Source organism: Xylophilus ampelinus (genome assembly GCF_003217575.1).
GTDB lineage: Bacteria > Pseudomonadota > Gammaproteobacteria > Burkholderiales > Burkholderiaceae_C > Xylophilus > Xylophilus ampelinus.
On the sequence record NZ_QJTC01000022.1, the window covers coordinates 1 to 56,472 of the forward strand.

50 protein-coding genes (1 of these 50 only partly in view) are annotated in these 56,472 nt (G+C 70.0%); 15 read left to right on the forward strand and 35 right to left on the reverse strand.

The genetic code is table 11. From position 1 onward, the window contains the following. Positions 1–339: 339 nt before the first annotated feature. From gshB to DFQ15_RS13370, 5 genes are all read right to left on the reverse strand, one after another. Positions 340–1,302: a glutathione synthase gene (gene gshB, locus DFQ15_RS13350; RefSeq protein WP_110466453.1), complete on the reverse strand. Its 963-nt coding sequence runs from the start codon at positions 1,300–1,302 to the stop codon at positions 340–342. Positions 1,303–1,349: 47 nt separating this feature from the next. Continuing rightward, positions 1,350–2,525 carry a benzoate/H(+) symporter BenE family transporter gene (locus DFQ15_RS13355; RefSeq protein ID WP_110466454.1) on the reverse strand — a complete coding sequence of 392 codons (1,176 nt, stop codon included), beginning with the start codon at positions 2,523–2,525 and terminating at the stop codon, positions 1,350–1,352. Positions 2,526–2,611: 86 nt separating this feature from the next. Further along, positions 2,612–4,486, reverse strand: a complete 1,875-nt coding sequence (locus DFQ15_RS13360; protein WP_110466500.1) for a potassium transporter Kup — start codon at positions 4,484–4,486, stop codon at positions 2,612–2,614. A 201-nt stretch (positions 4,487–4,687) separates the two neighbouring features. Next, positions 4,688–5,980, reverse strand: a complete 1,293-nt coding sequence (gene gshA / locus DFQ15_RS13365; protein ID WP_110466455.1) for a glutamate--cysteine ligase — start codon at positions 5,978–5,980, stop codon at positions 4,688–4,690. Positions 5,981–6,194: 214 nt separating this feature from the next. Next, entirely contained in the window at positions 6,195–7,475 is a 1,281-nt protein-coding gene (locus tag DFQ15_RS13370) for a glutamate-5-semialdehyde dehydrogenase (RefSeq protein WP_110466501.1), read from the reverse strand. A 367-nt stretch (positions 7,476–7,842) separates the two neighbouring features. On the opposite strand from DFQ15_RS13370, the gene DFQ15_RS13375 reads away from it, so the two are divergent. Then, the gene (locus DFQ15_RS13375; RefSeq protein ID WP_110466456.1) at positions 7,843–8,580 is read left to right on the forward strand and encodes a transporter substrate-binding domain-containing protein; all 738 of its coding nucleotides are present in this window, start codon (positions 7,843–7,845) and stop codon (positions 8,578–8,580) included. A gap of 231 nt (positions 8,581–8,811) precedes the next feature. On the opposite strand, the gene holA is transcribed toward DFQ15_RS13375, so the two are convergent. The 7 genes from holA to DFQ15_RS13410 all read right to left on the reverse strand — a co-directional run bounded on the left by holA (position 8,812) and on the right by DFQ15_RS13410 (position 15,987). Next, positions 8,812–9,900: a DNA polymerase III subunit delta gene (gene holA, locus DFQ15_RS13380; RefSeq protein ID WP_110466457.1), complete on the reverse strand. Its 1,089-nt coding sequence runs from the start codon at positions 9,898–9,900 to the stop codon at positions 8,812–8,814. Continuing rightward, positions 9,900–10,400: an LPS-assembly lipoprotein LptE gene (locus DFQ15_RS13385; protein WP_110466502.1), complete on the reverse strand. Its 501-nt coding sequence runs from the start codon at positions 10,398–10,400 to the stop codon at positions 9,900–9,902. The genes holA and DFQ15_RS13385 overlap by 1 nt, the downstream gene beginning before the upstream one ends. Positions 10,401–10,578: 178 nt before the next feature. Further along, on the reverse strand, positions 10,579–13,287 hold the full coding sequence (gene leuS / locus DFQ15_RS13390; protein WP_110466458.1) for a leucine--tRNA ligase: 2,709 nt from the start codon (positions 13,285–13,287) through the stop codon (positions 10,579–10,581). A gap of 88 nt (positions 13,288–13,375) precedes the next feature. After that, positions 13,376–13,822, reverse strand: coding sequence for an ExbD/TolR family protein (locus DFQ15_RS13395; RefSeq protein ID WP_110466459.1), 447 nt, complete (start codon positions 13,820–13,822; stop codon positions 13,376–13,378). Between the two features lie 9 nt (positions 13,823–13,831). Then, positions 13,832–14,485, reverse strand: a complete 654-nt coding sequence (locus tag DFQ15_RS13400; RefSeq protein WP_110466460.1) for a MotA/TolQ/ExbB proton channel family protein — start codon at positions 14,483–14,485, stop codon at positions 13,832–13,834. Positions 14,486–14,504: 19 nt separating this feature from the next. Then, entirely contained in the window at positions 14,505–15,335 is an 831-nt protein-coding gene (dapB, locus tag DFQ15_RS13405) for a 4-hydroxy-tetrahydrodipicolinate reductase (protein WP_110466461.1), read from the reverse strand. Between the two features lie 94 nt (positions 15,336–15,429). Beyond that, the gene (locus tag DFQ15_RS13410) at positions 15,430–15,987 is read right to left on the reverse strand and encodes an outer membrane protein assembly factor BamE (protein ID WP_110466462.1); all 558 of its coding nucleotides are present in this window, start codon (positions 15,985–15,987) and stop codon (positions 15,430–15,432) included. Between the two features lie 131 nt (positions 15,988–16,118). Between DFQ15_RS13410 and fur the strand changes: the two genes are divergently transcribed. Beyond that, the gene (gene fur, locus DFQ15_RS13415) at positions 16,119–16,550 is read left to right on the forward strand and encodes a ferric iron uptake transcriptional regulator (protein ID WP_110466463.1); all 432 of its coding nucleotides are present in this window, start codon (positions 16,119–16,121) and stop codon (positions 16,548–16,550) included. Between the two features lie 194 nt (positions 16,551–16,744). Here fur and hprK read toward each other — a convergent pair whose 3' ends face one another. From hprK to hpf, 3 genes are all read right to left on the reverse strand, one after another. Beyond that, positions 16,745–17,701 carry an HPr(Ser) kinase/phosphatase gene (gene hprK / locus DFQ15_RS13420; protein ID WP_110466464.1) on the reverse strand — a complete coding sequence of 319 codons (957 nt, stop codon included), beginning with the start codon at positions 17,699–17,701 and terminating at the stop codon, positions 16,745–16,747. A gap of 41 nt (positions 17,702–17,742) precedes the next feature. After that, on the reverse strand, positions 17,743–18,210 hold the full coding sequence (locus DFQ15_RS13425; protein WP_110466465.1) for a PTS sugar transporter subunit IIA: 468 nt from the start codon (positions 18,208–18,210) through the stop codon (positions 17,743–17,745). 100 nt (positions 18,211–18,310) lie between these two features. Next, a complete protein-coding gene (gene hpf, locus DFQ15_RS13430; protein ID WP_110466466.1) occupies positions 18,311–18,640 on the reverse strand; it encodes a ribosome hibernation-promoting factor, HPF/YfiA family in 330 nt (109 codons plus the stop codon). Positions 18,641–19,103: 463 nt separating this feature from the next. Here hpf and corA point away from each other — a divergent pair, with 463 nt between their 5' ends. Beyond that, positions 19,104–20,090 (forward strand): magnesium/cobalt transporter CorA, encoded by a 987-nt coding sequence (gene corA, locus DFQ15_RS13435; RefSeq protein WP_110466467.1) that lies wholly within the window; start codon positions 19,104–19,106, stop codon positions 20,088–20,090. A 194-nt stretch (positions 20,091–20,284) separates the two neighbouring features. Here corA and DFQ15_RS13440 read toward each other — a convergent pair whose 3' ends face one another. Beyond that, entirely contained in the window at positions 20,285–21,109 is an 825-nt protein-coding gene (locus tag DFQ15_RS13440; RefSeq protein WP_110466503.1) for a 5'-methylthioadenosine/adenosylhomocysteine nucleosidase, read from the reverse strand. A gap of 114 nt (positions 21,110–21,223) precedes the next feature. After that, a complete protein-coding gene (locus DFQ15_RS13445; RefSeq protein WP_110466468.1) occupies positions 21,224–22,897 on the reverse strand; it encodes a long-chain-fatty-acid--CoA ligase in 1,674 nt (557 codons plus the stop codon). 181 nt (positions 22,898–23,078) lie between these two features. On the opposite strand from DFQ15_RS13445, the gene DFQ15_RS13450 reads away from it, so the two are divergent. The 4 genes from DFQ15_RS13450 to mnmA all read left to right on the forward strand — a co-directional run bounded on the left by DFQ15_RS13450 (position 23,079) and on the right by mnmA (position 26,285). Then, positions 23,079–23,570, forward strand: a complete 492-nt coding sequence (locus tag DFQ15_RS13450) for an NUDIX hydrolase (protein WP_110466469.1) — start codon at positions 23,079–23,081, stop codon at positions 23,568–23,570. Positions 23,571–23,616: 46 nt separating this feature from the next. Then, complete coding sequence (gene panB / locus DFQ15_RS13455; protein WP_110466470.1) at positions 23,617–24,498, forward strand: 3-methyl-2-oxobutanoate hydroxymethyltransferase; 882 nt, start codon at positions 23,617–23,619, stop codon at positions 24,496–24,498. 64 nt (positions 24,499–24,562) lie between these two features. Further along, positions 24,563–24,952, forward strand: coding sequence for an aspartate 1-decarboxylase (gene panD / locus DFQ15_RS13460; protein ID WP_110466471.1), 390 nt, complete (start codon positions 24,563–24,565; stop codon positions 24,950–24,952). Positions 24,953–25,082: 130 nt separating this feature from the next. Beyond that, positions 25,083–26,285, forward strand: a complete 1,203-nt coding sequence (gene mnmA, locus DFQ15_RS13465; protein WP_110466472.1) for a tRNA 2-thiouridine(34) synthase MnmA — start codon at positions 25,083–25,085, stop codon at positions 26,283–26,285. 48 nt (positions 26,286–26,333) lie between these two features. On the opposite strand, the gene DFQ15_RS13470 is transcribed toward mnmA, so the two are convergent. The 6 genes from DFQ15_RS13470 to DFQ15_RS13495 form a co-directional block, all read right to left on the reverse strand. Then, positions 26,334–28,730 carry a putative bifunctional diguanylate cyclase/phosphodiesterase gene (locus tag DFQ15_RS13470; RefSeq protein WP_233504511.1) on the reverse strand — a complete coding sequence of 799 codons (2,397 nt, stop codon included), beginning with the start codon at positions 28,728–28,730 and terminating at the stop codon, positions 26,334–26,336. 2 nt (positions 28,731–28,732) lie between these two features. After that, on the reverse strand, positions 28,733–29,374 hold the full coding sequence (locus tag DFQ15_RS13475) for a methylamine utilization protein (protein ID WP_233504513.1): 642 nt from the start codon (positions 29,372–29,374) through the stop codon (positions 28,733–28,735). A gap of 54 nt (positions 29,375–29,428) precedes the next feature. Then, positions 29,429–29,875 carry a group I truncated hemoglobin gene (locus tag DFQ15_RS13480; protein ID WP_110466474.1) on the reverse strand — a complete coding sequence of 149 codons (447 nt, stop codon included), beginning with the start codon at positions 29,873–29,875 and terminating at the stop codon, positions 29,429–29,431. Positions 29,876–29,888: 13 nt separating this feature from the next. Further along, positions 29,889–31,049, reverse strand: coding sequence for a DUF3034 family protein (locus DFQ15_RS13485; protein WP_233504515.1), 1,161 nt, complete (start codon positions 31,047–31,049; stop codon positions 29,889–29,891). 263 nt (positions 31,050–31,312) lie between these two features. Continuing rightward, positions 31,313–31,861 (reverse strand): single-stranded DNA-binding protein, encoded by a 549-nt coding sequence (gene ssb / locus DFQ15_RS13490; protein WP_110466475.1) that lies wholly within the window; start codon positions 31,859–31,861, stop codon positions 31,313–31,315. Between the two features lie 128 nt (positions 31,862–31,989). Continuing rightward, positions 31,990–33,180 carry an MFS transporter gene (locus DFQ15_RS13495; protein ID WP_110466476.1) on the reverse strand — a complete coding sequence of 397 codons (1,191 nt, stop codon included), beginning with the start codon at positions 33,178–33,180 and terminating at the stop codon, positions 31,990–31,992. Between the two features lie 359 nt (positions 33,181–33,539). Here DFQ15_RS13495 and DFQ15_RS13500 point away from each other — a divergent pair, with 359 nt between their 5' ends. After that, the gene (locus DFQ15_RS13500; protein ID WP_110466477.1) at positions 33,540–35,132 is read left to right on the forward strand and encodes a GGDEF domain-containing protein; all 1,593 of its coding nucleotides are present in this window, start codon (positions 33,540–33,542) and stop codon (positions 35,130–35,132) included. 185 nt (positions 35,133–35,317) lie between these two features. Further along, positions 35,318–38,311, forward strand: coding sequence for an excinuclease ABC subunit UvrA (gene uvrA / locus DFQ15_RS13505; RefSeq protein ID WP_233504526.1), 2,994 nt, complete (start codon positions 35,318–35,320; stop codon positions 38,309–38,311). Positions 38,312–38,344: 33 nt separating this feature from the next. Here the strand turns inward: uvrA and DFQ15_RS13510 are convergent, their stop codons facing one another. The 7 genes from DFQ15_RS13510 to DFQ15_RS13540 form a co-directional block, all read right to left on the reverse strand. Then, positions 38,345–39,670 (reverse strand): MFS transporter, encoded by a 1,326-nt coding sequence (locus DFQ15_RS13510; protein ID WP_233504518.1) that lies wholly within the window; start codon positions 39,668–39,670, stop codon positions 38,345–38,347. Further along, positions 39,663–40,310, reverse strand: coding sequence for a hypothetical protein (locus DFQ15_RS13515; RefSeq protein WP_233504521.1), 648 nt, complete (start codon positions 40,308–40,310; stop codon positions 39,663–39,665). The genes DFQ15_RS13510 and DFQ15_RS13515 overlap by 8 nt, the downstream gene beginning before the upstream one ends. Before the next feature lie 83 nt (positions 40,311–40,393). Beyond that, the gene (locus DFQ15_RS13520; protein ID WP_199399884.1) at positions 40,394–41,296 is read right to left on the reverse strand and encodes a hypothetical protein; all 903 of its coding nucleotides are present in this window, start codon (positions 41,294–41,296) and stop codon (positions 40,394–40,396) included. Positions 41,297–41,440: 144 nt separating this feature from the next. Continuing rightward, a complete protein-coding gene (locus tag DFQ15_RS13525) occupies positions 41,441–42,604 on the reverse strand; it encodes an SLC13 family permease (RefSeq protein ID WP_110466479.1) in 1,164 nt (387 codons plus the stop codon). Between the two features lie 237 nt (positions 42,605–42,841). Next, positions 42,842–44,227 (reverse strand): sigma-54-dependent transcriptional regulator, encoded by a 1,386-nt coding sequence (locus tag DFQ15_RS13530; protein WP_110466480.1) that lies wholly within the window; start codon positions 44,225–44,227, stop codon positions 42,842–42,844. Continuing rightward, the gene (locus tag DFQ15_RS13535; protein WP_110466481.1) at positions 44,212–45,732 is read right to left on the reverse strand and encodes a sensor histidine kinase; all 1,521 of its coding nucleotides are present in this window, start codon (positions 45,730–45,732) and stop codon (positions 44,212–44,214) included. The genes DFQ15_RS13530 and DFQ15_RS13535 overlap by 16 nt, the downstream gene beginning before the upstream one ends. A gap of 156 nt (positions 45,733–45,888) precedes the next feature. Then, entirely contained in the window at positions 45,889–46,452 is a 564-nt protein-coding gene (locus DFQ15_RS13540; RefSeq protein ID WP_199399885.1) for a pseudouridine synthase, read from the reverse strand. Between the two features lie 374 nt (positions 46,453–46,826). Here DFQ15_RS13540 and DFQ15_RS13545 point away from each other — a divergent pair, with 374 nt between their 5' ends. The 4 genes from DFQ15_RS13545 (at position 46,827) to DFQ15_RS13560 (ending at position 50,961) form a co-directional block, all read left to right on the forward strand. Next, positions 46,827–47,816, forward strand: a complete 990-nt coding sequence (locus DFQ15_RS13545; protein WP_110466508.1) for a Bug family tripartite tricarboxylate transporter substrate binding protein — start codon at positions 46,827–46,829, stop codon at positions 47,814–47,816. After that, complete coding sequence (locus DFQ15_RS13550; protein WP_110466483.1) at positions 47,813–49,177, forward strand: FAD-dependent oxidoreductase; 1,365 nt, start codon at positions 47,813–47,815, stop codon at positions 49,175–49,177. Before DFQ15_RS13545 ends, DFQ15_RS13550 begins: the two co-directional genes overlap by 4 nt. A 109-nt stretch (positions 49,178–49,286) precedes the next feature. Then, positions 49,287–49,826 (forward strand): esterase-like activity of phytase family protein, encoded by a 540-nt coding sequence (locus DFQ15_RS13555; RefSeq protein WP_110466484.1) that lies wholly within the window; start codon positions 49,287–49,289, stop codon positions 49,824–49,826. A gap of 94 nt (positions 49,827–49,920) precedes the next feature. Continuing rightward, a complete protein-coding gene (locus DFQ15_RS13560) occupies positions 49,921–50,961 on the forward strand; it encodes a TRAP transporter substrate-binding protein (protein WP_233504522.1) in 1,041 nt (346 codons plus the stop codon). A 49-nt stretch (positions 50,962–51,010) separates the two neighbouring features. Here the strand turns inward: DFQ15_RS13560 and DFQ15_RS13565 are convergent, their stop codons facing one another. Further along, a complete protein-coding gene (locus DFQ15_RS13565; protein WP_233504523.1) occupies positions 51,011–51,181 on the reverse strand; it encodes a hypothetical protein in 171 nt (56 codons plus the stop codon). A 142-nt stretch (positions 51,182–51,323) separates the two neighbouring features. Here DFQ15_RS13565 and DFQ15_RS13570 point away from each other — a divergent pair, with 142 nt between their 5' ends. After that, positions 51,324–51,761: an acyl-CoA thioesterase gene (locus tag DFQ15_RS13570; protein ID WP_110466510.1), complete on the forward strand. Its 438-nt coding sequence runs from the start codon at positions 51,324–51,326 to the stop codon at positions 51,759–51,761. Between the two features lie 282 nt (positions 51,762–52,043). Here DFQ15_RS13570 and pyrF read toward each other — a convergent pair whose 3' ends face one another. From pyrF to tsaB, 4 genes are all read right to left on the reverse strand, one after another. Next, complete coding sequence (pyrF, locus tag DFQ15_RS13575) at positions 52,044–52,895, reverse strand: orotidine-5'-phosphate decarboxylase (RefSeq protein ID WP_110466486.1); 852 nt, start codon at positions 52,893–52,895, stop codon at positions 52,044–52,046. Between the two features lie 64 nt (positions 52,896–52,959). Next, complete coding sequence (locus DFQ15_RS13580) at positions 52,960–53,706, reverse strand: uracil-DNA glycosylase family protein (protein WP_110466487.1); 747 nt, start codon at positions 53,704–53,706, stop codon at positions 52,960–52,962. A 20-nt stretch (positions 53,707–53,726) separates the two neighbouring features. Next, positions 53,727–54,194, reverse strand: a complete 468-nt coding sequence (gene rimI, locus DFQ15_RS13585) for a ribosomal protein S18-alanine N-acetyltransferase (RefSeq protein WP_110466488.1) — start codon at positions 54,192–54,194, stop codon at positions 53,727–53,729. Continuing rightward, complete coding sequence (gene tsaB / locus DFQ15_RS13590) at positions 54,191–54,904, reverse strand: tRNA (adenosine(37)-N6)-threonylcarbamoyltransferase complex dimerization subunit type 1 TsaB (protein WP_110466511.1); 714 nt, start codon at positions 54,902–54,904, stop codon at positions 54,191–54,193. The genes rimI and tsaB overlap by 4 nt, the downstream gene beginning before the upstream one ends. 252 nt (positions 54,905–55,156) lie before the next feature. Here tsaB and dacB point away from each other — a divergent pair, with 252 nt between their 5' ends. Next, a protein-coding gene (dacB, locus tag DFQ15_RS13595; RefSeq protein ID WP_233504527.1) for a D-alanyl-D-alanine carboxypeptidase/D-alanyl-D-alanine endopeptidase crosses the window boundary here: on the forward strand, positions 55,157–56,472 show its 5' portion. The gene runs 94 nt beyond the window's last position; only the first 1,316 of its 1,410 coding nucleotides appear in the window; its start codon is at positions 55,157–55,159; the stop codon falls past the right edge of the window.

Consider the following 56,472-nt stretch of genomic DNA (forward strand, 5'->3'; position numbering starts at 1 on the left):
AAGCAAGACTCTCGCCTCACCCACCAACCCCGCTGCGATCAGCAGAGCCTCAAATTCTAGCACGGCTTCTTAAACACCGTCAAACTCTTTTCGCTCTCCGCTTCCTCCAACCACCTCGCCACACCGCCACCGAAGTAGCACCGCAACCAGACCGCCGAATCCCGCGCAGACCTCAATCGTACACCGGAACTCAAAGCCGCCCAGCGGCATCTTGCGATCCCGAAGCACATTGTTCGGCTCTTCGCAGCTACGGGCCGATCGTTGAAATGACCTGCCGCTGCAAAGGAGGTGAACTGTAGCACAGCTACTTGCGGCACCGGCCTACAGACATGCAAAAACTTATTTCGCGGGTGTGACAGCCATCGCCGACCCCAGCGCATCGACGAACATGGCGGCCACGTCGAAGCCGGTCTGCTGCTGGATTTCCTGGAAGCAGGTGGGGCTGGTAACGTTGATTTCGGTAACGCTGTCGCCGATGACGTCCACGCCCACCAGCAACAGGCCGCGTGCGAACAGCACCGGGCCCAACGCTTCGCCGATTTCCCGGTCGCGTGCGGAGAGCGGTTGCGCCATGCCCTTGCCGCCGGCTGCCAGGTTGCCCCGCACCTCGCCGCCCTGCGGGATGCGCGCCAGGCTGAAAGGCACCGGCTTGCCGCCGATGACCAACACCCGCTTGTCGCCCTGGGCGATGGCCGGCAGGAATTTCTGGACCATGACCGTTTCGGCTCCGTCGCGGTTCAGTGTCTCGATGACCGAGCCGAGATTGAGCCCGTCGTCCTTCACGCGAAAGATGCCCATGCCGCCCATGCCGTCGAGCGGCTTCAGGATGATGTCGCGGTGCTCCGCATGGAAGGCCCGCAACGCCGCCGCGCTGCGGGTGACGAGCGTCGGGCCGATGAACTGCGGGAATTCGAGGATCGCGAGCTTCTCCGGGTGGTCGCGCAATGCCCGTGGCTTGTTGAAGACGCGGGCGCCTTCGCGCTCGGCCTGTTCCAGCAGGTGGGTGGCGTAGAAGTATTCGGAATCGAACGGCGGGTCCTTGCGCATCAGCACTGCGTCGAAGCTGCGTAGCGGCTGCGGTGCATCGGCGGCGGAGGCCTCGAACCAGTCGGTGGCGTCGCCGGTCAGCCGCAGGGTGCGCACCTGCGCCTCGACGACGCCCCCGCTCTGCCACGCCAGTTCCTGCGGGCCGCAGGCGGCGAGCGTATGGCCTCGGCGCTGCAGTTCCCGCATCATCGCAAAGGTGGTGTCCTTGTAGATCTTGAAGGACTCGAGCGGATCGGCGATGAAGAGGATATGCATGGCGGGCGGTGGGAAAGCGTGGCGGGTGAACGGGGTGCGCGGCGGCGCTAGGCGGGCGGCCGCGACCGGTATTGTTGTACCAGCAGCGCCAGCGCCCCGGCGACCACGCCCCAAAACGCCGAGCCGATGCCGGCTATTGCCACGCCGCTGAGCGTGACAAGGAAGGTGATGATGGCAGCCTCGCGATAACGCTCGTCCTGCAGCGCGGCGGCCAAGCCGCCGGCGATGGTGCCGAGCAGCGCCAGCCCTGCGATGGCCGCGACCAACTCGGCCGGAAACGCGGTCAGCAGTCCGGCGACCGCGCCGCCGAAGATGCCGATGGCGACATAGAAAACGCCGCAGACCACGGCCGCGGTGTAACGCCGGTCCGGATCGGGATGCGCCTCGCGCCCCATGCACATGGCGGCGGTGATGGCGCTGAGGTTGAGCGCGTAGCCGCCGAAGGGCGCCAGCAGCAGAGTGGCCACGCCGGTGATGGTCACGATGCGCGAGATCGGCAGCGCATAGCCCGCGGCGCGGATCGCCGCCACGCCGGGAAGGTTCTGCGACGCCATCGTGACCACGAACAGCGGCAGCGCCAGGCTGACGACCGCCTGCCAGCTGAACACCGGCGCGACGAAGACCGGCCGCGCGATGGCGAAGTGCAGGTCGGCGAAGGCGAGCTGGCCGCGCAGCGCGACGTACGCCACCGCCACCACCAGCGTGAGCGGCACCGCATAGCGCGGCACCAGCCGGCGGGCCAGCAGGTAGGCCAGCAGCATCAACAGCACCAGCGGCAGCGCGGTCTGCGCCGCGGTGAACGCCTGCATGCCGAAACGGGCCAGCACGCCGGCCAGCAGCGCGGCGGCGATCGCCATCGGGATGCGGTTCATCACCCGCTCGAACCAGCCGGTGGCGCCGGCCACGATGATCAACGCGGCGCAGACCATGAAGGCTCCGACCGCCTGCCCCATGCCGAAGCCCGCGCCGGCCGAGGCCAGCACCGCGGCGCCCGGCGTGCTCCAGGCGACCATGACCGGCTTCCTCCACCAGAGAGACGGCAGCGCCGAGCACAGTCCCATGCCGATGCCCAGCGCCCAGACCCACGACGCGATCTCCTCGGGGCCGGCGCCGAAGGCGCGTGCCGCCTGGAACACGATGGCCACCGAGCTGGTGAAGCCGACCAGCACCGCCACGAAGCCCGCCGTCGCCGCCGAAACGCTCGAGTCCCTGAAAAACCGCATGGCCCCGTCCCGTCCCCAGATGCAGGCAAGAAAGTAGCCAAGGCCACCGCAGACCGCCGACATCCAGCTATCAATTTAATAGCAAATCAGATTTCGATTTTCGAGCCCAGCTCCACCACCGCGTTGTTGGGCAGGTGCAGGAAGTCGGCGGCGCCGCTGGCGTTGCGGTGCATCTGTGCGAAGAGTTTCTCGCGCCAGGCGGCCATGCCGCTGCCGATGGTGGGGATGACGGTGTCGCGCGAGAGGAAGTAGCTGGTGACCATAGGATCGAGCTCGCAGCCCTGGCCGCGCATCCGGGCCAGCGCCTGCGGCAGGTCGGGATCGTTCTTGAAGCCGTAGTGCACCACCACCTGCCAGCAGCCATGGCCGAGCGATTCGACCTCCAGCCGCTGCTCGGGCGCGATCCAGGGCTTCTCGTGGCTGCGCACGGTGACGAAGAGGTTCTGCGCGTGCAGCACCTTGTTGTGCTTGAGATTGTGCAGCATCGCGTTGGGCACGGTGCCGCGCTCGGCGGTCAGGAAGACGGCGGTGCCCTCGACCCGGGTGGGCGGGCTGACGAAGACCGCCTCCAGAAAAACAGGCAGCTCGATCGCGTCGGCGCGCATCTTCCTGTTGAGGATGGCGCGGCCGTCCTTCCAGGTGACCATCAGGGTGAACACCGCGCCGCCGATCATCAGCGGGAACCAGCCGCCGGCGAAGAGCTTGAGCATGTTGGAGCTGAAGAAGGCGAGGTCGATCACGAAGAACACGCCGGTCGAGACGATGCACAGCGCCAGCGGATAGCGCCAGCCATAACGGATCACGAAGAAGGTGAGGATGGTGGTGATCAGCATGTCGAGCGTGACCGCGATGCCGTAGGCAGCCGCCAGGTTGGTCGACGAGCGGAACAGCACCACCGCCAGCACGATCGCGACGAACAGGCCCCAGTTGACGAACGGGATGTAGATCTGGCCGGCCTCGCGCACGCTGGTGTGCTGGATGTTGAGGCGCGGCAGATAGCCCAGCTGGATCACCTGCTTGGTGATGCTGAAGGCGCCCGAGATCAGCGCCTGCGAGGCGATCACCGTCGCCATCGTCGCCAGCAGCACCAGCGGCACCAGCGCCCAGGCCGGCGCCATACGGAAGAACGGGTTCTCGACCGCCGACGGATCGGCCAGCAGCAGCGCGCCCTGGCCGAAGTAGTTGAGGGTGAGACAGGGCATCACGACGCTGAACCAGGCAAGCCGGATCGGCCGTTTGCCGAAGTGGCCCAGGTCGGCGTAGAGCGCCTCGGCACCGGTCACGCAGAGCACCATCGCGCCCAGGATGATGAAGGTGATGCCGGGGTGCTGCCAGATGAACTGCATCGCGTAGTAGGGGCTGAGCGCCTTCAGGATCTCGGGGTGGCCCATGATGTGCATCACGCCCAGGGCCGCGATCGCGAGGAACCAGACCAGGGTGATCGGGCCGAAGAACTTGCCGATGCCCCCGGTGCCGCGTTTCTGCACCGCGAACAGCACGAAGAGCACCACCAGGGTCAGCGGGATCACATAGTGGCGGAACTCGGGCGAGACCACCTCCAGGCCCTCGACCGCCGACAGCACCGAGATGGCCGGAGTTATGACCCCGTCGCCATAGAAGAGCGAGGTGCCGAAGATGCCCACCAGCAGCAGCACCTTGCGCAGCCGGGGATTGTCCTTGACCGCCTGCGAGGCCAGGGCCAGCATCGCGACCAGGCCGCCTTCGCCGTTGTTGTCGGCCCGCAGCACCAGCACCACGTATTTCAGGGCGACGATGACGACCAGCGTCCAGAAGAACATCGACAGGATGCCGTAGATGTTCGCGTGGGTGAACGGCACGTGCCCGGTGTAGAAGACTTCCTTGACCGCGTAGAGGACGCTGGTGCCGATGTCGCCGTAGACGACCCCGATGGCCCCCAGTGTCAACGCGGAGAGGGAGGATTTGGACGACGATTCAGACACGGCGGTCGCGGCGGCGGCGACCTGCCGTGCAGCGGCGCTGCCGCGGCCCGTGCGGCACACCGTCGAGGTTGCTGGGGGACCGCTATTGTGCGCCGTCCGCACTGCAAAGGGGCATCCACCCCGACCATGTTGCGGCGCAACAACCGCAGAAACCGCGGCCCCCGAAGCCGATCGGGTCTACCGACCGGGCGGGCGGGCGGGCTATTCGTAGACTTCGGCGTACGGGTCGGTGGCCTCCATCTCGTAGCTGGCCGCCAGCATCGCCAGACGGCCGACCACGCCGTACATGTAGAAGCGGTTGGGCGCGTCGGCCGCCGACTTGCCGCCGGGCTGCAGCAGGTGGGCGCTGTCGTCGAACTCCAGCGGCTGGTAGCGGGTGCCGGGCGCGTTGAGGTTCTCGTCGACGCCGCGTTCGCCGTGCACCCGGTAGAAACCGCCGACCACGTAGCGGTCCATCATGTAGACGACCGGCTCGGCCACCGACTTGCCGATGCGCTCGTTGGTCAGCACGCCTTCCTGGATGATCATGTCGGCCCTGGTGCCGGCCGCATCGCCCGGCGCCTTCGCGCGCGCCTTGCGCACCAGGGCATCGAGATCCTTCACGTCGCGCACCGTGGCCACGCCGCGGCCGGAGGTGCCGTTGTCGGACTTCACGACGACGAAGGCCTTCTCGTTGATGCCGTATTCCTTGTACTTGCGCTTGATCCTGGCCAGCAGGGTGTCGACGTTGCTGGTCAGGCACTCGATGCCCGCGCCGTGGGCCAGATCCACCTCGCCGCAGGTGTTGAACATCGGGTTGATCAGCCACGGGTCGATGCCCAGCAGCTTGCCGAAACGCTTCGAGACCTCTTCGTAGCTGCGGAAATGGTGGCTCTTGCGGCGCACCGACCAGCCGGCGTGCAGCGGCGGCAGCAGGTACTGCTCGTGCAGGTCTTCCAGGATGCCCGGCGCGCCGGCCGAGAGGTCGGTATTGAGCAGGATGGTGCACGGGTCGAAATGCTGCAGCCCCAGTCGGTGCTGGCTGCGGACCACCGGCTCGAATGTCAGCCGGTCGCCGTTGGGCAGCGCCAGCGCGGTCGGCTCCTTGATGTCGGGGTTGACCGAGCCCACCCGCACGTTCAGGCCCGCCAGGTGGAAGATGCGCACCAGCTGCGCCACGTTCTGCAGGTAGCCGGGGCTGTCGGTGCGGTTTTCGGGGATGACGAGCAGATTGCGCGCCTCGGGGCAGATCTTCTCTATCGCCGCCATCGCCGCCTGCACCGCCAGCGGCAGCATCTGAGGCGTGAGCTGGTTCCAGTTGTCGGGGAACAGGTTGGTGTCGACCGGCGCCAGCTTGAAGCCGGCGTTGCGCACGTCGACCGAGCTGTAGAACGGCGGCGTGTGCTCCATCCATTCCAGGCGGAACCACCGCTCGATGGCCGGCATGGAGTCGATCACCCGCTGCTCGAGTTCGTTGATCGGGCCGGTGAGTGCCGTGATGAGATGCGGAACCATGCGGCCCTCTGTTGTTATGGGAGCGTAATAACCAAACGAATTCTAGGAATATGAGGCCATTGACCCGGTGTGAAAGAGTAAGCCGCCCAGGGCGTCCGCAGCGCTCCCCAAGATGAGGCACCCGCCCACCTCAGGGCGACCGCGGATCCGGCTCCGCCGGTCCGCCGGCAGCCCCCCTTCCAGGGGGGGAGGCGCCGCAAGGCGACTCGGCGGGTTAACCCCTGACTTGGCCGTCGCCCAGCACCACCCACTTGAGCGAGGTCAGCCCTTCCAGCCCTACCGGACCGCGCGCATGGAATTTGTCGGTGCTGATGCCGATCTCGGCGCCCAGCCCGTATTCGAAGCCGTCGGCGAACCGGGTGCTGGCGTTGACCATGACGCTGGCCGAATCCACCTCGCGCAGGAAGCGCTGGGCATGCACGTGGTCGCGGGTCAGGATGGCGTCGGTGTGGTGCGACGAATAGCGGTTGATGTGGGCGATCGCCTCGTCCACCCCGGCCACCACCTTGATGCTGATGATCGGCGCCAGGTACTCCTCCGACCAGTCGGCCTCGGTCGCGTCGGCCAGCCGGGCGCCCGGCACCTCGGCCAGCAGGGCACGGGCTTCGGTATCGCAGCGCATCTCGACGCCCTTGGCGGCGTACACCGCGCCGATGGCCGGCAGGAAGGCCGCCGCCACGCCGCGGGCGACCAGCAGGCCCTCGCTGGCGTTGCAGGGGCTGTACTTCTGGGTCTTGGCGTTGTCGGCCACAGCCACCGCCATCGCGATGTCGCAGGGGTCGTCGACGTAGGTGTGGCAGTTGCCGTCGAGGTGCTTGATCACCGGCACCCGGGCCTCGCGGCTGATCCGCTCGATCAAACCCTTGCCGCCGCGCGGGATGATCACGTCCACATGCTCGGGCATGGCGATCAGGTGGCCGACGGCCGCGCGGTCGGTGGTGGCGACCATCTGCACCGCGTCGGCGGGCAGGCCCGCGTCTTCCAGGGCCTGCCGGACCAGCGCGGCCAGGGCCTTGTTGGAATCGATCGCCTCCGATCCGCCCCGCAGGATGGCCGCGTTGCCGCTCTTGATCGACAGGCTGGCCGCCTCGATCGTCACGTTGGGCCGGCTTTCGAAAACCATGGCGAACACGCCGAGCGGCACCCGCATCTGCCCTACCCGGATGCCGCTGGACTGTTGGCGCATGCCGGTGACCTCGCCGACCAGCTCGGGCATTGCGGCCAGCTGGTCGCATCCCTGGGCCACCGTCTCCAGCACCTGGGGCGTGAGGCGCAGCCGGTCGACCATCGGCGCGGCCAGGCCGGCGGCCTCGGCGCGGGCCAGGTCCTTGGCATTCTCGGCCGCCAGCGCCGGGCCGCTCTCGCGCAGCAGCCGGGCCAGGGTGCGCAGGGCGCGGTTCTTGGTGGCGGTGTCGGCGCGCGCCATCGCGGCCGATGCGGCGCGGGCCTGCAGGCCGAGGGTGTGGACGTATTCGGCGATGTTCAGGGCGTTCATGGAGCGCATTTTCCCATGCCGCCCCGGTCCCGACGGCGCGGCGGGCTGGCACCGGCGCCCCGCTAGAGCGTGTTATGCACTGTGACGTGCCCGCGAAAGCCGGGGAGAGGCCCGGCGGCAAGGCGCAGGACGCGCTTCGGTATGAATACCGCAAGCGGACTGCAACGCGGCAGCCGGGCCTCTCCCCGGCTTTCCCGAAGGGTGGGTCCCGCAGGCAGGTGCTCGCGGCGTTGCGGCCCTTGCCGAGGCACGAAGCCTTGGCGGCGGCCCGCGCCTTGCGATCGCCCGCCTGCGGGACCCACGCGGGTACGTCAAAGTGCATAACACGCTCTAGCATGGCGGTCCGACCCATCGACTGGAGCCTTCCATGCCCGCATCCCCGGCCCTGCGCGCCGCCTTCACCCCCACCGGCCGGCTGCGCGCCGCGATCAATCGGGGCAACCCGATCCTGGCGGGCACCGACGCGGCCGGCCGGCCGGCCGGCGTGTCGATCGACCTGGCCCGGGGGTTCGCCGAGCGGCTGGGCGTGGAGTTGGAGCTGGTGGTGTTCGACACCGCCGGCCAATCGGTCGACGCGGTGACGGCCGAGCAGGCCGACATCGGCTTCTTCGCGATCGACCCGGTACGCGGCGCGGGCATCGCCTTCACCGCGGCCTATGTGCTGATCGAGGGCAGCTACCTGGTGCAGGGCAATTCGCCGCTGCGGGCCAACGACGAGATCGACCGGGCCGGCCACCGCGTCGCGGTCGGCAAGGGCAGCGCCTACGACCTGTATCTGAGCCGCGAACTGAAGGCCGCCGAGATCGTGCGGGTGCCCTCCTCGCCCGCGGTGGTCGATACCTTCATTGCCCAGCACCTCGACGTCGCCGCCGGCGTGCGCCAGCAGCTGGAGGCCGACGCGCGCCGCCTGCCCGGCCTGCGGCTGCTGCCGGGGCGATTCATGGTGATCCGGCAGGCGATGGGATTGCCGAAGGGGCGCGGTGCCGAGGCGGCGGCGGAACTTGCGGCCTATGTGGAAGCGCAGAAGGCCAGCGGCTTCGTGGCCGATGCGCTGGCGCTGCACGGCATCCAGGGCGCTTCGGTCGCGCCGGCCGAAAAAGGGTGAGAGAACCTACTGCGCGGCCCGATTGAGCGCCTGCGGTCCTCACCGTACCGAAGTACGGCTCCGGTCCTCGGCGCACACTCGGGCCGCTCGCTACGGTTCTTTCACCCTTTTTGGGGCGGCGGTGTGACTTCTAATTTCATAGCTGAATGCCGTTATGCAGAAACGATTTCAGATATGAATGGTTCTGGAATCATTGATAGACGCCGACCGCTAGCTATCGATAAAGTAGCATCAACTCCGCGCGCGCGGTGCTGGCCCGGCGCACGCCCGACACAGCTGCTGCGCCAGCCGGTGCAGCGCCTGCCAGCCGTTGCGCGGCCAGCCGTCCTGCGGCAGGCCCTTGACGATGCCGTCGACCTGGTGGGCCGACTGCAGCAGCCGGGCCAGCATCCGCGGCTCGATGCGGGGCAGCACCCGCTCGAACAGCTTCTCACGCACGCCCCAGATGCGCTGCTCGCGCATCGCCATCGGCAGCGGGCGGCCGGCTTCCACCGCGTCCTTCACCCGCTTGAGTGCGCGGATGTCCTCGGCCAGGGTGTAGTGCACCAGCACCTCGGCCTCGCCCTCGGCCTGCAGGCCGTCGAGCATCCGCTGCACCCGGGCGGGATGGCCGCCCAGCACCGCCTCGGAGAGCTTGAACACGTCGTAGCGGGCGACGTTGGCGACGGCCGCCTCGACCTGCTCCAGCGTCAGCACCCGCGGCGCGCCGCCGGGCTCGGCGGGGTGGAGCAAGGCGAGCTTCTGGATCTCCTGGTGGGCGGCGAGCAGGTTGCCCTCGACCCGGTCGGCGAAGAAATGCAGGGTGCGCTGGCCTTCGTCGCCCGGCGCCACCTGCTGGCCCTGGCGCTGCAGCCGCTGGGCGATCCACTGCGGCAGGGCACCGCGCTCGACCGGGTCGATCTGCACCGACACGCCGTGCCGCTCCAGCGCGCCGAACCAGGCGCCGGTGCGGGTGGCCTTGTCGAGTCGCGGCAGCATCACCAGGGTCAGCGTGCCCTCTTGCGTGGCGGCGTCGGCGGCGAGCTGCTGCAGCGCGGTGCTGCCTTCCTTGCCGGGCTTGCCGGAGGGGATGCGGATCTCGACGATCTGCCGGTCGGCGAAAAGGCTCAGCGATCCGCCGGCGGCCAGCACCTCGCTCCAGTCGAAGTGCGCGCCGGCGACGGTGTAGACGGCGCGCTCGGCCGGGCCCGCCGCCCGCGCCGCGGCGCGGATAGCGTCGGCCGCCTCCTGCTGCAGCAGCGGCTCGTCGCCGTGCAGCACATAGAGCGGCCGCAGGCCCTTCTGCAGGTGGGCCGCCAACTGGGCGGGTGCGAGCTGCATCAGGGCGTGAGCGTCTTGATCGCCGCAAGGCGCCGCATGATCTGCTGGACAGCGTCGGTCTGCATGCTGCGGTAGAGCAGCTGGGCTTCGGCCTCCTTGGCCAGGGCCAGGGTTTCGTCGTAGCTCTGGTCCTGTTGCAACAGGATCTCGGTGGAGGGCAGCAGCTCGATGTCGGCGGGTGTACGCACCCGGAACCGCACCCGGGTGCGCAGCTGGAACTCGCGCACCTGGCCGCTGGAGTTGTAGCCCAGCACCACCCGCTCGCGCTGGTCCTGCAGGATTTCGAGGATCGCGTCCGCGCTGTCGCGCGCGGCAGCGTCGCGGATCACCCGGACCCGGTCGCCCGCTTCCAGGTTGCGCCGCAGCTCGATGCCCATCGGCGACGTGGTCGCGAGATAGATAGTCGAAAAGGCGAAGTTGGGCGCCTGCCGCAGATGGAAGCCGCAACCCGCCAGGGCGAGGCCGGCCAGCGGCAAAAGAACGAGTGCGCGGCGTTGCATGGGAGCTTTCAGTTTCATCTCGATTTTCAACCCCGCGTCGGCATCGTGTGCATCGTCCGCTTCCGAAGCCGCATAACCCAGGAACACCGCGGAGCCGGCTTTGCCGGGCCGCTGGTGTTGCCCCCGGTGAGGGGGTTGGCGTAGCGACACGCAATGCGCGAAGACTGGGGGAGGTCCATCAGATCACGATGTTGACCAAGCGGCCGGGAACGACGATCACTTTCTTGGGCGAGGCACCGGGCGCGAACTTCCGGAAGTCCTCGCAGGCGAGCGCGGCCTGCTCGATCTCGGCCTTGCTCGCGCCGGCCGCGACGCGCAGCGCGCCGCGCAGCTTGCCGTTGACCTGCAGAACCAGCTCCAGCTCGTCCTGCACCAGGGCCGAGGGGTCGACCTGCGGCCAGGCGGTGTCGAGCAGGTCGCCCAGCGCGGTGGCGTAGCCCAGGTCGGACCACAGCCCGTGGGCGATGTGCGGCGTGGCCGGGTAGAGCACCCGCAGCAGGATGCCGAAGCCTTCGATCAGCGCCACCTCGGCGCCGGGCGTGCCGCCGGCCTTGAATTCTTCCAGCGCGTTGAGCAGCTTCATCGCGCCGGAGACGACGGTGTTGTACTGCATGCGCTGGTAGTCGTAGTCGACCTGCTTGAGCACGGTGTGCACTTCCAGGCGCAGCGCCTTGGCGGCGGGGCCGAATTCGACGTCCTTCAGGCTGCTGGCCAGCGCGGCGCTTCGGCCGACCGCTTCCAAATCCATAGCGCCGAGCCTGGCGCCGAAGTTCCAGACCCGGCGCAGGAAGCGGTAGCTGCCCTCGACCGCCGCGTCGTTCCACTCGAGCGTCGCCTCGGGCGGCGCGGTGAACATGGTGTAGAGCCGGGCGGTGTCGGCGCCGTACTTGCCGATCAACTCCTGCGGGTCGACGCCGTTGTTCTTCGACTTGGACATGGTGCCCACGCCCTCGTAGTCGATCGGCGTGCCGGCCGGCAGCGCGCCGACGGCCTTGACCAGCCTGGCACCGACCACCTTGCCGGTGTCGTCTTGCACATGCTCGACATCGTGCGGCCAGAAATACTCCTTGCCGCCCTTGTCGGTGCGGCGCGAGTAGATGTGGTTGAGCACCATGCCCTGGGTCAGCAGCCTGGCGAAGGGCTCGTCGATCTCGACCAGGCCCAGGTCCCGCATCACCTTGGTCCAGAAGCGGGCGTAGAGCAGGTGCAGGATCGCGTGCTCGATGCCGCCGATGTACTGGTCCATGCCGCTGCCGCCAGCGGCATTTCCCGGGCTCTGCATCCAGTACCGTGCGCCCTCGCCGACCATCGCCCGGTCGTTCTTCGGATCGCAGTAGCGCATGAAGTACCAGGACGAATCGACGAAGGTGTCCATCGTGTCGGTCTCGCGCCGGGCCGGCTTGCCGCAGACCGGGCAGACGACGCCGGCGTGGAACGCCTCCGACTTGACGAGCGGATTGCCGCTGCCGTCGGGCACCAGGTCGACCGGCAGGACCACCGGCAGGTCGGCCTCGGGCACCGGCACCGCGCCGTGTTCGTCGCAGTGGATGATCGGGATCGGCGTGCCCCAGTAGCGCTGGCGGGAGACGCCCCAGTCGCGCAGCCGCCAGGTGGTCTTCTTCTCGCCCAGGCCGCGCACCTGCAGGGCATGTGCCACCGCATCGACCGCTTCCTGGTAGGGCATGCCGCTGAAGGTGTCGGAGTTGACGGTCACGCCCTCGGTCTTGTCGGCGTACCAGTCGTGCCAGCGGTGGTAGTCGTAGTGTTCGCCGTCGACCAGCACCACCTGGCGGATCGGCAGGCCGTACTTGAGGGCGAAGGCGAAGTCGCGCTCGTCGTGGGCCGGCACGCCCATCACCGCGCCGTCGCCGTAGTTCATCAGCACGTAGTTGCCGACCCAGACATCGACCGGCTCTTCCATGAACGGGTGGGTCACCGTCAGGCCGGTGCGCACGCCCTTCTTCTCCTGCGTGGCGAGCTCCGCCTCGGTGGTGCCGCCGGCCTTGCATTCGGCGACGAAGGCGGCCACCTCGGGATTGGTCTTGGCCGCGTGCAGCGCCAGCGGATGCTCCGGCGCCACCGCGCAGAAGGTCACGCCCATGACGGTGTCGGCGCGGGTGGTGAAGACGTACATCCGGCCGCCGCCGATCAGCGCGCCGGTCTCGTCGGCGATCGTGTGCGGGAACGCGAAGCGCACGCCGGTCGACTTGCCGATCCAGTTCTCCTGCATCAGCTTGACCCGCTCGGGCCAGCCGGGGAGCTGCGTCTGCACATGGCCGAGCAGCTCTTCGGCATAGTCGGTGATCTTGAGGTAGTAGCCCGGGATCTCGCGCTTCTCGACCACCGCGCCGGTGCGCCAGCCCTTGCCGTCGATCACCTGCTCGTTGGCCAGCACCGTCCGGTCGACCGGGTCCCAGTTGACGACCTGGGTCTTGCGGTAGGCGATGCCCTTCTCGAGCATCTTCAGGAACAGCCACTGGTTCCACTTGTAGTAGCCCGGGTCGCAGGTGGCGACCTCGCGCGACCAGTCGATGGCCAGCCCCATCGCCTGCATCTGCTGCTTCATGTAGGCGATGTTGTCGTAGGTCCACTGCGCGGGCGGCACGCCGTTCTTGAGCGCGGCGTTCTCGGCCGGCAGGCCGAAGGCGTCCCAGCCCATCGGCATCAGGACGTTGTAGCCCTTCATCCGCAGGCTGCGGGTCAGCATGTCGTTGATCGTGTAGTTGCGCACATGGCCCATGTGCAGCTTGCCGCTGGGGTAGGGCAGCATCGAGCAGGCGTAGAACTTGGGGCGCGCGGCGTCCTCGGTCACGCGGTAGGCGTCGGCGGCGGTCCAGTGGCTCTGCGCGGCGCGCTCGACCTCGGTGTGAAGGTATTTGTCTTGCATGGAAGCTGGAGGATTCGGCGCCCGCCGGGACGGCAATGCGCGGCCCCGCCGCAGGGCGACGAGCAAGGACGGGATTTTAGGGGGCTTGCTACCCGCCGGCGGCGGCGGGTGCCGGTCCAGCGGGCGCCGGCTCGGCCATGAAGCCGATGCGGGTCAGGCCCGCCTTCTGCGCCAGGCCCATCACCTCGACCACTCGGCCGTAGGGCACGCCGGCGTCGGCGCGCAGCTGCAGCTCGGTCTGGGCGTTGGCACGCATCGCCGCGGCGAAGCGGGCCGCCAGGGCCGGGTCGTCGGCGGGCTGGTCGGCCAGGAAGGCCTTGCCGGCCTTGTCGATCACCACCACCACCGGCGCCTCGACCGTGGCCGGCGCGGCGGATGCGGCCTGCGGCAGGTCGAGCCGGATGCTGCTGGCCAGCAGCGGCGCGGTCAGCAGGAAGATCACCACCAGCACCAGCATCACGTCGACCAGGGGCGTGACGTTGATCTCGCTGATCGGACCGCCGGAGGCGTTGCGGTCGAGTCGTCCGAAAGCCATGGCGTGCGCCTAGGAGCCGGCGGCCACGGTGCCGGGCAGGTCGCGCAGGTCCTGCGCGAAGCCTTCCAGCTCGGCCTCGATCCGCGCGATGCGGCGGCCGAAGAGGTTGTAGGCCAGCACCGCCGGGATCGCGACCGCCAGGCCGGCGGCCGTCATCACCAGCGCCTCGCCCACCGGGCCGGCGATCCGCTCGATCGTGATCTGGCCGGCGCCCGCGATATCGACCAGCGCATGGTGGATGCCCCAGACGGTGCCGAGCAGCCCGATGAAGGGCGCCACCGCGCCGACCGTGGCCAGCAGCACCTGGCCGAACTGCAGCCGGACCGAGGCCGCCTGCAGCGCGCCGCGCAGCACCCGGGTGCGCTGCTGCGAAGTGTCGCCGGCATGCGCCAGCGTGGCACCGGCCATCGGTACGCCGAGCGCCGCCAGGAAGGGCGTGACCAGCGCATGCCGGTCGAAGGCCGGGGCCGCGCCCCGCGCCGCATCGAGCGTGGGCGACTGCCAGACGCTGGCCACGGTGCGGGCCACGTCGCCGCCGGCGCGCCGCAGCATCCAGACCTTCCAGGCGATCACCACCCAGCTGGCCACCGACAGCGCCAGCAAAGACACGGCCACGCTGCGCGACACGGTGTCGCCCTGGGCCAGAAAACGTGCGATTCCCATCTTGTGTGCTCCTGCGGCTTCAGTCCTGCAGGCCCAGTACGTCGAACATGTCGAACAGGCCGCTCTTGTGCCCGGCCAGGAAGCGTGCCGCCCGCAGGCTGCCCTGCGCATAGGTCGAGCGGCTCGCCGATTTGTGGGTGATCTCGATGCGCTCGCCGGTGCCGGCGAACAGCACCGTGTGGTCGCCGACGATGTCGCCGCCGCGGATCGTCGCGAAGCCGATCGAGGACGGGTCGCGCTCGCCGGTCACGCCTTCGCGGGCGTACACCGCGCACTCCTCGAGCGAGCGGCCCAGCGCGCCGGCGATCACCTCGCCCATCTTCAGCGCGGTGCCCGAGGGCGCATCCACCTTGTGGCGGTGGTGGGCCTCGACGATCTCGATGTCGTAGCCGGTGGAGAGCGCCTTGGCCGCCATCTCGAGCAGCTTCAGGGTGACGTTGACGCCGACGCTCATGTTGGGCGCCATCACGATCGGGATCTGCTGCGCGGCCGAGCCGATGTCGGCCTTCTGCGCGGCGGTGAAGCCGGTGGTGCCGATCACCAGCGCCACGCCCTTGTCTCGGCACGCGGCCAGATGGGCCATCGTGCCTTCGGGGCGGGTGAAGTCGATCAGCACGTCGGCATCCGCGATCGCGGTGGCGATGTCGGCGGTGATCGCGATGCCGCTGGCGATGCCGAGAAAGGCCGATGCATCGGAGGCGATCGCGGGGCTGGCGGGCACGTCGAGCGCGCCGGCCAGCACGCAGTCGTCGGACGCGCGCACCGCCTCGATCAGTATGCGGCCCATGCGGCCGGAGGCCCCGGCGATCGCCACGCGAACCGGGTTTTGGGAAGAAGGCAACGCACTCATGCGAAATCCTGAAGAAGAAAGATCGGGAACCGGACGGCGATGCCGGCGGGTCGGCGGTCGCTGCCGCGGCACGCGTGCCGCCCGGCGCCGCGGATCAGGGCCGCGCGTCGAGCGACGGGTAGCGGGTCGGCAATGGTGGCTCGGCGGCGTCCGACGTGGCCGACTCGGGTGGGGGCACCTTGGGGCCGGGGAATTTCTTCAGCTGGTCCTCGGTGGCCTGCAGCACCGGCACCTTGCCCGATGCGCGGTTGCGGGTGTCGAGCGACGCGACGAAGTCGGCTTCGCTCGGCATCTCGTCGCCCTCGAAGCGCTCGAGCAGATCGTTCTTGAAAAACAGGCTGAGCCGGCGCGGCTGGGCCTCGACGCCGGGGCGCTTGATGGTGAAGACGTAGTCCCAGCGGTCGGCATGGAACACGCTGGTCATCAGCGGTGTGCCCAGCACCTCGCGCACCTGCAGCCGGCTCATGCCGTTCTGCAGCGCGGCGACCTGCTCCTTCGAGACGAAATTGCCCTGCACCACCTCGATCTTGTAGGGCGTGACCATGCTGGCGACGCGATTGCTCGCGTTGTCGAAGGAGCCGCAGGCCGGCAGGACGACGCATGCTGCAGCGGCTGCGCCGGCGAGCGCGACGCGACGGAAAAGATCAGGCATGTCTGGAGGTGCTGGCGATATGATCGAACCATTGTAGATGCAGGCCACGGCAGACCCCGGCCACCCGGCCCGGCCGACACCCGCGCGGCCCGCTGCACACCGAACCCGACTGCCTTGGAGACCCGCAGCCCATGCCCACCAACATCGACGATCTGAAGAGCACCGGACTCAAAGCCACTCTGCCTCGCCTGAAGATCCTGGAAATCTTCCAGAAGAGTGTCGAGCGCCACCTGACGGCCGAAGACGTGTTCCGGGTGCTGCTGGAGGAACGCTCCGACATCGGCCTGGCCACCGTCTACCGGGTGCTGACCCAGTTCGAGCAGGCCGGCATCCTGAGCCGCCGCCACTTCGAGGGCGGAAAGGCGGTCTACGAACTGAACGAAGGCGAGCACCACGACCATCTGATCTGCACCAGCACCGGCAAGGTCGAGGAGTTCCACGATGCCGAGATCGAGAAGCGGTTGCAGGCGATCGCCAAGGCCCGCGGCTGGGTGCTGCAGGACCATACGGTGATCCTGTTCGGCCTGTCGCCGGACGCGGTCGTCAAGCAAACGCAGCGTTGACGCCGGCCGGGCGGCCGCCCCGCATTCGCAAGGAGGCGAAGCCCCGCAACCCATGCCAGGAATCGAAGGCGCAGAAGGTGTGAAAGAACCGTAGCGAGCGGCCCGAGTGTGCGGCGAGGACCGGAGCCGTACTTCGGTGCGGTGAGGACCGCAGCTGCGCAATCGGGTCGCGTAGTAGGTTCTCTCATATCTTCTCAGTCGGGCTCGCCGCGCTCCATGGCGCGCTGATGGCGCTCCACGAATTCCTGATAAGTATCGATTCCGCGCAGCTGCAGGATGGTGTTGCGCACCGCGGCCTCCACCAGCACGGCGATGTTGCGGCCCGCCACCACCTGGATCACCGCCTTGCGTACCGGCACCGCCAGCACGTCCTGCGTCAGGGGCTCGTACGGCAGCCGCTCGTACTCGCGCTCCATCGTTTCCTTGCGGACCAGGTGCACGATGAGTTTCAGCCGCATTTTCCGGCGCACCGCCGTCTCGCCGAAGATCGCGCGGATGTCGAGCAGCCCGATGCCGCGCACCTCCAGCAGGTTCTGCAGCAGCGCAGGGCAGCGGCCCTCGATCGCTGTTTGGTTGATCCGGTAGAGATCGACCGCATCGTCGGCCACCAGGCCGTTGCCGCGCGAGATCAACTCGAGCCCCAGCTCGCTCTTGCCCAGGCCGGATTCGCCGGTGATCATCACGCCCAGGCCCAGGATGTCCATGAACACGCCGTGCATCGTGACCCGTTCGGCGAAGTGCTTGGAGAGATAGGCACGCAGCACGTCGATGACGAAGGCCGCCGGCTCGTGCGTCGCGAACATCGGGATCTGCGCCCGCTCGCACATCGACACCAGCGCGTCGGGCGCGGTCTGGCCGTCGGTGATGATCAGCACCGGTGGCTCCAGCGTGACGATGCGGGCGATGCGGCGGGCGCAGTCCTCGGCCGTGGCGTTGGTCAGGTAGGCGATCTCGCGCTCGCCCAGGATCTGCACCCGGTACGGATGGATGTAGTTGAGGTAGCCGACCAGGTCGGCGCCCGAGCGGGCAGCCGATACCGCCACCGCCTCGAAGCTGCGCTCCGACGCGCTCAGGCCCGCCATCCATTCCCAGCGCAGCGAGCCGCGGAATTCCTCGAACAGGGCGTCGGCACTGACGACGGTGGGTTTCAAACGGTCGGGCCGGTGGCGGACGCGGGAAGCAGGAAGGCGGCTCAGGCGACCTGGGTCGACTGCCAGGCGTTGATGATCGCGTGCAACTCGGTGGCGTCGCCACAGGTCTTGATCTTCTCGCGCAGCGGCGCGTCGCTCAGCAGCTCCGCGATCTCCGAGAGGATTTCGAGATGCTTCTGCGTCGCCGCCTCCGGCACCAGCAGAAAGATGAGGAGGGCCACCGCCCGCTCGTCCGGCGCGTCGAAGCCGATCGGCTGGGCCAGCTGGAACACTGCGGCCATCGGCGCCTTGAGGCCCTTTATGCGGCCGTGGGGAATCGCGACACCGTGGCCCAGGCCGGTGGAGCCGAGGCGCTCGCGAGCGAAAAGGCTGTCGGTGATGAGCGCGCGGCTCAGGCCGTGCAGCTCTTCGAAAAGAAGTCCCGCCTCTTCGAATGCACGCTTTTTGCTGGTGGCGTCTACGCTCACGAGCACTTGAGCGGCCGGCAATATGGAGGCGAGACGGTTCATGGTGTGAGAGCGGATTATGTACCTCGCACTGCAACAACCCACTCCCCTTGCCAAACGGCTGGCGCAGCGGCGCAACAGCCGGTGCCGGGCCCGCACGGACTCACATCAGGCGCTTGGGCGCTGCGTGGTGATGGTCCTGGACGCGGTCCTTGTGGCGGACGACCTGGCGATCGAGCTTGTCGACGAGTTCGTCGACGGCGGCATAGAGATCGGCATGGGCGCACTCGGCGAACATGCTGCTGCCCTTCACGTTGATGTTGCATTCGGCGCGTTGCCGCCCCTGCTTTTCCTTCTGCTTCTGCACGCGGAGTAAAACCTTGACATCGACCACCTGGTCGAAGTGCCGCGAGATCCTGTCCATCTTGGCCGTGACGTAGTCGTGCAGGGCCCGGGTGACATCGAGGTGATGACCGCTGATCGTCAGATTCATAAGTAACCTCCAGGAAAACGAACTCCAGTGGAAATAACCGCCGTTCGGAGGCGGAACGAACGCATGTGTGCCGGCAAATCCATGATGCGCCCCGGCTAAGCATAAATCAATCGCGGAACGCCTGAAAAGCAGCGCGCCACTACGCCAAGTCGTTGATATTCAACACTATTTTTTTAGTTTCACGAGAATGTAAAAAACGACCGGAGCGGCGGGACGCGAGCCAATACCCGATGCGCAAGCGGGGTTGCCTGGGGCTGCGGCCCGTGGCACGGGCAGGCACCGCTTCGGGGCGCCGCCGCATGCTGCAGTGCCATAATCCCGGCCTGACTTTTCAGACAAAAGCACCTTGGAATCCCTTCCCAGTCGGTAGCTTCCGACTCCTGTGGCGTGCCTCGCGCGGCCGGGGGTTGGAAGCCTGCCCCCGCCCACACCCGACCGATGCAACCCGCCACGGGAGTTCGCCATGCTCAACATTTTTTCGCTCGTCAACGGCCGGCTCGTCCAGGAAGAGATCGAGTCGCTCGAAGAGTTCACCCGGTTCCAGCCGATCTGGGTCGACCTGCAAGCCCCCACGCCCGAAGAGAAGCGCTGGATCAAGCACCACTACGCCCTGTCGATCCCTGAGGACGCGACCGGCGAGGACATCGAGGAATCGGCCCGCTTCTACGAGGAAGACAACGGCGACCTGCATGTCCGCAGCGACTTCCTGATCGACGACGACGAGGAGCCGCGCTCGGTGCGGGTGGCCTTCATCCTCAACCAGTACAACGGCGGCCACAAGAGCCGCGGCGTGCTGTTCACCATCCACGACGAGGACGTGCCCACCTTCCGCCTGCTGCGGATGCGCGCCCGCCGCGCCCCGGGCCTGATCGAGGACGCGAAGGACGTGCTGCTGAAGTTGTTCGACGCCGACGCCGAATACTCGGCCGACACGCTCGAGAACATCTACGAGGCGCTGGAGAAAGCCAGCACGATGGTGCTGTCGGGCGAAGTGACCGACGAGCTGGCCGGCAAGGTGCTGGGCGCGATCGCGCGGCAGGAAGACCTGAACGGCCGGATTCGCCGCAACGTGATGGACACCCGCCGCGCGGTGAGCTTCATGATGCGCAGCAAGATGCTCAACGCCGAGCAGTTCGAAGAAGCGCGCCAGATCCTGCGCGACATCGAATCGCTCGACAACCACACCGCGTTCCTGTTCGACAAGATCAACTTCCTGATGGATGCGACCGTCGGCTTCATCAACATCAACCAGAACAAGATCATCAAGATCTTCTCGGTGGCCAGCGTGGCGCTGCTGCCGCCGACGCTGATCGCGAGCATCTACGGCATGAACTTCAAGTACATGCCGGAGCTGGACTGGACGCTGGGGTATCCGTACGTGCTGGCCCTGATGGTGACCAGCGCCGTCGGCCCGATGTGGTACTTCCGCCGCCGCGGCTGGCTGGGGTGAAGAGGTGGAATAGGCTACTGCGCGCCCCGATTGCGCGCCTGCGGTCCTCACCGTACAGAAGTACGGCTCCGGTCCTCGGCGCGCACTCGGGGCTGCTCGCTACGCCTCTTCCACCTCTTCACGCGTCGTGTGGAAATCCGCAGAAAAATCCAAGAGAAAAAGAGCTGTAGTTGGCTCTGTATGACGACATCCAGCTATTCTTTTTGTAGCAAACCGAGAAAACGACCGACGACGGCTTCGGCGTAGCGGCTGGCGACGGCGGTGACGAAGGCGGGGAAGTCGACGTGGGCGGTTTCGTCGGCGCGGTCGGAGACGGTGCGGACGGCGGCGAAGGCGACGCGGTAGTCGGCGCAGACCTGGGCGACGGCGGCGCTCTCCATGTCCACGGCCAGGGCGTCGGGCACCGCGGAGCGCAGCAGCGCGGCCTCCCGGTGCGACGATACGAAGCGGTCGCCGCTGGCGAGCAGGCCGCAGTGCACCTGGGGTGTCCGCAGGTCGAAGCGGTCGCGGTCGGCCGCGGGCACCAGGGCCGGCAGGTCCTCCAGGGTGGCGTGCGCGGCCTGCGCCAGGTGGCCGGTCAGCGCCGGGTCGGTCTCGAACAGCGCGCGGCCGTAGAGCGGGACCTCGAAGCGCGGAAACAGGGGCGATGCGTCCATGTCGTGCTGCACGCAGGCCGCGGCCACCACGATGTCGCCCAACTGCACCCCCTCGCCCAGCCCGCCCGCCACGCCGGTGAAGACGATGCCCCGCACGCCGAAGCGCTCGGCCAGCACGGTGGCGGTGGTGGCGGCGGCCACCTTGCCGATGCCGCACAGCGCCAGCACCACCGGCCGGCCGTGCAGCCGGCCCCGCACGAAGCGCCGGCCGGCATGGGTGGCGGCCGGCTGCGGGTCGGTCAGGCGCTGTTCCAGGCCCTGCTGCTCCTCGGGCAGTGCGCTGAGGATGGCCAGCGGGCGGGGGGTGTCTGAGGAGGGGAACGGGGCGGGCGCGGAGGCGCCGGGAACGGGTGCGGTGGTCATCGCGTCGATGATCGCATGCCGGTTCGCCTGCGCCGCCACCGCGGCGTCAGCGTGCCGGCGCCCGGCGCCGCGGCGCCGACGCAGCGCCGGGCGGCGGGCCCGGCCGCACGGCGGTCAGCGCTTGTCGCGCAGTTCGCGCCGCAGGATCTTGCCGACCGGCGTCTTGGGCATCGATTCGCAGAACTCGATCACGCGGGGCCGCTTGTAGCCGGTGAGGTGGGCCTTGCAGAATTCGGCCACCTGCGCCTCGGTGAGGGCCGGATCCTGGCGCACGATCACCAGCCTGACCGCCTCCCCGGTCTTGTCGTCGGGCACGCCGACCGCCGCGCATTCCAGCACGCCGGGCAGCGCCGCGACCACCTCTTCCACCTCGTTCGGATAGACGTTGAAGCCGCTCACCAGGATCATGTCCTTCTTGCGGTCGACGATGCGGAAATAGCCGCGCGAATCGACCACGCCGATGTCGCCCGATTTGAAAAAGCCGTCGGCCGTCATCGACCGGGCGGTCTCGTCGGGGTGCTGCCAGTAGCCGGCCATCACCTGCGGGCCGCGGATCGCGATCTCGCCGCGCTCGCCCAGGGGCACCTCGTGGCCGTCGTCGTCGACCAGCTTCATCTCGGTGGAGGGCAGCGGCAGGCCGATGGTGCCGGTATAGGCGGTGCTGTTGCTCGGGTTGCAGCTGACCGAGGGCGAGGTCTCCGACAGGCCGTAGCCCTCGACGATCGGGCAGCCGGTCTTCTTGAGCCACAGCTCGGCCACCGCCGCCTGCACCTGCATGCCGCCGCCGACCGACACCGCCAGGTGGCTCCAGTCGACCTTGTCGAAATCCGGGTGGCGGGCCAGGCCGTTGAACAGCGTGTTGACCGCCGGGAAGCTGTGGAAACGGTGCCGAGCCAGCTCCTTGAGGGTGCCGGTCAGGTCGCGCGGATTGGGGATCAGCACCGTCTTGGCGCCGATCCGCAGGCCCAGCATCATGTTCACCGTGAAGGCGAAGATATGGTAGAGCGGCAGGGCGCAGACGACGGTGGTCTGCTCGCCGTCGGGCACCTTCTGCATCGCCGGGTCGTTCCAGGCTTCCGACTGCAGCACGTTGGCGATCACGTTGCGGTGCAGCAGTACCGCGCCCTTGCTGACGCCGGTGGTGCCGCCGGTGTACTGCAGCAGGGCGACGTCGTCGGGCGCGATTTCGGGCGCGGTGAAGCGGCCGCGCGCGCCGCGCGACAGCGCATCCTTGAAGCGCACCGCGCCGGGCAGCCGGAAGGCGGGCACCAGTTTCTTCACGCTGCGCACCACGTAGTTGACGACGGCGCCTTTCAAGAAGCCCAGCGCGTCCCCCATCGCGCACAGCACGATGTGCCGGACAGGCGTCGCGGCGATGCACTGCTCCAGCGTGCGGGCGAAGTTCTCGACGATGAAGATCGCCCTGGCGCCCGAGTCCTTCAGCTGGTGCTCCAGCTCGCGCGGAGTGTAGAGCGGGTTGACGTTGACCACGATGCAGCCCGCCCGCAGGATGGCCGCGACCGCCGCCGGGTACTGCGGCACGTTGGGCATCATGATCGCCACCCGGTCGCCCTTGGCCAGGCCCAGGCACTGCAGGTAGGCGGCCAGCTTGCGGCTGGTGGCGTCGATCTCGGAATAGCGCACGTCCCGGCCCATGAAGCTGTAGGCGGGGCGGTCGGCGAAACGGCCGAAGCTCTCCTCCATCAGGGCGACGAGCGAGCGGTACTGCGCCGTGTCGATCTCGTGCGGTACGCCGGGCGGATACTGCGAAAGCCAGGTCTTGTCCATGGGTGCGGTGTCTCCTCGGCCGGCCGAATGTGCAGGAAAGCGCGACCGTGCCCGATGGCGTCTCCCCGCCGTCGTCCCCGGCGGTACGCCTATCCGCATGGCTTCTACCCGTGTTGTCGAGATGGCGCGAGACGGAGCTTACTGGATCCTCTCGCGCATGGCACCCGGGATAATGCCCGCTATGAACACTACGGCAGCCCCCCGCTGGAAACCCAACGTTACCGTCGCGGCGGTGATGGAGCGCGACGGCAGATTCCTGCTGGTGGAAGAACACACCGGCGACGGACTCAAGCTCAACAATCCGGCGGGCCACCTCGACCTGGGCGAGACACCCGCCCAGGGCTGCGCCCGCGAGGCGCTGGAAGAGTCGGCCTACGTCTTCACCCCGACCGCACTGGTCGGCGTCTACATCTCACGCTTCCAGCGCAGCGGCGACGGCGAGGACATCACCTACCTGCGCTTCGCCTTCAGCGGCGAGGTGGGCGAGCATTTTCCGGAGCAGCCGCTCGACGAGGGTATCGTGCGTGCCGTCTGGATGACGGCCGACGAGATCCGCGCCTGCCCCGAGCGCCACCGCAGCCCCCTGCTGCTGCGCTGCCTGGAGGACTACCTGGCCGGCCGCCGCCTGCCGCTGGAGGCGGTCTACAGCGACCCGAGCGTGACCGGCGGCTGAGGATGCCGGCCGGCGCTGGCACGGCATCCAGGCGTGTCTTTTCCCCATGGCATCGGAGCCCACCACCATGACAAGCAATGAATCCGCGCCCTACGGCGCACCTACGCCCGCCAGGAGCCCGACGGTTTCCGTGCTCACGCTGCACGACATGAAGGCGCGGCGGGAGAAGATCACGATGCTCACCGCCTACGATTCGACCTTCGCCCACGCGGCGTCGAACGCGGGTATCGACTGCCTGCTGGTCGGCGATTCTCTGGGAATGGTCTGCAAGGGCGACGATTCGACCCTGTCGGTGACCCTGAGCGACATCGGCTACCACACGCGTTCGGTGGCGCGCGGCATCGCCAGGGCCGGTCGCCGGCCCCTGCTCGTCGCGGACATGCCGTTCGGCTCCTACCAGACGTCCAGGGAAGAGGCATTTCGCAACGCCGCGGAGCTGATGTGCGAAGGTGCGCACATGGTCAAGCTCGAAGGAGGCGGATGGGTCTGCGCGGTGGTCGAGTTCCTGGTCGCGCGCGGCATACCGGTCTGCGCGCACCTCGGGCTGACCCCGCAGAGCGTCCATGCGCTCGGCGGATACCGCGTCCAGGGCCGCACGCGCGAACAGGCGGACACGCTGATCGCGGATGCACGACGACTCGAGTCTTCCGGGGCGACGATGCTCGTGCTCGAAGTGGTTCCCGCCGATCTCTCCCGGGACGTCACGCAAGACCTGCAGCGTTGCGCGACGATCGGCATCGGCGCCGGTTCGGGCACCGACGGGCAGGTCCTGGTGTTGCACGACATGCTCGGCCTCTCCATGGGGCGCACGCCCCGGTTCGTCGCCGACTTCCTGCAAAAGGGCGGCAGCATCGACGCCGCCATGCAGGGCTACGTGGAGGCGGTGAAGTCCGGTGCGTTTCCCGTCGATGCGCTTCATGCGTGGTGACGCCCGATCAATAGGCCGTTAGGGACGGCTACCAGCTTCAGTGGACACCGAAGGAACTCATGCCATGTTTCGTACCTTGCTCAAGTCGAAGATTCACCGCGCGACCGTCACGGATTGCGAACTGCACTACGAAGGGTCGTGCGCGATAGACGAGGATCTGCTCGATGCGGCCGACATGGCCGAGAACGAACAGGTGCATATCTGGAACGTCAACAACGGCGAGCGCTTCGTGACCTATGCGATCCGCGGACAGCGGGGCAGCGGTGTCGTTTCGGTCAACGGTTCGGCGGCGCGACGGGCATCCGTCGGTGATCTGATCATCATCGCCGCCTTCGCGACGGTCCCGGAGGCGCAAGTCGCGGCACATCGGCCCCGGCTCGTGTTCGTGGACGACGCCAACCGCCTCCAGCACCGGCGCGACCATGTGCCGATGCAGGCCGCAACGTCGAAGTAGCTCTCCGCGCAGCAGTAGCTCCGACCGCCCGCGCAGGCCGGACGCCACGGCGTCGGCACAGCGCCATGCCGGCCGGCGATGGCCCGGAGCCGGGCAAGGCGAAAGACGGGCCGGGATAATCGCACACCTCATGTCACACCACCGCATCGTCGTAGGCCTCTCCGGAGGGGTCGATTCCGCCGTCACCGCCCATCTGCTGAAGCAGCAGGGCCACGAGGTGGTCGGCATCTTCATGAAGAACTGGGAGGACGACGACGACAGCGAGCACTGTTCGTCGAACGTCGATTTCGTCGATGCGGCGGCGGTGGCCGACGTGCTGGGCATCGAGATCGAGCACGTCAATTTCGCGGCCGACTACAAGGACCGGGTGTTCGCGGAGTTCCTGCGCGAGTACCAGGCCGGCCGCACGCCCAACCCCGACGTGCTGTGCAACGCCGAGATCAAGTTCAAGGCCTTTCTCGACCATGCGATGCGGCTCGGCGCCGAGAAAATCGCCACCGGCCATTACGCCCGTGTCCGCCGCGTTGCGGCGGCTCCGAGCGCGACGCCCGGTGGGCATTCCGGGATGGAATCGCACGCGACCGCACGCGATGGCGCCTTCGACCCCCGGTGGCGATACGAACTGCTCAAGGGCCTGGACCCGGCCAAGGACCAGAGCTATTTCCTGCACCGGCTGAACCAGGCGCAGTTGTCGAAAACCCTGTTCCCGGTGGGCGAGCTGCACAAGACCGAGGTGCGCCGCATCGCCGAAGACATCGCGCTGCCCAATGCGAGGAAGAAGGACTCGACCGGCATCTGCTTCATCGGCGAGCGGCCGTTTCGCGAATTCCTGAACCGCTACATCTCGCATGCGCCGGGTGCGATCCAGGACGAGCGCGGCCGCACCGTCGGCCGGCACCAGGGCCTGTCGTTCTACACCCTGGGCCAGCGCCAGGGCCTGGGCATCGGCGGGCTGAAGGACCAGGGCACGCCGCGCGGCGGCGGCGCGCATGCGCCCTGGTTCGTGGCGCGCAAGGACCTGGAGAAGAACGTGCTGCGGGTGGTGCAGGGCCACGACCATCCGTGGCTGCTGTCGCACCGGCTGGTGGCCGACGACATCAGCTGGGTGGCAGGCACGCCGCCGGCGCCCTCGCCCACCCTGGCCGCCAAGACGCGCTATCGGCAGGCCGATGCGGCCTGCGCCTTCTCCGATGCGGGCAACGGCCGCTTCGCGCTCGATTTCCCCGAGGCCCAGTGGGCCGCCACCCCTGGCCAGTCGGCGGTGCTGTACGACGGCGAAGTGTGCCTGGGCGGCGGCGTGATCGCCTCCAGCGACAGCCCGGGCGCCGGCTGATCTTCGAGCGATTCGTCGCCGGAAGCCGCGCTGCACGCCGACTACCTGCTACCAAATCGGTAGCGTCCTGCGCTTGTCGGCCCACAGCGTGAACCAGGTCTCGAACTGTTTGGGCGACAGGGGCCGGGCGAGCAGGTAGCCCTGGACCATGTCGCAGTCGAGCGCGCGCAGCCGCTGCAGCACCAGCGCGTTGTCGACCCCCTCGGCCACCACCTTCAGGCCCATGTTGTGGCCCAGGTCGATGGTCGAGCGGACGATGATCTCGTCGTCGCGGTCGTCGGCCATGTTCATGACGAAGGACTTGTCGATCTTGATCTCGTCGACCGGCATGCGCTTGAGATAGGCGAGCGACGAGTAGCCGGTGCCGAAGTCGTCGATCGACAGGCGCAGGCCCATGTCGTGCAGCTGATCGAGCGTGGCCAGCGCATGGGCCGGATCGTCCATCACCGCGCTCTCGGTCACCTCGATCCAGATCCAGCCGGGCTCCATCCGGTGCTCTTCCAGCAGCTTGGCGAAGAGCGCCGGCAGTTCGTCGCCCAGCAGGTCGCGGGCCGAGACGTTGATCGACACCGCGATCCGGATACCGGCCGCGTGCCACGCGGCGCACTGGGCGATCGCGCTGCCCGCGACGAAGCGGGTGATCGCCTTGATGTAGCCGGTCTGCTCGGCGAAGGGGATGAAGCGGTCGGGCGCGACGAAGCCGCGGGTGGCGTGCTCCCAGCGCACCAGCGCCTCGACCGAATGCACCTCGCCGCTGGCCATGTCGATCTTGGGCTGGTAGTGCAGCGCCAGGTCGCCGTGCTCGACCGCGCGGCGCAGCTCGCCCATCAGCGAGAGCCGCTCGGGCTGCACCGTCTCGTGGCCGCTGTCGTAGGGCAGGCAGCCGGCGCCGGTACGCTTGGCGGCGTACATCGCGATGTCGGCGCGACGCATCAGCGTGGGCACGTCGGTGCCGTGCTGCGGGCAGACCACGATGCCGATGCTCGCGCCGATGTCGACCACCTGGCCCTCGACGGTGGTGGGCTGCTCCAGCACCAACAGCACCCGCCGGGCGATGGCGAAGGCCGAGGCCGCGTCGCCGCAGGGCAAAAGCACCGCGAACTCGTCGCCGCCCAGGCGGGCGACCACCGTGTCGCCGCCGGGCAGCGTGGCCAGCAGCCGCCGGCCCACCTCGACCAGCAGCTGGTCGCCGATCGGATGGCCCAGCGTGTCGTTGACGTACTTGAAGCGGTCCAGGTCCATGACCATCACCGCCAGCGAGCTTTGGGCGCCGCCCTTTTCCGCCTGCACCCGGACGATGGCTGTCTCCAGGTACTCGTGGAACCGGGCGCGGTTGGGCAGGTGGGTCAGCGCGTCCTCGTAGGCCAGGCCGGTGATCCGCTGCTCGCGCTCCAGCAGGCCGTCGCGCATCCGATTGAAGGTGCGGGCCAGGTCGCCCAGCTCGTCCTCCTGGTGCGGCACCGGGATCGGCGGCGGATAGTGGCCCTCGCCGATGCCGCGGGCGAAGCTGCTGAGCACGCCGATCGGCCGGGTCACGCTGCGAGCGGTCAGGATGGCGGCCACCACCGACACCAGCAGGCCGGCCAGGCTCACCAGCAGCAGGGTCGACTGCACCCGCTGGAACGGCGCCATGCTCTCGGCCAGCGACCGCTGCAGCACCGCCACCACCGGCTCGTCGCCCCGGTTGAGCGACACAAGACGCACCGCGTAATCGTCGCCGTCGAGCCGCAGGTCGGTGTTGCGGCCGGTGGAGCGCAGCTCGTCGCCCAGGTCAGCGGTCAGCCTGGCGGCGGTATCGGCCGGCAGCGAGGTAGCCAACACCTGCCAGCCGCCGGCGGTGGTGCGGCTGACGAAGGAGACGTCGAGCGTGGTGGTCGACTTCAGCAGATCGACCACCCGGCTGTCGACCCGGAAGCCCATCACGATCCAGGCGATGGTGACCGGCGCCCGCACCGGCACCACCACCAACTCGTAGAGCCTGTCGTCCAGCGGCGCGATCGACGAGGCGCTGCCCTCGCGCCGGGCGCGGGCGATCAGGTCGGGATAGAGGAACAGGCTCTGCTCGGAATTTTGCAGCGTGGTGTCTGCGATCAGCCTGCCGTCCAGCCCGATCAGCATCACCAGATCGGCCTGGATGCGGTCGCCGTGATTGCGCAGCGCCGAGCCGATGGTCGATTCGTTGTGGGTGGCCACCGCCTCGCGAAAGCCGAAGTCGGCCGCCACCACCGTGGCCGCCTGCGCCAGCCGCTCGCGGTGGGCCTGCACGATCTGGCCGAACACTCGTTCGGCCACCTGCAGTTGCTCGTCGGTGTTGGTGCGGGCGGCCGAGGTGATCAACCGGCTGACCGAGACATAGCCGAGCACTTGCACCACCAGCACCAGGGCGGTGAAGACCAGCGCGATGCGGGTCCGGAGGCGGTGGATGCGCAGCCTCGGCAAGCGCATGGTCAGTTTCCTTCGGTGGTCAGCGTGAACTTGAGCGCGGGCGATGCCCCGCCGGCCGCCACCTGCGCTGTGCTGGTCGGCTGCGCGTTCGGGTCGCGCATCCTGTAGTGCCAGACCGCGACGCGGTAGCTGCCGGCCGGCAGGTTCTCGAAGCTGAAGCGGCCGTCCTTGTCGGTGCGGCCGAAGTACGGCGTCTCGACCACCAGCACGTATGCCACCATCGAATCGTGGATGTTGCAGCCCAGCACCACCAGGCCCGGCTTGTCGAACAGCACCGGCTTGGAAGGCACGCCCGAGTACAACTTGATCTCGAAACGCTTGGCCGGCGAGAACGAGTAGATGTCGTGCTCGACGTCGTCCTTGTTGGGAAAGCGCACGTTGGTGCCGGTCTGGATCACCGAGACCAGGGGAACGAACTCGCGGTCGATCTGGTCGATCGCCGCGGTGGCGCCGGGCGCCGCCGCCGCGGGCTTGGCACCGGCGGGCGTGGCATAGACCACCGCATCGGCCAGCGGCCGGCCCCGGGCGTCGAGCACCTGCACCGGGGCGGCCGCCGCATGGGCCGCCAGCGGCAGCCAGGACGCCAGGACGGCCATGGCGCAGGCCGCGCGGCACAGGAATAGGAAAGCGGGTGGAGGCGTCATGCGGCGGTGATGGAAAAACGACGGGGCGGTGCAGGGCGAGGCGATGCGCTGCAATCAGCGCGTCTCGATCTGGCGGTACAGCGGCGCCAGGCGTGCGAGCAGCGCGTTCTGCGCGGCGAAGCCTACGCCATTCTTGTCCATCGCGTCCTGCAGGTTTTCCACGACCGCGTTGAACGCGGCCCGGTCGATCTGCAGGTTCTTGTGCACGCTGGCCATGGAGCTTCCGGTGTAGGTGCAGGGGCCGCCGATCTCGACGCAGAAATGCTCGGCCAGCTTGGCGCGCAGCCGCTTTCGCGACGCTTTCGCGAAGTACGGCTGCGTGCGGGGATCGGAGGTGACGTTGGCGAGGAAGTCGTCGGCGATACGGGCGAGGCCGGCCTCGCCGCCGAACGCCTCGTACAGCGCGGTGTCGGCACGCACGGCCGGTGCCGCAGCCAGGGCGGCCAGGCCGAGCGACAGGGCCGCCAAGCCCCGGCGCAGGATCGGGATGCAATGGGTCATGGACGCCGCTCCGTCAGAAGCCCGTCTGGGCCGAGAAGTACCAGCCGCGCTGGTTGCGCACGGTGGCGATATCGCCCAGCGCCACGTAAGCCAGGGTGAGCGACACGTTCTTGGTCGGCGCCCAGGCGACGAAGGCGTCCCAGGCGTCCTGCTCGCGGGCGAAGCGCAGGTTGTCGGGCTTGGTGCGGAACTCGCCGCCCACCGCCCAGTGGCGCGAGAGCAGGTAGGCCGCCGACAGCTCGGCCTGCGGCCGGTAGCGGTCGTTGCGGTCGCCGCCGAAGCCCAGCAGGCCGAACTGGTTGGCTTTGGTCCAGCGCACGGTGCCGTTGAGCAGCACGCCCGGCGCCAGCAGCAGCTTGGTGCCCGACAGGTAGAAATCCGTGCCCGAATCGCTGTGCGCTCCCACCGAGCGCACCACCGCGCCTTGCCGGTTGTGCTTGGTCTGCACGCCGGCCGAGACCTGGGGCATCCAGCGGTCGGCATCGAGCACCGCATCGCCCAGCAGCCGCACCTTTGCCCCGGCGATGTCCTGCTCGAACTTGAAGCCGGCGCCCAGGCCCAGCGCGGCGCCGGCGGCGCGGGTGTCGAAGCTCTGGCGGGCCAGCGACAGCTCCAGCCGATCGTTGACGCCGACGGTCACGCCGTAGGTGTCGAGCGCGAAGGCGCCGGTCCTGACACGGGTGGCATGCACGTTGGCGCCCCACTGCCCGGCCGCGCCGTAGCCGCCGACCACCGCCCAGGGCACCAGGCCGCCGCCGGCCGCGCCTTCGACCTGCGAGACGCCACCGGTCAGCAGCAACTTGCCGCCTGTGCCGCGCGGGGGAAGGACGACCATCGGGCGCAGCGCAAGCGCGGGCTCGTCGCCGGGCGCGGAACCGGACGGGACCGCCGCAGTTGCGCCATCGGCGGGCGCGGCGGGCGCGGCGGCCACGAGACCCGCGCCCGCCATGCCACCGCCGACAGGCGCCAGCGAAGCCGCCCGTTCGCCGGGCAGCCGCTCCAGCCGCATCGACAGCACCAGCCGCAGACCCGAATCGTCGGCGGCCGCATGGCGCACCACCGCAGGCTTCGTCGCCGCGGATACCGCACCGCCCGGCGGCATGTGGCCCAGCACCAGCGCCAGGGAGGTCAGACGCGCGATCGTGGGCAGGGGCGGCCGGGAGGGTCGGCGCAAGCGCGGAGAAGGCGGCATAAGGCAGAAGGAACGCAAGGCCAAGGCTGCGGGCCGGGTCGTGGGGGCAGGAGACGCCATGTCGTGAACCCTGTTGGACGGATGGTGACGCCCCGATTAGATATGAACCGGGTAGAAACCGGCATCCTGGCCGGTAAAAGTATAGGGCCGGGGTAGGGGCCGACCGGCCTTTCGGGCCTGCAAACGACGCGTGGCGCGGCAGCCGATGCTGCCGCGCCACGCGGTGGGAGACGGAAGCGCCGTTTTTAGAACGGAATGTCGTCGTCCATGTCGTCGAAGCCCGAGGGTGCGCGGTTGGCGGCGGGTGCCGGTGCCGGAGCCGCACGCGGAGCCGGCGCAGGGCGCGGGGCCGGTGCGGATGCCGCGCGGCGCGGCGCGGCTTCGTAGCCGCCGCCACCCGCTCCGCCACCGTAGCCGTCTTCCTCGGACGACTGGCCGCCGCCGCCACCGCCCTGGCCCTGCCGGCCGCCGAGCATCTGCATCTGGTCGGCCCGGATCTCGGTGCTGTAGCGGTCGGCGCCGTCCTTGTCGGTCCACTTGCGGGTGCGCAGCTGGCCTTCGACGTAGACCTGCGAACCCTTGCGCAGGTACTGGGCGGCGACCTCGGCCAGCCGGTCGTTGAAGACGATGCTGTGCCACTCGGTGATCTCGCGCATCTCCCCGCTCTGCTTGTCCTTCCAGCGGTCGGTGGTGGCGACGCGGATGTTGCAGACCTGGCCGCCGCTCGGAAACGTGCGGGTTTCGGGATCGCGGCCCAAGTTGCCGACGATGATGACTTTGTTGACGGATGCCATGGGGTGCTGCCTTGTTCGCGATGGGCGCGGTGCGGCGGAGCCGGCGCGCCGAAACGCCCGATTGTGCCGCATCCACCGCCCTGCCGGCAGGCCCCGGGAAGGGCCGGCGCGTGGAGGGGGCAGCACGGTCAGCGCGCCCCCGGCGGCGGCGGACGAACGCCCCAGGTCGCCGCCAGCCACACCAGGCTGAGCGCCAGCGTCACGGCGAAGAGCCCCTGCGGCCCGGCCGTCCCGACCAGCGCACCGCCCAGCGCTCCGCCGGCGAAGAGCCCCAGCGACTGCAGCGTGTTGTAGACCCCCAGCGCAGCGCCGCGCAGCCGGGCCGGTGCCAGGCGCGACACCAGGCTCGGCTGGCTGGCCTCCAGCACGTTGAAGCCGCAGAAAAAGACGAAGAGCAGCAGGCCGAGCGTCGCCCGCCCCCACGGCGCGCCGTGCGCGGCACCGGAGGCCGCCGCCCACAACCCCGCCTGCACCAGCACCACCAGCCCGACCGCGCCGCGCAGCGCCCACTGCAGCCGGCCGCGCCGCTCCATCGGGAACAACGTGGCACCCATCACCCCGAAAGAGGCCAGCACCGCAGGCAGATAGATCCACCAGTGGTGGGCCTTGTCCAGCCCCGCCCGCACCAGCAGCGCCGGCACCGCGACCCACATCGCGAGCTGCACCGTGTGCAGCACGAAGACGCCCAGGTTCAGCCGCAGCAGATCGCGGTGGGCCCACAGGTCGCGCAGCCGGCCCCGCTCGCTCGGCCCGGCGTGCGGTACCTCGGGCGGCACCCACCACACCACCGCCGCCACGCCGGCCAGCGCCAGCACGCAGGTCAGGCCGAACAGGCCGGCCAGCCCGATCCGCGCCGCCAGCAGCGGGCCGGCCACCAGCGCCAGCGCGAACATCAGCCCGATGCTGCCGCCCACCAGCGCCATCGCCTTGGTGCGCACCGCGTCGCGGGTCTGGTCGGCGAGCAGCGCGGTCACCGCGGCCGAGACCGCACCGGCGCCCTGCAGCGCCCGGCCGGCCAGCAGCCAGGCCAGGCTGTCGGCCGCCGCCGCGACGCCGCTGCCCAGCGCGAAGACCAGCAGCCCGCAGACGATCACCCGCTTGCGGCCGAACCGGTCGGAGGCCATGCCGAACGGCATCTGCAGGAAGGCCTGCGTCAGTCCGTAGACGCCCATCGCCAGGCCCACCAGCGCCGGGTCCTGCCCGCCCGGGTAGCGCGCCGCCTCCAGCGCGAACACCGGCAGCACCAGGAACAGCCCCAGCATGCGCAAGGCGAAGATCGACGCCAGCGATGCGCTGGAACGGCGCTCTTGCGGTGTCATGCGGCACGCGGCGCAAGGAGCGGGCTCGGCCGCGGCGGAACCCGGGGTGGAAATGGACGGCAAGGAATTCGGCATGGCGGCGCCCGGAGGCGGGAGAGCGCGATTCTCGCGCATCCGTACGGCGCCCCGGCACCGGCGGGCCCGCGGCCTGGGATTCAGAGCCAAAAGTGCCTGCAGCCGTCATTTCGCGCCGGCTACCAGCTATTGTTTCGATAGCATTTTCGCGACAGGCACCGGGGGCGGCTGCGGCACCGCGATCCGGGCGGAATGTCCTGCGCAAACGTTTGCCTCGTGTCAGGCAGCGACTTATTTGTAAGCTGCCGTTTCAAATTGCATCCGCAATGCTGTAATGCGGTTCCATGAGGGACGTCGAAGCATTGCACACCGCGTGGGAGGGCCTGGCCCGCACCTGGGAACAGGCGCGTCAAGCGCCCGACGTGCTCGAGAACTGGGCCACCCTCATGCCCCACTGCGACCAGGTCTGGACGGTCGCCCAGCAGTTCGGCATGACCGAGATCTCGGCCGCCCTCTCGCCGGTGCTGGAGGTGCTCGACACCGTCGACGCCCCCGGCACCGAGAAGGCCGAGGCGATCGCCGGCCTGCTGCCCGACCTGCTGCAGGCGGTCGGCCAGGCACTCGACGCAGCGCCCAGCCCCCCGCCGCGCGGCCAGAACCTGCGCAGCAAGGGCCCGCCGGTGGTCGCCGTGCTGGGCATGTGCGAATCCAAGGCCCACGCGGTGCTGCTGCAGATGGAGCACTACGGCTACCAGTTCCAGCTCTTCACCGACACCCGCATCGGCTTGGCCTACGCCGTCAAGCACCGGGCGGCCGCGGTGCTGCTGGTGATCGACGGCGGCTTCACCCCCGCCGTCCGCCAGCTGGTCGACGAGATCGTGCGCCGGGGCATGCAGTGGTGCGCCGTGGCCGAGCGGGGCGATTACGAGCTGCGGCTGGAGGCGGTGCGGCGCGGGGCGCTCTATTTCTTCGTCACGCCGCTCGCGATCGAGAGCCTGGTCGAGGTGCTCGACCCGCTGGCCTTCCCGGCGCGTGTCGCGCCCTACCGGGTGCTGGTGCTGGACGATTCCCGCACCATGCTGTCGGCGGTCCGCAAGGCGCTGCGCCCGCACCCGATCCAGCTCGGCATCCTGAGCAAGCCCGAGAAGGTGCTGGACGTGCTGCACCACTTCGTGCCCGACGTGCTGCTGCTCGACGTGCATCTCGAGGGCTGCACCGGCATGGAGCTGGCGAAGATGATCCGCCAGCACCGGGCCTTCGAATCGGTCCCGATCATCTTCATGACCGGCGACACCGGCAAGGACGCCCAGCGCCGCGCGATGGAGCACGGCGGCGACGAATTCCTCACCAAGCCGGTGGAAGACGAGCAGCTGGTCAGCACCGTGCTGCAGAAGGCCGAGCGCTACCGGGGCCTGCGCAAGCGCATGGTCGAGGACAGCCTGACCGGCCTCTACAACCACGTCGCCACCAAGTCGATGCTCGAGCAGTGCCTGCAGTCGGCCGCGCGCGACGGGCAGCCGCTGACCTACGCCATCGTCGACATCGACCATTTCAAGCGGGTCAACGACCTCTATGGCCACGCCGCCGGCGACATGGTGATCCGCACCCTGTCGCGGATGCTGCGCCAACGGCTGCGCGTCGGCGACGTGGTGGGCCGCTACGGCGGCGAGGAGTTCGCGGCGGTGATCTACGGCTGCCCGCCCACCGAGGCCGAGCGGATGCTCGACGGCATCCGCGAGAGCTTCGGCCGGCTCTACCACGCCTACGAGGAAGGCATCTTCTCGGTGACCTTCAGCGCCGGCATCGCGCATTTCCCGGCGTTCTCGGGCATGGCCGAGCTGATGGGCGCCGCCGACGAGGCGCTCTACCGCGCCAAGCGCGCCGGCCGCAACCGCGTGCTGGCCGCCGTCGCCGAGGATCGCCGCGACGCGGCCTGAGCCCGGTCCGGCGGGGCTCGGCGGAGTGCCGGCCGGGCATCGGGCCGGCCGGTGCCGGCGAAGGCCCGAGCCCCTATCATGGTCGGTTTACTTTTTCGGGCGCACCTACCTTGACTTCCGCACGACACGACGCGCCGCCGCAGCCGCGGGCCGCGGCCACCGCGCCCGGGGACGAAGGCCGTCACCTGGCACGGGTACTGCGCGAGCAGCGCATCAGCATCCGCGGTGCGCGCACCCACAACCTGAAGAACATCGACCTCGACATCCCGCGTCACCAGCTCGTGGTGATCACCGGGCTGTCGGGCTCGGGCAAGTCGAGCCTCGCCTTCGACACGCTGTACGCAGAAGGCCAGCGCCGCTACGTCGAGAGCCTCTCGGCCTATGCGCGGCAGTTCCTGCAGCTGATGGACAAGCCCGACGTGGACGTCATCGAGGGCCTGTCGCCCGCGATCAGCATCGAGCAGAAGGCCACCAGCCACAACCCGCGCTCGACCGTCGGCACCGTGACCGAGATCCACGACTACCTGCGCCTGCTGTATGCCCGCGCCGGCACGCCGCACTGCCCCGAACACGGCGTGCCGCTGCAATCGCAGACCGTCTCGCAGATGGTCGACAGCGTGCTGGCCCTGCCGCAGGACACCAGGCTGATGATCCTGTGCCCGATGGCCCGGGCCCGCAAGGGCGAGTTCGCCGAGCTGTTCACCGAGATGCAGGCCGGCGGCTACGTCCGCTTCCGGGTCGACGGTAGCGTCTACGAGCACGAGAACCTGCCGGTGCTCAAGAAGACCGAGAAGCACGACATCGACGTGGTGATCGACCGGATCAAGGTGCGGCCCGACATGCAGCAACGCCTGGCCGAGAGCTTCGAGGCCGCGCTGCGGGTGGGCGGCGCCGAGGGCGCCGGCCGCGTGGTGGCGCTGGAGATGGACACCGGCGTCGAGCATCTCTTCAACGCCCGCTTCGCCTGCCCCGTCTGCGCCTGGTCGCTGGCCGAGCTGGAGCCGCGGCTCTTCTCCTTCAACTCGCCGGTGGGCGCCTGCCCGGCCTGCGACGGCCTGGGCCTGCAGGAAGTCTTCGACCCGGCACGGGTCGTCGCCTTTCCGACGTTGAGCCTGGCCGCCGGCGCCATCAAGGGCTGGGACCGGCGCAACGCCTTCTACTTCGCGATGCTGGAGAGCCTGGCCGCCCACTACGGCTTAGCGCTCGACACCGCCTTCGAAGAGCTTCCGGCGGCGGTGCGCCAGGTGGTGCTGCACGGCTCGGGCACCGAGGACATCAAATTCAGCTACACCCTGGAATCGGGCCCGCAGAGCGGCAAGAAGCTCAGCAGGAAGCACCCGTTCGAGGGCGTGATCCCCAACATGCAGCGCCGCTACCGCGAGACCGATTCGACGGTGGTGCGCGAGGAACTGGCCCGCTACCGCAGCACACAGCCCTGCCCCGCCTGCCACGGCGCCCGGCTGCGCCTGGAAGCGCGCCACGTGCGGCTGGGCGAAGGCCCCGAGGCCCTGCCGATCCAGACGGTGAGCCACATGACGCTGCGCGACAGCCAGGCCTACTTCGGCGGCCTGACGCTCACCGGTGCCAAGGCCGAGATCGCCGACAAGATCGTCCGCGAGATCGGGCTGCGGCTCAAGTTCCTGAACGACGTGGGCCTCAACTACCTGAGCCTCGACCGCAGCGCGGAGACCCTCTCGGGCGGCGAGGCGCAGCGCATCCGGCTGGCCAGCCAGATCGGCTCGGGCCTGACAGGCGTCATGTACGTGCTCGACGAGCCCAGCATCGGCCTGCACCAGCGCGACAACGACCGGCTGATCGACACGCTGCGCCACCTGCGCGACATCGGCAACAGCGTGATCGTGGTCGAGCACGACGAGGACATGATCCGCGCCGCCGACTATTGTGTAGACATGGGCCCCGGCGCCGGCGTGCACGGCGGCCGGGTGATGGCCCAAGGCACCTGCGAAGAGCTGCAGGCCAACCCCGACTCGCTCACCGGCCAGTACATGGCGGGCACCAAACGGATCGAGGTGCCCGCCCACCGCACCGCCTGGCTGCCGGTGCTGCAGAGCGGTACCAAGGCCGAGGCCAAGGTCGCCAAGAAGACCGGCCGCGCCAGCGCCGCCGCCGTGGCCTGGGCCGAGCGCCAGGCCGCCCACCAGGCGACGCAGGGCACGCTGCAGGCGCTGCGGGTGGTGAACGCCACCGGCCACAACCTGCGCGGCGTGAGCGTCGAGTTTCCGGTGGGCCTGCTCACCTGCGTGACCGGCGTGTCGGGCTCGGGCAAGAGCACCCTGGTCAACGACACGCTCTACGCCGCGGTGGCGCGCCAGCTCTACCGCGCTCACGACGAGCCGGCCGAGCACGACGCGATCGAGGGCATGGAGTACTTCGACAAGGTCATCAACGTCGACCAGTCGCCGATCGGCCGCACGCCACGCAGCAACCCCGCCACCTACACCGGCCTGTTCACCCCCATCCGCGAGCTGTTCGCCGAAGTGCCCACCGCCCGCGAGCGCGGCTACGGCCCGGGCCGCTTTTCCTTCAACATCGCCGGCGGCCGCTGCGAGGCCTGCCAGGGCGACGGCATGGTGAAGGTGGAGATGCACTTCCTGCCGGACGTGTACGTACCCTGCGACGTCTGCCACGGCGCCCGCTACAACCGCGAGACGCTGGAGGTCCAGTACAAGGGCCGCAACATCGCACAGGTGCTGGGCATGACGGTGGAGGCCGCCAACACCTTCTTCGGCGCGGTGCCCACCATCGCCCGCAAGCTGCAGACGCTGCTGGACGTGGGCCTGTCGTACATCACGTTGGGCCAGGCCGCCACCACCCTCTCGGGTGGCGAGGCGCAGCGGGTGAAGCTGGCGCTGGAACTCAGCAAGCGCGACACCGGCCGCACCCTCTACATCCTCGACGAGCCGACCACCGGCCTGCACTTCGCCGACATCGACCTGTTGCTGCGGGTGCTGCACCAGCTGCGCGACGCGGGCAACACCATCGTGGTGATCGAGCACAACCTCGACGTGATCAAGACCGCCGACTGGGTGGTCGACATGGGCCCCGAAGGCGGCGCCGGTGGCGGTTTGGTGGTGGGCGAAGGCACGCCCGAGGACATCGCCGCCAACCCGGCAAGCCACACCGGCCGCTACCTGCAGCGGTATTTGCAAGAAAAGTAGCCGAAGCCGGCGCTGTTGGCCGGCTTCCAGCTATTATTTTTGTAGCAGCCGGCCCGGCGCGTCCTGCACCGCCGGTGCGTGCCGCTGCACCCACCAGAACATGGGCAGCGCCACCAGCGCGGCGAGCGACAGCACCATGAAGGCCAGGCCGAAGCGCTGGTCGGCGCCGACCACCGAGTTGGCCAGCGTCGGACTCAGCGCCGCACCGACGCCCTGCAGCGTCATCACGAAGCCCAGCGCGGTGTTGAACCGGCCACTGCCCTGCGTGAAGCGCTGCACCAGCAGCGGCGTGGCCACGCCCAGCGCCCCGGCGGCCAGGCCGTCGAGGATCTGCACCGGCACGTTGCCCCAGTCGGCGGCGATCAGGTAGGCGAGCGCGCCGCGCACCGGCAGCACCAGGATCGCGGCGTAGACGAACCACGCCACGTCGAAGCGCTTGCTGCGCGACACCCACAGCGCCACCGGGATCATCGTGACCTGCGCCACCACGATCGCGATGCCCGTCCAGAGCAGCGGCGCCGAATCGGCGACGGTGGCGGCCAGGCGCTGGTTGAGCAGCGGCAGCATCGCGGCATTGCCCAGGTGGAAGAACAGGCAGGTGATGCCGAACAACAGCAGCGGCTTGTTGGCCAGCAGCGCGCTCCAGCCGCCGTTGCCGTCGCGCTCGACCGATTCGCCCACCGCCTCGGCTGATTCGCAGCCGCGCGCAGCCTGGTGGTCGATGTCGGCAGCTCGGATCGACAACACCGCCAGCACCGCGCCGACCGTCATCGTGCCCATCACGGTCAGCATCCACGGGGCGCCCAGCAGGTGCGCCACCAGCCCTGCGCCGATGGCCGACACCATGTTGCCGGCATGGCTCCAGGCTTCGTTGCGGCCGGTCTGGTGCTTGAAGCCCGACGCGCGGGCCAGGCCCAGGGTGAGTGCCGCCATCGTCGCCGCCAGCAGCGCGCCGGCCACGCCGGTCACCACCTGCGAAGCGATCAGCCAGCGGCCGTCGAGCGTGGAGAACGCCAGCGCGCTGGCGGCCAGGATCGCCAGCGCCGCCGCCACCGTCATCGTGCGCTCGGCGGTGGAGCGGTCGACCCAGGCGCCGGCCACCGGCGTCATCGCCACCGCGGCCAGGCCGCCGGCGGTCATGGTGTAGCCGATCAGCTCCTGCTGCACCTTGTGTTCCTGGAGATAGGTGGTCAGGAAAGGCCCCAGGCCGTCGCGCACGTCGGCCATGAAGAAGGCCAGCAGCGTGAGGGCCATCAGCGACCGCGGCAGGGCCGCGCCGCCGGCAGATCCGCCGGCGTTGCCGGTGGAAGCACCGGCCGGCGCGGGCCGGCCGGGCATCGCGACGGCGGCGTCAGCCACGGGGCGCCGCCACCGGCTTGCCGTTGACGGTACGGGCATCGACCACCCGGCCGGCGCCGCCGGCCAGCGGACGCGCGTCGCCCTCGGCCTTGACGGTGTCGCCCAGCTTCAGGCCGAGCCGCTCCAGGCCGTCGGGCTTGGTGTGCACGAAGTCGCCGCTGTCGAGCACCACGCCGTTCGGCGCGCCGTGCTTGGCATAGTTGAAGCGCACCACCGTGCCCGACACGTCGGCCGGCTTGTGGGCCGGTGCGACGGGCTTGCCGTCCACCGACACCAGGCGCTCCAGTCGGTAGACCTCGTGGGCCGGCTTGCCCTTGGGCGAGGGCTCGGCCGCGGTGCCTTCGAGCACCACGGCCTGGCCGGTTTTCAGCTCGCCCAGGCCTGCCGAAGCGGCCGGGTCGTGACCGTCGCAGACGAACTGCGCCGGCGCGCCGTCGGTCTCGATGACCAATCCTTCGACGGTGCCCTTCGGACTGTAGACCAGGTGCTGGAAGGTGCCCTCTACGGACCAGACGTCGATTTCGGCGGGGGCGGCCTTCTTGGCATCGTCCTTCGCGGGAGCCTTGGCCTTGTCGTTGGCCTTGGCTTCGGTATCCGTGTGGGCGTTGGCAGTAGCGGTAGCGGCGGAATGAGCGTTCATGGAAATCCTCGTATGAAATGAAAAGAAAGGGAGCGGAAAGGCGTCGAAGGTCCGCGCCGGGGTTGCACGGCGCGGGGCATGGCTCAGGATGCGGGCCGTGGGGGTGGGGGCGCATCGCCGACGGGGGGCACCGCTGGCGCACCGCCGACCGGCGGGGGCGGCATTCCCGCGGCACCGACGGGACCGGGATCGCGCGGGCCGCGAGGGCCACGCGCATCGCGAGGACCGGCGACCGGCGGCTCGACACCGGGACCCGCGAAGAGTTCGCGCGCCGTCTCGGCCGTCGGGCCGAGGGCCGTGGCTTCGAGGGCCGTGCCTTGCGCCGACCGGCTGCCCCAGCCGCGGGCGAAGACCGTGCTGCCCGGCTGGAGCGACGCACCCATCGCCATGCCGACATGCGGCGGGAACCGCACGATGCTGCCGTTGTCCAGCAGCACGCCGTTCGGTTCGCCGCGCGGTGCGTAGAGCAGGCGCTCGACCCGCCCGCTGGCGCTGAGCGCCGCCAGTGCGCCGGCCTCGGGCGGCACCGGAGGCGGCATGCCGACGGCCGGCGGCGTGTCTTCGATCGTGCGGCCACCGACCGCCAGGCGGGTGGCGCGCAGCACCGGCACCTGGGGCGTGCGCCAGCCGGACACCTGCACCGTGTCGCCGGTCCTGGCGGACTGCAGCAGCGTGGCGGAGAGGTGCGGCGGGACATTCACCTGCGTGCCGTCGGACAGCAGGAAGCCGTCCACCGTGCCGTTGGGGGTGACCAGCCAGCGCTGCAAACGGCCCGAGGTCACCGGCGACATGGCGTCGGCCCCTGCATCCGGAGGCGTAGGCGCCATGCCGGGAACCGGCGGCACGCCGGCAGGTGGCGGCAGCGCGCCGGCAGGCGCAGGCGGTGCGCCGTTGGGTGCCAACGGCGGCGGTGGCAACTGGGCGCATGCCGTCGCCATCACGAGAACGGAAGCGCACAGCGCCACGGGACGGAATCGGAATCGCATGGGGCTCTCCACAAAATAAGCTATCGAATGCCACTCACAACACGTGCCAGCCTTGCGGCCCTTGCGAATCAACGACTTGCGGCGTTCCCTGCAAGCCCCGTGCATGTCCGGAGGACACCGCTGCGTCCGCTTTGAAGACAGCGCTCATCCCAGCCGCAGCAGCACCGCAGACACGGCGCACACCAGCAGGAACGGAACGCTGAGCGCGTGGAACTCGCGCAGCCCGTGGGGCAGCCGGGCCAGCCGCAGCGCGATCAGGTTGGCGAGCGATCCCAGCACGCAGCCGAAGCCGCCGACGCTCACCCCGGCCGCCAGAGCCGGCAGGTCGCGCACCGGGCCGTCGAGCAGGATCGCGGCCGGCACGTTGCTGATGAACTGCGAGGCGACGATGGCCGCCAGGTAGGCGCGCCAGCCCTCGGCGATCGGAGCATGCTCGAGCAAATCGGCCACCGCGGGCAATTCGGCGAGCTGGCGCAGGTCCACGAACATCAGCGCGATGATGGCGAGCAGCGCCCAGTCGACCCCCTTCAGCACCCGCGGGTAGAACACCAGGAAAGCGCCGAACACCAGCCCGAGGCCGGCCGGCAGCCAGTGCCGCTCCAGCGCCACCACGAAGGCGACGAACAGTACGCCGGCCAGGGCGAGCATGCGCGGTTGCACCGCGGGCGCCTCGCCGGCCGGCCGCAGCGCGATGGCGGTGCGGGGTACCAGCACCCAGACCGCGACGAACAGCCAGAACAGCATGATCGCGACGGTGGGCGCCATCATCCCCATGAAGCCCAGGAAGCTGTCGCCCGAGCGGTGCCACAGGTACAGGTTCTGCGGATTGCCGATGGGCGTGAGGGCCGAGCCGGCGTTCACCGCCAGCGCCTGCAGCACCACCAGCCGGGCCAGCGGCAGGTCGGCCTGCGTGGCCAGCACCCGGGTCAGCGGCACCAGCAGGAACAGGCTCACGTCGTTGGTCACCAGGGCCGACAGCACGGCGGCGCCGGCCGTCAGCAGCAGGGCCAGGCTGCGCAGGTCGGTCATGCGGCCGAGCAGCCGCTGCGCGGTCGCCTGCAGCATGCCGCTCTTCTCCACGCCCTGGGTGATCGCCAGCAGGCCGGCCAGCGCGCCCACCGTCTGCCAGTCGACGAGGTGCAGGTAGTCCATCGGCGCGCGGGGCCGCAGCACCACGAACAGGCCGGCCACCGCGAGCAGCACCCAGAGCAGGCCGTTGCCGCCCGCGGGCGCATCCTCGGACGATGCAGTGGTGGATGCCGATCCGGCGGTGGAGGAGGCAGCGGGACGGACGGAAGAATCGGTCATGGGAAAGAGAAAAACGGAACGACGGGGCACGCCCTGCGGCGCGCACGAAGTGTGGTGGCACTCAAGAGCCGTGCCCGTAGGCCGACACCGGGGAATGGCCGGGCGGCGCCGGCTGCGCGTGGGATTGGGGTGGATGCAATGCGGACAGGAGGTGTCCGCTGCCGGGACAGGCGGCAGCATCGCAGGGGTCGATGGAGCACCGGGCCGAACCGCTCGCGCGGCCTGCCGCCCGTCCGGCTATTCCAGCCCGTACTGCGCCAGCTTGCGGTACAGGAGCTGGCGGTGGATGCCGAGTCGGCGCGCGGCCTCGGCCCGGTTGCCCTGGGCGCGTGCCAGGGCCCGCTCGACCATCAGCCGCTCCAATCGCTCCACGGCCACCGGCAGTTCGGCATCGAACCATTCGGGCGGCAACGCCGCCACCGCATCCGCGCCGCTGCCGCCGGCATCGACCGCCGGGTCCGCCTGCGCCAGATCGCCCTGCAGGTCGGCCGCGCCGATCACCGGATGGCGTACCAGCGCCTGGCAGCGCTCCATCCGGTTGCGCAGCTCCCGCACGTTGCCCGGCCAGCGGTACTGGAGCAGGGCCTGCGCCGCGTCGGAGGAGAGTGCCTTGGGCGCTGCGGCGCCGGCCGCGCGGCGCAGGAAATGCTCGGCCAGCGGCACGATGTCGGCCAGGCGCTCGCGCAGCGGCGGCACCCGGATCGAGAGCACGTCGAGCCGGTAGTACAGGTCTTCGCGGAAGCGCCCGGCCCGCACCGCGGCGGCCAGGTCGTGGTGGGTGGCGGCGACCACCCGCACGTCCACCTTCACCGTGCGGTGGCTGCCGAGCGGCGTCACCTCGCCCTGCTGGAGCACCCGCAGGATCTTGGCCTGCACCGGCAGCGCCATGTCGCCGATCTCGTCGAGCAGCAGCACCCCGCGGTCGGCTGCGCGAAAACACCCCGGCCGGTCGCCGGTGGCGCCGGTGAAGGCGCCGCGCACATGGCCGAACAGTTCGCTCTCCAGCAGCTCGGGCGGGATGGCCGCGCAGTTGATCGCGACGAAGGGCGCGTCGGCCCGGTCGGAATGGCGGTGCAATGCGCGGGCCACCATGTCCTTGCCGGTGCCGGTCTCCCCCAGTACCAGCACCGGCACCGCGCTGGCCGCCGCCAGGCCGATGCGCTTGTGCACTTCCCGCATCGCCTGGCTGAGGCCGACGAGCGAGCCCTCGTCCTCGGCCTCTTCGCCCACGGCCGGGCGTGCCGTGCCGGGGCAGGCCTTCTCCTGGCGCAGCGCACGGGCCAGCACCTCGATCACCGCGTCGCGCCCGATCGGCTTGGCCAGATGGTCGAAGGCTCCGAGGCGCATCGCCTCGATCGTGTTGGCGCCGCTGGCGTAGGCCGTCAGCACCACCACCGGCGGCAGGCGGGTCAGCCGGGCCTGCAGCGCGGCCAGGGTCTGCAGGCCGTCCATGCCGGGCATGCGGTGGTCGAGGAAGACCGCGTCGTAGCGCTGGCGCGGCATGCGCTCCAGCGCCTCCGCGCCGCTGGCGGCCCGGTCCACCGTGTGGTCCAGGCCCTCCAGCGTCTCGGCCAGGGTCTCGCGGAAGGCATCGTCGTCGTCGACGATCAGGAGGCGTGCCATGGCAGTTCCAGTGCGAAGCGGGTACCGCGGGGCGGCAGGGCGGCATCCGCGCCGTCGGCGGTGGGGGAATCGGAGGCGGCGATGGCGGCGGCGCCGCCCAGCGGCACGTGCTGCAGGTCGCCGCCGTGGGCCAGCGCCACCTCGCGGGTCAGCGCCAGGCCGAGGCCGGTGCCGTCGGCGCGGCCGGTGGCGAAGGGCTCGAAGAGCCGGGCCTGCAGCGCCTCGGGGACGCCCGGGCCGTCGTCGTCCACTTGCAGTACCAGCCGGTCGGCGGGCTCCACCGCTGCGCCCAGCGCTACCGTGCCGCCCTGCCGCGCATGGCGCACCGCGTTGTCGAGCAAATTGTCGATGGCGCGCGCCAGGTGCTGCGGGTCGAACACCGCATGGCCGGGCGCGCCGGGCCGCAGCGCCAGCGCCACGCCGCGCTCGGCGGCGCGCGGTGCCACGGCGTCCAGCCGCTCCTGCAGCCAGGCCGGCAGGTCGATCCGCTGCGGGGCCAGGTGCAGCGGCTGCACCAGCGCCAGCAGGCTCTGCACCAGGCCTTCGAGCCGGTCGATCTGGCCGACGATCGCGCGCAACGCGGCGGGCTGGCGATCGGGCGCGGCCGCCAGCGCGTTCTCGGCCTTCAGGCGCATCGCGGCGATCGGGTTGCGGATCTCGTGGGCCAGGCCGCCGGTCATGCGGCCGAGCGCGGCCAGGCGCTGGTCGCGGCTGCGCTGCTGGGCCGCGGCCCGCAGCTGGACCCGGGTCTCCTCGAAGCGCAGGCGGTAGCGGTTGAAGCCGTCGACGATGCGGTCGATCTCGCGCACGCCGGTCGGCTCCAGCACCGGCACAGCGTCGCCCTCGGCCGCGGCCAGGCGCGTCTCGAGCCGCTGCACCGCCCGCAGGCCGCGCAGCAGGATCAACCCCAGCCAGCCGCCCGACGCCACCACCGCCACCAGCAGCATCCCCAGGCCGACGCGCAGGCTGTTCTCGGCCGCCAAGGCGCCGGCATGGGTGCGGGTCATGGTCCAGGCGACCAAGTCGCCGTCGGGCGACGCCAGCGGGCAGGCGGTGACGATCATGGCCTCGCGGCTGCCGCGCACCACGTCGGTCTGCACCTGGCGGGTACGGGCGGCCAGCGCGGCTATCTCCAGAAGCAGCGGCTGCTCGGCGGCCGGAATGTCGCGTTTCACGCCGCTGCCCTCGTAGGTGGGATAGGCGTAGGCGAGGAACCCGCCCTTGCCTTGCCAGATGCCGCCCTCGACGTGCGGCGCCTCCACCAGCACCAGCTGCAGCAGGACCTGCAGCAGGTCGATCTGCGGTTGCGGCGGCTGCGGCTGCGGCACCGAGCGTGCATAGCGCGCCGCGATGGCGCCGCACGCGCGCTCCACCGCCGTGCGGCCGGCAGCCAGCTGCGCACCGGCACTGCCGCGATAGACCGACACCATCACCACCGCCAGGGTGGCGCAGATGGCGAACAGTATTACCCAAAAGAAAATCAACTGGCTGCGGAGCGATCTCATGGTGGGCGGTGGAGGGCGAAGGCGGCCAGTGTCATGGCGGCCCGGACCGGGCACGTAACCGGTTGACGCACGCCGCACCGACGCTGCGCGGCCATCCGGACCCAGGTGAAAAACTAACGCCGCATGGGCGTGACGGGGCCGATGCGGCGACGGCCTTCAGTCGACGACGTCCACCGCCTCCCAGCAGCCCGGCGCCAGGCCGTCGAGGGTGTACGGGCCGACAGCGGCGCGCACCAGCCGCAGCGTGGGCAAGCCCACCGCCGCCGTCATGCGGCGCACCTGGCGGTTGCGGCCTTCACGGATCGAGAGCGCGATCCAGGCAGTGGGGATGCGCTGCCGCACCCGGATCGGCGGGTAGCGTGCGGGCAGGTCGGGCGGGCCATCGAGCCGTTCGGCACGCGCCGGCCGCGTGGGGCCGTCGTTGAGCACCACGCCGTCGCACAGCGCCTGCAGCGCGGCGGCCGTCGGCTCGCCCTCCACCTGCACCCAGTAGGTCTTCTCCGTCTTGAAGCGCGGATCGGCGATGCGGGCCTGCAACCCGCCGTCTCCGGTCAGCAGCAGCAGGCCTTCGCTGTCGGCGTCGAGCCGGCCGGCGGCATGCACGCCGGGCAGGTCGATGAAGCCCTTGAGCCCGCGCCAGCGGCCCTCGCCGGTGAACTGGCTGAGCACGCCGTAGGGCTTGTGGAAGCGGATCAGGCGGGGTGGGACAGGGGTGGGCATGGCCGAAACGATACTCGCACCACGGCAGACATGCATCTCGCCGGGGAACCTGCCGCGCGAAGCGCGTCACGCGCTGTCGCGGTCGCCTCGCCGCGCACGCTGTAGATTTGCCTTTTCCCGTAGACACGCATGAACCTCTCGCATCCGCCCCTCGCTTCCTCCTTCGCCTCGCTGCAGACCGCAGCCCCCGTCGCATGAACGCCCACGACACCGCCGGCCTGCGCCCGCACGGTTACTTCCGCAGTTCGGCCGCAGCGGCCCGGCCGCGCCGAAGTCATTACGATGCGCTGCCCGGCCCTGGCGCCCCCACCGTGCAGCCGGCCGTGGCGCACCCCCGACTGACACAACGAACCGATCCGGAGAAAACCGACCCCATGCCTTCGCCTTCCCTGCCCAAACGCGCCTGGCTCGGCGCCATCGCCTGCGCCGCCCTCACCCTGGCCGCCGCGCCGGCCTTCGCCCAGCCCCCGGCCTGGCCGACCAAGCCGGTACGCCTGCTGATCGGATTCCCCGGCGGCTCCTCGCCCGACGCGGCGGCCCGGGCCATCGCCGAGCCGCTGTCGCGCGCGCTCGGCCAGCCGGTGATCGTCGAGAGCAAGGTGGGCGCCTCGGGCAACATCGCCACCGACCTGATCGCCAAGGCGACCGACGACCACACGCTGGGCATCGTGATCAACGGCAACCTGACCTCGGCCAAGATGCTGTTCCCGCGGCTGCCCTACGACCCCGCGACCGATTTCACCTATCTCACGCTGGTCGGCACCGCGCCGCTGATCCTGGTGGGCAGGCCCGACGCGCCCGGCGGCAAGGCCTTCTTCGACGCGGCCCGCGCGGCCGGCGACAAATGGAACTACGGCTCGGTCGGCACCGGCTCGGTCGCGCACCTGGGCATGGAGCTGCTGAAGGCCCAGGTGCCCGGCATGACCGCGGTGCACGTGCCTTACCAGGGCAATCCGGCGGTGGTGAACGCGATGCTCGGCCAGCAGGTCGAGATGGCGCTGATCCCGCCCGGCGTGGCGCTGCCGCACATCAAGGCCGGCAAGCTGAAGGCGATCGGCGTGACCGGCGGCCGCAGCACCCTGGCGCCCGACGTGCCGCCGCTGGCCGATGCCGGCGTGAAGGATTTCCGGCTCGAGGTCTGGACCGCGCTGGTCGGCCCGGCCACGCTGAGCCAGGCCGCGCAGGCCCGCTTGGCGCAGGTGCTGCCCGGCATCCTGCAGAACCCCGAAACCCGCCATCAGCTCTTCAACCAGGGCTGGTCCGCACCGGCCACCGCGTCCGCCCAGGCGCTGCAGGCACGGGTGAAGGAAGAGTCCGCCATCATGCACAACATCATCGCCAGCCGGAACATCCGGATCGAATGACGGCGGCCCCGACGTCGCCGGCGTGGATGGAGGAGCCCGCGCGCAGCCTGCCGGTCTTCGGCGAATACGACGTGGTGGTCGTCGGTGGCGGCCCGGCCGGCCTGGCCGCCGCGGTGAGCGCGGCACGCCACGGCGCCCGCACCCTGCTGGTGGAGGCCTACGGCTTTTTGGGCGGCATGGGCACCGCCGGCGGCGTGACCAACTTCGCCGGCCTGTACGGCCGGCACGAAGGCGAGATGCGCCAGCTGGTGCACGGCGTGGCCGACGACCTGCTCGCCCGGCTGGAGGCCCTCGGCGGCCTCAACGCGCCGCAGGACGGCATGCAGGGCCGCATCCGGGTGCGCTCCTACGACGTCTCGGCCCTCAAGTGCGCGGCCGACCAGCTGCTGCAGTCGGCCGGCGTCGAGCTGCTGTTCCACGCCCACGCCGCCGCCGTGCTGAAGGACGGAAACCGCATCGCCGCGGTGGTGGTCGAGACCAAATCCGGCCGGCTGGCGATCCGCGCCGACGCGGTCGTCGACTGCTCGGGCGACGCCGACGTGGCCGCCTTCGCCGGCGTGCGGTACGCGGTCGGCGACGGCCATGGCAGCGGCCTGTTCCCGACCACCATGTTCCGCGTCGGCCATGTCGAGCCGGCGCCGGCGCTGGCCGCGATCGGCGAGTTCAAGGCGATCGACGACGTCATGGCCCGGGCCGAGGCGGCGCACCCAGGCCGCTACCGCTTCCCGCGCGAGGGCGCCATCGTCCGGCCGCAGATCGACCCGCGCGAATGGCGCGCCAACGTCACCCAGGTGCGCAACGCGGCGGGCCATGCGATGAACGGGGTCGATGCGCGCGAACTCAGCGCCGGCGAACTGGAAGGCCGGCGGCAGATCGTCGAATACTTCCGCTTCCTGCGCGAGCAGGTGCCGGGCTTCGAGACGGCGCGCATCGTCGACATCGCCGCCCAGATCGGCATCCGCGAAACGCGCCGTATCGAGGGCCTGTACGCCCTCACCGGCGAGGACATCCTGTCGTCGGCCCGCTTCGACGACGCGATCGGCATCAACGCCTGGCCGATGGAGCTGCACCGTGACGGCCGGATCGACTGGGGCTTTCCCCGCGACGAACGCCGCGCCTACAACGACCTGCCCTGGCGGATGCTGGTGCCCCGCGGCATCGACAACCTGCTGGTCGCAGGCCGCTGCGCGTCGATGACCCACGAGGGCCAGTCGGCGGCGCGGGCCAGCGGCGGTTGCTTCGTGATGGGCCAGGCGGCCGGCACGGCGGCGGCGCATGCGGGCGGAGCGCCGCTGCAGGCGACGGACGTGATGCGGCTGCAAGCGCGGTTGCGGGCCGACGGGGCTTGCATTCCGGATTGACCGGCGGCCGCGCGCGCTGCCATCGTCCTGTCATCGCACGGACCGACAGCGAGGGGTTTATCGCCACGCCATCGTCGGGCCCGGCTCCGCCTTGCCTCGAGCCCTGTCCATGCGCCGCCTTTTTGCCTCCGCCCTCCTCGCCGCCTTGCTGGCCACCGGCTGTGGCGACGGCTTCGGCGACACCCCGCAAAGCTTCGGCCTGCGGCTGATCGGCCAACAGACGGTCTCCGATGCGCAAACGGTCGGCGGCACCCGGGTCGGCGGGCTGTCGGGGCTGGACTACGACATCGCCGGCGGCACCTGGATACTGATCAGCGACGACCGCTCGGAGAAGAATCCGGCGCGCTTCTACACCGCGCGGCTGCGGTACGACGCCGCCGGCTTCTCGGCGGTGCAGTGGTGTCGGACAACAATTTCACAGGCACCCAGATCACCCAGCTGCTGGCCTTCGAAGTGGTGCCGCGGTAGGCCGCCAGCGGCCCGGCACCGGGCTTTCCGGCCCGGCTCATGCCCCATCGGGCTTGCAGCCACCGTTCCACAACGACCTTTGGCTATTATTTTTGTAGCAATCAGGCGCCGCATCGGGGTCGGGGTCGGTAACCCGCAGGCCGCTCGACAGCGCTTGCCTGGCGTCCACGACGGCTACTAGAATACGTCGCGTGTTTACGCAAGTACAACTCGCGCCGGCCTCCAACCACCCCGGTCCATGACGATAATCGACCCCACAGAGGTTCGGCGATGGATTGGGGCCGGATTTCACGGCACCTCATCATTCCGGGAGTACACACGACGTGTTAATTCGCAGAATTCTCATCCTTGCGTCGCTGGCGAGCCTGACGGCCTGGGCCCAGCCGTCCGCCCCCGCGCAGCCGGCGCCGATCGCATGGCGCCTCGCCACCGGCTACCGCGCCGAGTCGTTCCAGACACGAAACCTCATGCTGTTCGCCGAGGACGTGCAACGTGCGAGCCTGGGCGCACTCCAAATCACCGTGCATCCCAACAATGCGCTTTTCAAACTGCGCGAAATTTTTCCCGCAGTGCAGGCGGGCGGTATCGAGGCGGGCGAGACGATCCTGACCGCGATCGCCCCGCAGGTGCCGATCGCGGGCGTGGACGGCGTGCCGTTCATCGTTTGCAGCTACGACGATGCGCGTCGACTGTGGGCCGCGCAGCGGCCGCTGCTCGAGCGGCAGTTCGCCGCGCGCGGCCTGCGTCTGCTCTACGCGGTGCCCTGGCCGCCCCAGGGGCTCTACACCCACAAGCCGATCGTCAGCACCGCCGATCTCAAGGGCGTCCGCATGCGCACCTTCGATCCGACTACCTTGCGCATTGCGCAATTGGTCGGCGCATCGCCGGTCGATGTCGCCATGGTCGATCTGCGCGACGCACTGGCGCAGGGCAGCATCGACGCGATGATCAGCTCCGCCGTCACCGGCTCGGAGACGCACGCCTGGTCGCGTATGCACAACTACTACCGCATCAATGCGTTCTTTCCGAAGAATGCGGTGTTCGTCTCCAGCCGCGCGTTCCTCGCCCTGCCACCTTCCGTGCAGGTGGCGGTGGAAAAAGCGGCGCAGGTCGCCGAGGAGCGCGGCTGGTCCATGAGCCAGTCCCAGACGAGCAGCGCCGCCGCCGATCTGAAGGCGCACGGCATGGCGATCGAAAGGCCGTCAGCCCAGCTTCAGGCCGAACTCAAGCGCCTGGGCGAGCGCTCCACCCGCGAATGGCTGCAGTCCGTCGGCCACGAGGCCAGCGCTGTTCTGGTGCCCTACCTCGTCCCATGAAGTCGCGGGCGCAGCGGATGCCTAGAGCCGTCCGCTGCCCGACCGCCCCTCAGGACGGATCCTTGCTCCGGGTGCGTCCCACGCCGCTGAAGATGCCGAGGCCCAGCAGCACCAGGGTGCCGATGCCGATGTAGAGGTGCGGCACGCCCGCGGCCAGCGCGCCCCAGATCAGGCCTCCGAGGAAGATCACGAACCCCACCATGTAGATCGCGAACGACATCGCCACTCCTTTGCAGTTGTTGTGGCGCGGATGCTGGCCCGCACCGCGCCGCACCGCTGTCGCACGGCCGAGCCAAAGCATGTCGGCGTTTTCCTACCGCTCGGGAATAATGGCGGACCTTCCCGTCTACGGATCCGACGCCATGTCCAGCATCACCCTGCGCTTTCTTGCCGAACCCAGCGCCGTCAATTTCGGCGGAAAAGTGCACGGCGGCACCGTCATGAAGTGGATCGACGAGGCCGGCTACGCATGCGCCACCAGCTGGGCCAAGCGCTACTGCGTCACCGTGTCGGTGGGCAGCATCCGCTTCCACCGACCGATCATGATCGGCGACTTGGTCGAGGTCGAGGCCCGCATGGCCTACACCGGCAAGACCAGCATGAACATCGCGGTCGAGGTGCGCAGCGGCGACATGAAGAGCGGCCGGATGGAGAAGACGACCGAATGCCTGATCGTCTTCGTCTCGGTCGATTCGCACGGCCGTCCGATCCCGGTCGACACCTGGAACCCCGAAACGCCCGGCGACATGGCCTTGGCCCAGCGCGCCCGCGCGCACCTGGAAGCCAGCCGGAATCCCTAACCGGCGGGGGCATCCGCCCGGGGAGTCGCGGTCGATCGAACAGCCGGGCCGGCCGCGGCGCCGAAGTGCTGCAGGTTGGGCAGGATGCCGACCGGCTCGGCGTCCGACACGCCGAACCGGCGCGAGCGTCGCAGCGTACTGGTCGACAGCGGTGCGATCCTCCGGGAATAGTCGAAAAACGCAAGAGTCTTACTGCGTTTGGAAACCCGATCAGCGCGGCCGAATTCCGCCGAAACGACACACTACGCCGCCCATCCGTCGCGGGCGACGAGCGCATGCCGGTCAGGGCGATGTCGGCAAGATCGGGTTCGCGGGCCGGGCCGCCTGCAGCAGGTCGCGCGTCTCGGTGGCGACGCGCCGGGCCGCGGCGGCGAAGTCGTCGCCGCTGCTGGCATACAGGACGGCGCGCGACGAATTGACGACGATCGGCGCATCGGGCCGCCAGCCGGCCCGCACCGTGGCCACCGCGTCGCCGCCCTGGGCGCCCACGCCGGGGATCAGCAGCGGCAGCGTGGGGGCCACCGCCCGCACCCGCTCGATCTCCGCAGGATAGGTGGCGCCCACCACCAGGCCGAGCTGGCCGTTGAGGTTCCACGGCCCCTGGGCCTGGCGCGCCACGTGCTCGTAGAGCAGGGGTTGGCCCTCGATCGAGGCGAGGCGCTGGGCCTGCAGGTCGTCGCCGCCGGGGTTGGAGGTGCGGCACAGCAGGAAGGCGCCCTTGCCTTCGCGCTGGAGATAGGGCTCGACCGAGTCGAACCCCATGAACGGCGAAAGCGTGACCGCGTCGGCGCCGTAGCGGTCGAAGACCTCCTTGGCGTACTGCTCGGCGGTGGAGCCGATGTCGCCGCGCTTGGCATCCAGGATCACCGGCACCTGGGGCGCCAGCCGGCGCATCGTGGCCATCAGCCGCTCCAGCTGGTCCTCCGCCCGGTGGGCTGCGAAGTAGGCGATTTGCGGCTTGAAGGCGATCGCCAGATCGGCGGTGGCTTCTACGATGGCCGCGCAGAAGTCGTGGATGCGGGCGGCGTCGCCCTGCCAGGCACCCGGGAAACGGGAAGGCTCGGGGTCGAGGCCGATGCACAGCATCGAGCCGTTCTGGCGCTCGGCGCGGCGCAGCATGTCGAGAAAAGTCATGGGCGGCGATTCTACGGATGCGCCTTGGACGCAGCGGCCGTGCCAGGCCCGCAGGGCCGCGGGCTCAGACCGGGGAGGGCGGCGGGGGCACTGCGTCCAGCGCGCGGCACAGGTCCTCCCAGGCGCGTGCCTTGTCGGCCTGGGCGCGCAGCAGGTAGGCCGCGTCGTAAGTGACGACCGCCGGCGTGCCGTGCAGGTCGTGCACCTGTCCGCGCAGCCGACCCAGCGGCTCGGCGCGGCCCAGCAGCGTCTGCGCCGCCAGCCGGCCCATCGCCAGCACCAGGGCCGGCCGGTGCGCGGCCAGCGCCTGCTGCAGGCCGGCGGCCACCGGCACCGCGTCGGGCGACGCCAGGGTGCCCCCACGGGAGAGCACCGCACCGACCACCCGCGCCTGGCGGTGCAGTTGCGCGGCGCGCAGCATGTTGTCGAGCAGCCGGCCCGCATCGCCCGCCAGCAGGTCGCCTTCGGGGCATTCGGCCACCACCAGCCAGACCGGCAGGTCGCCGACATCGGCCGTGGCCGTGTGCAGGGCGCGCCAGGGGCCGAGCAGCGGGGTGGCGGGGGCGGGCCGCGGCACGGCCGCCGAGGCGGTGCGTTCGGGCGTCCGTGCGGCCACGGGGACCTGCGGCACCGGCACCCCGGCCGGTGCAGGGGCAGGCGGTGGCGGCGCCACGCGTGCGGCGGCGGGTGCGGGGGGTGCCACGGACGCATCGGCCGGCACGTCGGCCGGCGCACGCTGCACCGGCTGCCAGACGGTGACGCCCATTTCCTGCAACATCGCGCGCTGGCGCGGATCGAGGTCGAGTCCCATGGAGATGCGGTCCTGCCGGATCAGAGGCGCTGGCTCATCACGACCGCGTCCTCGCGCTCGTTGTCGGCGGCGGGGTAGTAGCGTTTGCGCAGGCCCACCCGCTGGAAACCGTGCGCGGTGTAGACCGACTGCGCCCGCAGGTTGCCGGTGCGCACCTCCAGCCAGAGCCAGAGCGCCCCCTGGCCGCGCGCCCACAGCCGCAGCGCATCCAGCAGCACCCGTGCCCAGCCCTGCCGCTGGCAGGCGGGTGCGACGGTGATGTTGAGCAGGTGCACCTCGTCGACCCCCTTCATCGCGACGAAGTAGCCGATCACCGCTCCCTCCGTCACCAGCTGCCGGGCCTGGTAGCCCGCCCGCAGCGAGTCGAGAAAATTACCGCGGGTCCACGGATGGGTATAGGCCTGCTGCTCGATCGCCAGCACCGCATCCAGCGTGGCGGGCGTGATCGGCGCGAAGCATGCCTCGGGCGAGCGGGGCAGCGCACTCACGCCGCCGCCTTTTCGGCCATGCGCTCGGCCGTGGTCTTGGCGACCTTGTCGCGGATGTAGAGCGGCAGCGCATCGGCGGCCGCGACCAAGCCGCCGGCCGCGACCAGGACGGGCGCCAGGCGCAACAAGGCCTCGGCGGTGGGCAGAACGGCGACCGACGTGGCGCCCGGCCCCAGGCGCTCGCCATAGGCGGCACGTGCATTGCCGGCCAGGGTCCAGCCGGAGGGCACCGCGACATTCTCGGGCGCGGCCACGCTCAGTTCGCCGGCGGTCTGCCACCGGCCGGAGGCCGCGTCGTAGCGGTAGGCGCAGCTGTAGACCTCGCCCATGCGGGCGTCCATCGCGGCGACGACCTGCCGGGTGCCGTGCCGCGCCCGTGCTTCTTCTGCAACTGCCAGCAGCGTATCGACCGGCAGCACCGGCAACCCGCCCGGTCGGGCGCCGAAGGCCAGGCCCTGGGCGACGGCGCAGGCGGTGCGCAGGCCGGTGAAGGAGCCCGGCCCGCGGCCGAAGACAATCGCACCCAGATCACCGAAGCGGATGCCCGCCTGCTCCAGCAGCGCACGCGCCACCGGGACCAAGGTGGCCGAGGCCCGCGCGCCGCCGGCTCCGGTGTGCACCTGCACCCGGCCCGCATGGCGCAGGGCCACGGAGAGCGTGTCGGTGCTGGTGTCGAAGGCCAGCAACGGTGCGGAAGAATCAATCTGCATTACCGGGATTATCGGACCTGCGGGCGCTTCCGAAAATTCACCCAGGCCCCGCGGGCCACCCTGCCGTCGGCACCGCATGCGCCTAAACTTTGGCCGGCCGATCTGCCCGCCCGCAGGTCGCGGGGCCGCCTACCATCGCCCTTACAGACCAGAAAACGCCCGAACGTGAATCCATTCCCTGCCCTGCCTGCGCCGCGCTTCGCCCGGACGCACGTCGTTCCATCCCTCCGCCGGCTGCGCGCGTTCGCCGCGGTGGCGACGCTGGCCCTGGGCAGCTTGGCCGCTGTCGCCCAGGCGTTGCCGGCCGAAACATTGCCGCCCGAAGTCGATGCCGCCCTGCTGCGCGCCAAGCTGCCGCGGGAGGCGCTGTCGGTGGTGGTGGCCGAGGCCTCGGGCGGCGCGCCGCGGATCGATTTCCGGGCGCACCAGCCGGTCAACCCGGCCTCGGTGATGAAGCTGGTCACCACCTATGCCGGGCTTGAGTTGCTGGGGCCGGTCTACACCTGGAACACGCCGGTCTACTTCGGCGGGCCGGTCGACGCCGACGGCACGCTGCAGGGCGACCTGGTGATCCGCGGCCAGGGCGACCCGAAGCTGGTGGTCGAGCGGCTCTGGCTGCTGCTGCGGCGGCTGCAGGCACAGGGTGTGCGCACCATCGCGGGCGACATCGTGCTCGACCGCAGCGCCTTCGTGCTGCCGCCGCACAACCCGGCTGATTTCGACGGCGAGCCGTCCCGGCCGTACAACGCGGCGCCCGACGCGCTGCTGGTCAACTTCAAGTCGGTCACCCTCGGTTTCGTGCCCGATGCGGCCGGCGGCAACGCGACGGTGATGCTCGACCCGCCGCTGGCCGACGTGCGGCTGCAGGCCCGGGTGCCGCTGGCGCCGGCCGGCACCGCCTGCGGCGATTGGCGTACCGGCCTGCAGGCCGGCCTGCAGGACCCGGCGCGCATCGGCTTCACCGGCAGCTACCCCGCCAGCTGCGGCGAGAAGCAGTGGCCGGTGGCGTATGCGGACCCCAACGCCTTCGCCGGCCGCGCGATCGCCGGCCTCTGGCGCAGCATGGGCGGGCGCCTTGCCGGCCACGTGCGCGACGGCCGGGTGCCGGCGGGCCTGCAGCCAGCCTTCACCGTGGTGTCGCCGCCGCTGCCCGAGGTGGTGCGCGACATCAACAAATTCAGCAACAACGTGATGGCGCAGCAGCTCTTCCTGACGCTGTCGCTGCAGACGCGCGGCACCGGCAGCTTCGACGGTTCGCGGGCGGTGGTCGACCAGTGGTGGCGCAGCCGCTTCGGCGCGTCGGAGCCGCCACCGGCCGCGGACAACGGCGCGGGCCTGAGCCGCGACGCCCGCATCACCGCCCAGGGGCTGGCGCGGATGCTGCAGACGGCCTGGCTCTCGCCGCTGATGCCCGACCTGATGGCCTCGCTGCCGATGACCGGCATCGACGGCACCCTGCGCCGCAGCAAGGCCCGCGCCGGCACGGCGCACCTGAAGACCGGCAGCCTGCGGGACGTGCAGGCGATCGCCGGCTTCGTCCATGCCGACGACGGCCGGCGCTTCGTGCT

Excerpts from the sequence above, each read along its gene's own strand:
- DFQ15_RS13450 (WP_110466469.1), top strand. The coding sequence starts at position 23,079 with ATGAACACTACGGCAGCCCCCCGCTGGAAACCCAACGTTACCGTCGCG.
- DFQ15_RS13355 (WP_110466454.1), bottom strand. The coding sequence starts at position 2,525 with ATGCGGTTTTTCAGGGACTCGAGCGTTTCGGCGGCGACGGCGGGCTTC.
- DFQ15_RS13535 (WP_110466481.1), bottom strand. The coding sequence starts at position 45,732 with ATGAGATCGCTCCGCAGCCAGTTGATTTTCTTTTGGGTAATACTGTTC.
- DFQ15_RS13570 (WP_110466510.1), top strand. The coding sequence starts at position 51,324 with ATGTCCAGCATCACCCTGCGCTTTCTTGCCGAACCCAGCGCCGTCAAT.
- DFQ15_RS13400 (WP_110466460.1), bottom strand. The coding sequence starts at position 14,485 with ATGGGAATCGCACGTTTTCTGGCCCAGGGCGACACCGTGTCGCGCAGC.
- dapB (WP_110466461.1), bottom strand. The coding sequence starts at position 15,335 with ATGAGTGCGTTGCCTTCTTCCCAAAACCCGGTTCGCGTGGCGATCGCC.
- DFQ15_RS13395 (WP_110466459.1), bottom strand. The coding sequence starts at position 13,822 with ATGGCTTTCGGACGACTCGACCGCAACGCCTCCGGCGGTCCGATCAGC.
- panB (WP_110466470.1), top strand. The coding sequence starts at position 23,617 with ATGGCATCGGAGCCCACCACCATGACAAGCAATGAATCCGCGCCCTAC.
- DFQ15_RS13530 (WP_110466480.1), bottom strand. The coding sequence starts at position 44,227 with ATGGCACGCCTCCTGATCGTCGACGACGACGATGCCTTCCGCGAGACC.
- ssb (WP_110466475.1), bottom strand. The coding sequence starts at position 31,861 with ATGGCATCCGTCAACAAAGTCATCATCGTCGGCAACTTGGGCCGCGAT.
- DFQ15_RS13440 (WP_110466503.1), bottom strand. The coding sequence starts at position 21,109 with ATGACCACCGCACCCGTTCCCGGCGCCTCCGCGCCCGCCCCGTTCCCC.
- DFQ15_RS13540 (WP_199399885.1), bottom strand. The coding sequence starts at position 46,452 with ATGCCCACCCCTGTCCCACCCCGCCTGATCCGCTTCCACAAGCCCTAC.
- DFQ15_RS13500 (WP_110466477.1), top strand. The coding sequence starts at position 33,540 with ATGAGGGACGTCGAAGCATTGCACACCGCGTGGGAGGGCCTGGCCCGC.
- corA (WP_110466467.1), top strand. The coding sequence starts at position 19,104 with ATGCTCAACATTTTTTCGCTCGTCAACGGCCGGCTCGTCCAGGAAGAG.
- DFQ15_RS13515 (WP_233504521.1), bottom strand. The coding sequence starts at position 40,310 with ATGAACGCTCATTCCGCCGCTACCGCTACTGCCAACGCCCACACGGAT.
- panD (WP_110466471.1), top strand. The coding sequence starts at position 24,563 with ATGTTTCGTACCTTGCTCAAGTCGAAGATTCACCGCGCGACCGTCACG.
- DFQ15_RS13375 (WP_110466456.1), top strand. The coding sequence starts at position 7,843 with ATGCCCGCATCCCCGGCCCTGCGCGCCGCCTTCACCCCCACCGGCCGG.
- DFQ15_RS13550 (WP_110466483.1), top strand. The coding sequence starts at position 47,813 with ATGACGGCGGCCCCGACGTCGCCGGCGTGGATGGAGGAGCCCGCGCGC.
- fur (WP_110466463.1), top strand. The coding sequence starts at position 16,119 with ATGCCCACCAACATCGACGATCTGAAGAGCACCGGACTCAAAGCCACT.
- DFQ15_RS13495 (WP_110466476.1), bottom strand. The coding sequence starts at position 33,180 with ATGACACCGCAAGAGCGCCGTTCCAGCGCATCGCTGGCGTCGATCTTC.
- tsaB (WP_110466511.1), bottom strand. The coding sequence starts at position 54,904 with ATGCAGATTGATTCTTCCGCACCGTTGCTGGCCTTCGACACCAGCACC.
- gshB (WP_110466453.1), bottom strand. The coding sequence starts at position 1,302 with ATGCATATCCTCTTCATCGCCGATCCGCTCGAGTCCTTCAAGATCTAC.
- DFQ15_RS13445 (WP_110466468.1), bottom strand. The coding sequence starts at position 22,897 with ATGGACAAGACCTGGCTTTCGCAGTATCCGCCCGGCGTACCGCACGAG.
- DFQ15_RS13475 (WP_233504513.1), bottom strand. The coding sequence starts at position 29,374 with ATGACGCCTCCACCCGCTTTCCTATTCCTGTGCCGCGCGGCCTGCGCC.
- DFQ15_RS13470 (WP_233504511.1), bottom strand. The coding sequence starts at position 28,730 with ATGCGCTTGCCGAGGCTGCGCATCCACCGCCTCCGGACCCGCATCGCG.
- leuS (WP_110466458.1), bottom strand. The coding sequence starts at position 13,287 with ATGCAAGACAAATACCTTCACACCGAGGTCGAGCGCGCCGCGCAGAGC.
- DFQ15_RS13565 (WP_233504523.1), bottom strand. The coding sequence starts at position 51,181 with ATGTCGTTCGCGATCTACATGGTGGGGTTCGTGATCTTCCTCGGAGGC.
- DFQ15_RS13555 (WP_110466484.1), top strand. The coding sequence starts at position 49,287 with ATGCGCCGCCTTTTTGCCTCCGCCCTCCTCGCCGCCTTGCTGGCCACC.
- DFQ15_RS13385 (WP_110466502.1), bottom strand. The coding sequence starts at position 10,400 with ATGCAACGCCGCGCACTCGTTCTTTTGCCGCTGGCCGGCCTCGCCCTG.
- hpf (WP_110466466.1), bottom strand. The coding sequence starts at position 18,640 with ATGAATCTGACGATCAGCGGTCATCACCTCGATGTCACCCGGGCCCTG.
- DFQ15_RS13370 (WP_110466501.1), bottom strand. The coding sequence starts at position 7,475 with ATGAACGCCCTGAACATCGCCGAATACGTCCACACCCTCGGCCTGCAG.
- DFQ15_RS13410 (WP_110466462.1), bottom strand. The coding sequence starts at position 15,987 with ATGCCTGATCTTTTCCGTCGCGTCGCGCTCGCCGGCGCAGCCGCTGCA.
- DFQ15_RS13580 (WP_110466487.1), bottom strand. The coding sequence starts at position 53,706 with ATGGGACTCGACCTCGATCCGCGCCAGCGCGCGATGTTGCAGGAAATG.
- mnmA (WP_110466472.1), top strand. The coding sequence starts at position 25,083 with ATGTCACACCACCGCATCGTCGTAGGCCTCTCCGGAGGGGTCGATTCC.
- DFQ15_RS13545 (WP_110466508.1), top strand. The coding sequence starts at position 46,827 with ATGCCTTCGCCTTCCCTGCCCAAACGCGCCTGGCTCGGCGCCATCGCC.
- holA (WP_110466457.1), bottom strand. The coding sequence starts at position 9,900 with ATGCAGCTCGCACCCGCCCAGTTGGCGGCCCACCTGCAGAAGGGCCTG.
- gshA (WP_110466455.1), bottom strand. The coding sequence starts at position 5,980 with ATGGTTCCGCATCTCATCACGGCACTCACCGGCCCGATCAACGAACTC.
- pyrF (WP_110466486.1), bottom strand. The coding sequence starts at position 52,895 with ATGACTTTTCTCGACATGCTGCGCCGCGCCGAGCGCCAGAACGGCTCG.
- DFQ15_RS13520 (WP_199399884.1), bottom strand. The coding sequence starts at position 41,296 with ATGCGATTCCGATTCCGTCCCGTGGCGCTGTGCGCTTCCGTTCTCGTG.
- DFQ15_RS13480 (WP_110466474.1), bottom strand. The coding sequence starts at position 29,875 with ATGACCCATTGCATCCCGATCCTGCGCCGGGGCTTGGCGGCCCTGTCG.
- DFQ15_RS13425 (WP_110466465.1), bottom strand. The coding sequence starts at position 18,210 with ATGAACCGTCTCGCCTCCATATTGCCGGCCGCTCAAGTGCTCGTGAGC.
- DFQ15_RS13525 (WP_110466479.1), bottom strand. The coding sequence starts at position 42,604 with ATGACCGATTCTTCCGTCCGTCCCGCTGCCTCCTCCACCGCCGGATCG.